50 protein-coding genes (1 of these 50 cut by a window edge) are annotated in these 57259 nt (G+C 72.7%); 24 read left to right on the forward strand and 26 right to left on the reverse strand.

Annotation, left to right across the window (positions count from 1 at the left end; all coding sequences use genetic code 11):
• Positions 1-252: 252 nt before the first annotated feature.
• On the forward strand, positions 253-1518 hold the full coding sequence (locus ABEB07_RS12635; RefSeq protein ID WP_345668420.1) for an NAD(P)-binding domain-containing protein: 1266 nt from the start codon (positions 253-255) through the stop codon (positions 1516-1518).
• Positions 1519-1721: 203 nt separating this feature from the next.
• Here ABEB07_RS12635 and ABEB07_RS12640 read toward each other — a convergent pair whose 3' ends face one another.
• The 5 genes from ABEB07_RS12640 to mmsA form a co-directional block, all read right to left on the reverse strand.
• On the reverse strand, positions 1722-2291 hold the full coding sequence (locus tag ABEB07_RS12640) for a chaplin family protein (RefSeq protein ID WP_345668421.1): 570 nt from the start codon (positions 2289-2291) through the stop codon (positions 1722-1724).
• 104 nt (positions 2292-2395) lie between these two features.
• Positions 2396-3259, reverse strand: coding sequence for an ABC transporter permease (locus ABEB07_RS12645; protein ID WP_164582040.1), 864 nt, complete (start codon positions 3257-3259; stop codon positions 2396-2398).
• Complete coding sequence (locus tag ABEB07_RS12650) at positions 3256-5895, reverse strand: CocE/NonD family hydrolase (RefSeq protein ID WP_345668422.1); 2640 nt, start codon at positions 5893-5895, stop codon at positions 3256-3258. The genes ABEB07_RS12645 and ABEB07_RS12650 overlap by 4 nt, the downstream gene beginning before the upstream one ends.
• Before the next feature lie 208 nt (positions 5896-6103).
• A complete protein-coding gene (locus tag ABEB07_RS12655) occupies positions 6104-7522 on the reverse strand; it encodes an APC family permease (protein ID WP_345668423.1) in 1419 nt (472 codons plus the stop codon).
• Positions 7523-8020: 498 nt separating this feature from the next.
• Complete coding sequence (mmsA, locus tag ABEB07_RS12660; RefSeq protein WP_345668424.1) at positions 8021-9523, reverse strand: CoA-acylating methylmalonate-semialdehyde dehydrogenase; 1503 nt, start codon at positions 9521-9523, stop codon at positions 8021-8023.
• A 673-nt stretch (positions 9524-10196) separates the two neighbouring features.
• Here mmsA and ABEB07_RS12670 point away from each other — a divergent pair.
• The 3 genes from ABEB07_RS12670 to ABEB07_RS12680 all read left to right on the forward strand — a co-directional run bounded on the left by ABEB07_RS12670 (position 10197) and on the right by ABEB07_RS12680 (position 13333).
• Positions 10197-10400, forward strand: a complete 204-nt coding sequence (locus ABEB07_RS12670; protein WP_176149021.1) for a helix-turn-helix transcriptional regulator — start codon at positions 10197-10199, stop codon at positions 10398-10400.
• Between the two features lie 306 nt (positions 10401-10706).
• Complete coding sequence (locus ABEB07_RS12675) at positions 10707-10946, forward strand: heavy-metal-associated domain-containing protein (protein ID WP_345668425.1); 240 nt, start codon at positions 10707-10709, stop codon at positions 10944-10946.
• A 122-nt stretch (positions 10947-11068) separates the two neighbouring features.
• Positions 11069-13333 (forward strand): heavy metal translocating P-type ATPase, encoded by a 2265-nt coding sequence (locus ABEB07_RS12680; protein ID WP_345668426.1) that lies wholly within the window; start codon positions 11069-11071, stop codon positions 13331-13333.
• 807 nt (positions 13334-14140) lie between these two features.
• Here the strand turns inward: ABEB07_RS12680 and ABEB07_RS12685 are convergent.
• The 6 genes from ABEB07_RS12685 to ABEB07_RS12710 form a co-directional block, all read right to left on the reverse strand.
• Entirely contained in the window at positions 14141-15430 is a 1290-nt protein-coding gene (locus ABEB07_RS12685) for a citrate synthase (protein ID WP_164584025.1), read from the reverse strand.
• A gap of 266 nt (positions 15431-15696) precedes the next feature.
• Positions 15697-17949 (reverse strand): SF1B family DNA helicase RecD2, encoded by a 2253-nt coding sequence (gene recD2 / locus ABEB07_RS12690; RefSeq protein WP_345668427.1) that lies wholly within the window; start codon positions 17947-17949, stop codon positions 15697-15699.
• Positions 17950-18064: 115 nt separating this feature from the next.
• Entirely contained in the window at positions 18065-18700 is a 636-nt protein-coding gene (locus ABEB07_RS12695; RefSeq protein ID WP_345668428.1) for a hypothetical protein, read from the reverse strand.
• Positions 18697-19221, reverse strand: coding sequence for an RNA polymerase sigma factor (locus tag ABEB07_RS12700; RefSeq protein WP_345668429.1), 525 nt, complete (start codon positions 19219-19221; stop codon positions 18697-18699). The genes ABEB07_RS12695 and ABEB07_RS12700 overlap by 4 nt, the downstream gene beginning before the upstream one ends.
• Positions 19222-19750: 529 nt before the next feature.
• Complete coding sequence (locus ABEB07_RS12705) at positions 19751-20602, reverse strand: helix-turn-helix domain-containing protein (protein WP_345668430.1); 852 nt, start codon at positions 20600-20602, stop codon at positions 19751-19753.
• A gap of 12 nt (positions 20603-20614) precedes the next feature.
• Positions 20615-21367: a DUF6879 family protein gene (locus ABEB07_RS12710; protein ID WP_345668431.1), complete on the reverse strand. Its 753-nt coding sequence runs from the start codon at positions 21365-21367 to the stop codon at positions 20615-20617.
• A gap of 173 nt (positions 21368-21540) precedes the next feature.
• On the opposite strand from ABEB07_RS12710, the gene ABEB07_RS12715 reads away from it, so the two are divergent.
• Positions 21541-21741: a hypothetical protein gene (locus ABEB07_RS12715; RefSeq protein ID WP_345668432.1), complete on the forward strand. Its 201-nt coding sequence runs from the start codon at positions 21541-21543 to the stop codon at positions 21739-21741.
• Positions 21742-21872: 131 nt separating this feature from the next.
• Here ABEB07_RS12715 and ABEB07_RS12720 read toward each other — a convergent pair whose 3' ends face one another.
• Genes ABEB07_RS12720 through ABEB07_RS12730 form a run of 3 tightly spaced genes read right to left on the reverse strand, consistent with a single transcriptional unit; the run spans position 21873 to position 23489 of the window.
• The gene (locus ABEB07_RS12720) at positions 21873-22430 is read right to left on the reverse strand and encodes an SMI1/KNR4 family protein (protein ID WP_345668433.1); all 558 of its coding nucleotides are present in this window, start codon (positions 22428-22430) and stop codon (positions 21873-21875) included.
• The gene (locus tag ABEB07_RS12725; protein ID WP_345668434.1) at positions 22408-22629 is read right to left on the reverse strand and encodes a DUF397 domain-containing protein; all 222 of its coding nucleotides are present in this window, start codon (positions 22627-22629) and stop codon (positions 22408-22410) included. Before ABEB07_RS12725 ends, ABEB07_RS12720 begins: the two co-directional genes overlap by 23 nt.
• Positions 22630-22637: 8 nt before the next feature.
• On the reverse strand, positions 22638-23489 hold the full coding sequence (locus tag ABEB07_RS12730; protein ID WP_345668435.1) for a helix-turn-helix domain-containing protein: 852 nt from the start codon (positions 23487-23489) through the stop codon (positions 22638-22640).
• A 203-nt stretch (positions 23490-23692) separates the two neighbouring features.
• Between ABEB07_RS12730 and ABEB07_RS12735 the strand changes: the two genes are divergently transcribed.
• From ABEB07_RS12735 to ABEB07_RS12745, 3 genes are all read left to right on the forward strand, one after another.
• Positions 23693-24142 carry an ATP-binding protein gene (locus ABEB07_RS12735; protein WP_345668436.1) on the forward strand — a complete coding sequence of 150 codons (450 nt, stop codon included), beginning with the start codon at positions 23693-23695 and terminating at the stop codon, positions 24140-24142.
• A 79-nt stretch (positions 24143-24221) separates the two neighbouring features.
• Positions 24222-25157, forward strand: coding sequence for an RpnC/YadD family protein (locus tag ABEB07_RS12740; protein WP_345668437.1), 936 nt, complete (start codon positions 24222-24224; stop codon positions 25155-25157).
• A gap of 187 nt (positions 25158-25344) precedes the next feature.
• On the forward strand, positions 25345-25800 hold the full coding sequence (locus ABEB07_RS12745; RefSeq protein WP_345668438.1) for a nuclear transport factor 2 family protein: 456 nt from the start codon (positions 25345-25347) through the stop codon (positions 25798-25800).
• A 40-nt stretch (positions 25801-25840) separates the two neighbouring features.
• Here ABEB07_RS12745 and ABEB07_RS12750 read toward each other — a convergent pair whose 3' ends face one another.
• On the reverse strand, positions 25841-26206 hold the full coding sequence (locus ABEB07_RS12750) for a YybH family protein (protein WP_345668439.1): 366 nt from the start codon (positions 26204-26206) through the stop codon (positions 25841-25843).
• A 98-nt stretch (positions 26207-26304) separates the two neighbouring features.
• Here ABEB07_RS12750 and ABEB07_RS12755 point away from each other — a divergent pair, with 98 nt between their 5' ends.
• The 6 genes from ABEB07_RS12755 to rbsD all read left to right on the forward strand — a co-directional run bounded on the left by ABEB07_RS12755 (position 26305) and on the right by rbsD (position 33312).
• Positions 26305-27225 carry a LysR family transcriptional regulator gene (locus tag ABEB07_RS12755; RefSeq protein ID WP_345668440.1) on the forward strand — a complete coding sequence of 307 codons (921 nt, stop codon included), beginning with the start codon at positions 26305-26307 and terminating at the stop codon, positions 27223-27225.
• A 149-nt stretch (positions 27226-27374) separates the two neighbouring features.
• Entirely contained in the window at positions 27375-28457 is a 1083-nt protein-coding gene (locus ABEB07_RS12760) for a LacI family DNA-binding transcriptional regulator (protein ID WP_345668441.1), read from the forward strand.
• Positions 28454-30019 (forward strand): sugar ABC transporter ATP-binding protein, encoded by a 1566-nt coding sequence (locus tag ABEB07_RS12765; protein WP_345668458.1) that lies wholly within the window; start codon positions 28454-28456, stop codon positions 30017-30019. The genes ABEB07_RS12760 and ABEB07_RS12765 overlap by 4 nt, the downstream gene beginning before the upstream one ends.
• Complete coding sequence (locus ABEB07_RS12770) at positions 30009-31958, forward strand: ABC transporter permease/substrate-binding protein (RefSeq protein WP_176149038.1); 1950 nt, start codon at positions 30009-30011, stop codon at positions 31956-31958. Before ABEB07_RS12765 ends, ABEB07_RS12770 begins: the two co-directional genes overlap by 11 nt.
• 65 nt (positions 31959-32023) lie before the next feature.
• Positions 32024-32926, forward strand: a complete 903-nt coding sequence (gene rbsK, locus ABEB07_RS12775; protein WP_345668442.1) for a ribokinase — start codon at positions 32024-32026, stop codon at positions 32924-32926.
• Positions 32923-33312: a D-ribose pyranase gene (rbsD, locus tag ABEB07_RS12780; protein ID WP_176149040.1), complete on the forward strand. Its 390-nt coding sequence runs from the start codon at positions 32923-32925 to the stop codon at positions 33310-33312. The genes rbsK and rbsD overlap by 4 nt, the downstream gene beginning before the upstream one ends.
• 212 nt (positions 33313-33524) lie before the next feature.
• Here rbsD and ABEB07_RS12785 read toward each other — a convergent pair whose 3' ends face one another.
• The 3 genes from ABEB07_RS12785 to ABEB07_RS12795 form a co-directional block, all read right to left on the reverse strand.
• Positions 33525-34325 carry a sugar phosphate isomerase/epimerase family protein gene (locus ABEB07_RS12785; RefSeq protein WP_345668459.1) on the reverse strand — a complete coding sequence of 267 codons (801 nt, stop codon included), beginning with the start codon at positions 34323-34325 and terminating at the stop codon, positions 33525-33527.
• A 62-nt stretch (positions 34326-34387) separates the two neighbouring features.
• Positions 34388-35539 carry a dihydrodipicolinate synthase family protein gene (locus ABEB07_RS12790; RefSeq protein WP_345668443.1) on the reverse strand — a complete coding sequence of 384 codons (1152 nt, stop codon included), beginning with the start codon at positions 35537-35539 and terminating at the stop codon, positions 34388-34390.
• Positions 35536-36687, reverse strand: coding sequence for a Gfo/Idh/MocA family protein (locus ABEB07_RS12795; RefSeq protein WP_345668444.1), 1152 nt, complete (start codon positions 36685-36687; stop codon positions 35536-35538). The genes ABEB07_RS12790 and ABEB07_RS12795 overlap by 4 nt, the downstream gene beginning before the upstream one ends.
• Positions 36688-36901: 214 nt before the next feature.
• Here ABEB07_RS12795 and ABEB07_RS12800 point away from each other — a divergent pair, with 214 nt between their 5' ends.
• The 8 genes from ABEB07_RS12800 to ABEB07_RS12835 all read left to right on the forward strand — a co-directional run bounded on the left by ABEB07_RS12800 (position 36902) and on the right by ABEB07_RS12835 (position 44410).
• A complete protein-coding gene (locus ABEB07_RS12800) occupies positions 36902-37948 on the forward strand; it encodes a LacI family DNA-binding transcriptional regulator (protein ID WP_345668445.1) in 1047 nt (348 codons plus the stop codon).
• A gap of 179 nt (positions 37949-38127) precedes the next feature.
• Positions 38128-38928, forward strand: a complete 801-nt coding sequence (locus ABEB07_RS12805; RefSeq protein ID WP_176149044.1) for a sugar phosphate isomerase/epimerase family protein — start codon at positions 38128-38130, stop codon at positions 38926-38928.
• 24 nt (positions 38929-38952) lie between these two features.
• Entirely contained in the window at positions 38953-39591 is a 639-nt protein-coding gene (locus ABEB07_RS12810) for a 5-formyltetrahydrofolate cyclo-ligase (RefSeq protein WP_345668446.1), read from the forward strand.
• Positions 39592-39739: 148 nt separating this feature from the next.
• The gene (locus tag ABEB07_RS12815; RefSeq protein WP_345668447.1) at positions 39740-40309 is read left to right on the forward strand and encodes an SAV_915 family protein; all 570 of its coding nucleotides are present in this window, start codon (positions 39740-39742) and stop codon (positions 40307-40309) included.
• On the forward strand, positions 40306-40608 hold the full coding sequence (locus tag ABEB07_RS12820; RefSeq protein ID WP_345668448.1) for a DUF6317 family protein: 303 nt from the start codon (positions 40306-40308) through the stop codon (positions 40606-40608). The genes ABEB07_RS12815 and ABEB07_RS12820 overlap by 4 nt, the downstream gene beginning before the upstream one ends.
• Positions 40608-41897 (forward strand): WXG100 family type VII secretion target, encoded by a 1290-nt coding sequence (locus ABEB07_RS12825; protein ID WP_345668449.1) that lies wholly within the window; start codon positions 40608-40610, stop codon positions 41895-41897. The genes ABEB07_RS12820 and ABEB07_RS12825 overlap by 1 nt, the downstream gene beginning before the upstream one ends.
• Entirely contained in the window at positions 41878-42399 is a 522-nt protein-coding gene (locus ABEB07_RS12830; RefSeq protein ID WP_345668450.1) for a hypothetical protein, read from the forward strand. Before ABEB07_RS12825 ends, ABEB07_RS12830 begins: the two co-directional genes overlap by 20 nt.
• A gap of 130 nt (positions 42400-42529) precedes the next feature.
• On the forward strand, positions 42530-44410 hold the full coding sequence (locus ABEB07_RS12835; RefSeq protein WP_345668451.1) for a glycoside hydrolase family 3 protein: 1881 nt from the start codon (positions 42530-42532) through the stop codon (positions 44408-44410).
• Between the two features lie 59 nt (positions 44411-44469).
• Here ABEB07_RS12835 and ABEB07_RS12840 read toward each other — a convergent pair whose 3' ends face one another.
• From ABEB07_RS12840 to ABEB07_RS12855, 4 genes are all read right to left on the reverse strand, one after another.
• A complete protein-coding gene (locus ABEB07_RS12840) occupies positions 44470-44859 on the reverse strand; it encodes a hypothetical protein (RefSeq protein ID WP_164583943.1) in 390 nt (129 codons plus the stop codon).
• Positions 44860-44947: 88 nt separating this feature from the next.
• Positions 44948-48679, reverse strand: a complete 3732-nt coding sequence (locus ABEB07_RS12845; RefSeq protein WP_345668452.1) for an ABC transporter ATP-binding protein — start codon at positions 48677-48679, stop codon at positions 44948-44950.
• Between the two features lie 139 nt (positions 48680-48818).
• On the reverse strand, positions 48819-49850 hold the full coding sequence (locus tag ABEB07_RS12850) for an esterase-like activity of phytase family protein (RefSeq protein WP_345668453.1): 1032 nt from the start codon (positions 49848-49850) through the stop codon (positions 48819-48821).
• A gap of 53 nt (positions 49851-49903) precedes the next feature.
• Positions 49904-50833 (reverse strand): serine hydrolase, encoded by a 930-nt coding sequence (locus tag ABEB07_RS12855; RefSeq protein WP_176149052.1) that lies wholly within the window; start codon positions 50831-50833, stop codon positions 49904-49906.
• A gap of 129 nt (positions 50834-50962) precedes the next feature.
• Here ABEB07_RS12855 and ABEB07_RS12860 point away from each other — a divergent pair, with 129 nt between their 5' ends.
• The gene (locus ABEB07_RS12860; RefSeq protein ID WP_176149053.1) at positions 50963-51331 is read left to right on the forward strand and encodes a hypothetical protein; all 369 of its coding nucleotides are present in this window, start codon (positions 50963-50965) and stop codon (positions 51329-51331) included.
• 132 nt (positions 51332-51463) lie between these two features.
• Here ABEB07_RS12860 and ABEB07_RS12865 read toward each other — a convergent pair whose 3' ends face one another.
• On the reverse strand, positions 51464-51943 hold the full coding sequence (locus ABEB07_RS12865) for a carboxymuconolactone decarboxylase family protein (RefSeq protein ID WP_176149054.1): 480 nt from the start codon (positions 51941-51943) through the stop codon (positions 51464-51466).
• Between the two features lie 181 nt (positions 51944-52124).
• Here ABEB07_RS12865 and ABEB07_RS12870 point away from each other — a divergent pair, with 181 nt between their 5' ends.
• Positions 52125-53057, forward strand: a complete 933-nt coding sequence (locus ABEB07_RS12870) for an RNA polymerase sigma-70 factor (RefSeq protein ID WP_345668454.1) — start codon at positions 52125-52127, stop codon at positions 53055-53057.
• 84 nt (positions 53058-53141) lie between these two features.
• On the opposite strand, the gene ABEB07_RS12875 is transcribed toward ABEB07_RS12870, so the two are convergent.
• The 3 genes in view from ABEB07_RS12875 to ABEB07_RS12885 are tightly spaced (at most 55 nt apart) and all read right to left on the reverse strand, a layout consistent with a single transcriptional unit that may run on beyond the window.
• A complete protein-coding gene (locus tag ABEB07_RS12875; protein WP_345668455.1) occupies positions 53142-54827 on the reverse strand; it encodes a thiamine pyrophosphate-binding protein in 1686 nt (561 codons plus the stop codon).
• A complete protein-coding gene (gene speB, locus ABEB07_RS12880; RefSeq protein ID WP_164587563.1) occupies positions 54824-55804 on the reverse strand; it encodes an agmatinase in 981 nt (326 codons plus the stop codon). Before speB ends, ABEB07_RS12875 begins: the two co-directional genes overlap by 4 nt.
• A gap of 55 nt (positions 55805-55859) precedes the next feature.
• Positions 55860-57259: the 3' portion of a sodium:solute symporter family protein gene (locus tag ABEB07_RS12885; protein WP_345668456.1), read on the reverse strand. Its footprint extends 91 nt past the window's final position; the window shows 1400 of its 1491 coding nt (coding positions 92-1491); the start codon falls outside the window, past its right edge; its stop codon occupies positions 55860-55862.

Below are 57259 nucleotides of genomic sequence, written 5' to 3' on the forward strand. Positions count from 1 at the left end.
GTCCGCGGCGCCCGCCGCCGCGGCCCCTGCGGCGGCGCCCGCCGGGGAGCCGCCCGCCGGGCCGCCCGTCCCGGTCGCCGGGTCGTCCCCGACGTCCCTGCCCTTCCCCGCCCCGGCGGCCTCCGCGCACTCCGCCGCCTCCGTGATTCCCGCGGATTCCGTGACCGCCATGACCGCCATGACCTCAGTGACCTCAGCGAATTCCGTGACCTCCGTGAATTCCGTGTCCGGCAACGAGAAAGCGAGCAGTCGATGAAGTACGACCTTGTGGTGGTGGGCGCGGGCCCGTACGGCCTCTCGATCGCCTCCCACGCGGCGGCCGCCGGGCTGACCCTGCGGGTGTTCGGCCGGCCCATGGCGTCCTGGCGCGACCACATGCCGCGCGGCATGCTGCTGAAGTCGGAGCCGTGGGCGTCGAACCTGTCCGACCCGGCGGGCCGCTGGCGGCTGGACGCCTACTGCGCCGAGCACGGGATGACGGCCCGGCACGCGGAGCCGATGCCGGTGGAGACGTTCGCGGCGTACGGGCTGTGGTTCGCGCGCAACGCCGTGCCCGCGGTGGACGAGCGCACGGTGGTCCGGGTGTCCTCGGGTCCCGGCGGCTTCACGGTGGTCACCGAGGACGGACAGGCGGTGCAGGCGCGGACGGTGGCGCTGGCGGTCGGCGTGATGCCGTTCGTGGAGGTGCCGCAGGTGCTGGACGGGCTGCGGCCCTCGCTGGTGACGCACAGCAGCGACCACAGCGATCTGACCCGCTTCCGCGGCATGGACGTCACGGTGGTCGGCGGCGGCCAGGCGGCCCTGGAGACCGCGGCGCTGCTCGCCGAGCAGGGCGCGCGCACCCGGGTGCTGGCGAGGGCCGGGCAACTGCGGTGGAACGATCTGCCGCCGGTGCTGGAGCGGCCCTGGTGGCGGTCGGTGCGCTCGCCGCACAGCGGGCTGGGTCCCGGCTGGCGCAACTGGTTCTACTCCGAGCGTCCCAACCTCTACCGGCGGCTGCCGGAGCCGACGCGGGCGCGGATCGCGGCCACCGCGCTGGGTCCGGCCGGCGCCTGGTGGGTGCGGGACCGGGTGGAGCGGGCGGTGGAGCTGCTGCCGGGCCACGAGATCGCCTCGGCCCGGGCGGTGGGCGGCGGTCTGCGGCTGGAGACGATGAGCCTGGACGGCACGCTGCGCACGGTGGAGACCGAGCACGTGATCGCGGCGACCGGGTTCCGCACGAGCCGCGACCGGTTCGGGATGCTCGCCGCCGAGCTGCGCGGGACGCTGGCCGCGCTGCCGGACGGCTCCCCCGAGGTCGGGCACGACTTCGAGTCCTCCCACCCCGGGCTGTTCCTGGCCGGTCTGGTGACCGCCTCGGGCTTCGGCCCGGCGATGCGGTTCGTGCAGGGGGCGACGTTCACGGCGTCGGCGCTGGTGCGCGGGGTGCGGCGCCGGCTGCGGACGGCGCCGATGACCGTGACGGTCCCCGGCCCGGGCGGCAGCCGCACCGCGGTCCCGTCCCCGGTGCGCCACTGAGTGCTCGCCCCTGACGTCCTCGCCGGGTACGTCCCGGTGAGGGCCGGCCGCCCCGGTCCGAGCCGTCTCCCGTACGGCTCGGACCGGGGCGGGGCGGCGCCGAGAGGCGGGCCGGGCCGCCGAAAGCGAGAGGGTCACCCGAGTACGCCTCGCGTACTCGGGTGACCCTCTGTCACCGCTTCACTGCCGGAGGCCGAAGCGTCCTAGCGGTGGCCGGCGGCGCGGCCGCGGCGGTACAGCATCGCGCCGCCCGCGATCAGCGCGACGCTCAGGGCGCCGGCCGCCAGGGTCTCCTTGTCACCGGTCTGGGCCAGCTGCGGCGGCTCGTGCGGCTTGACGACCGGCGGGGTGTACCGGACGGGCGGCGCGGGCTGCGGCGTCTCGGCGCGCGGCGGCGGCGTGGTGGGCGTGGTCTTGGCCGGCGGAGTGGTCTCCGGGCCGTTCTCGCAGGTGTTGCCGAAGGAGCTGTTGAGGGCGGCGACACCGTTGACGGTGTTGCCGCAGACGTTCGCCTCCACCTCGACCGGCGCCTGCACGGTGTTGCCCGACAGCACGCCGGGCGAGTCGCTGCTGGTGCCGTTGGCGGTGGAGTCGGCGAAGGCGGAGGTGCCGGACAGGGACAGAATGCCCGTGGCGGCGGCGGCCGCCGCGAACACTCCCCTGCTCAGGGTCTGTCGCAATGTGGTGTCTTCCTGTGTGAAGTTCGGGGAGAGCCGGCTCCGGAACCGGAAGACCGCGTTCTCGCGGTTCTCGTGGTTCGCGTAGCGCCGCATGCCCTACTGCTTCTTCAACCCGACACCGGGGAATTGGTGGCGCAAGTTCACCCGGATGGCCCGCGTGACCGGCGCGAGGGTGACCGCCGCCCCCTCGACGACCCCTAGGACACCACGTCCTTGCGGGCGAACCCGCGGAACGCCAGGGCGAAGAACACCAGTGCGTAGGTGACAGAGATCGCCGAGCCCTGGATCATCCCGGACCACTGCGGATGCGGCTGCACGGCGTCCGCCCAGGCGAACTGCCAGTGCGCGGGCAGGAAGTGGCGCCAGTGGCCGAGCGCGGTGACGGCGTCCAGCACGTTGCCCACGATGGTCAGGCCGACCGCGCCGCCCACCGCGCCCAGCGGCGCGTCCGTCCGGGTGGACAGCCAGAACGCCAGTGCGGCGGTGACCAGCTGCGACACGAAGAGGTACGCCACGACCACCACCAGCCGCCCGGCGGCGGTGCCCGCGTCGAGCGCGCCGCCGGTGGGGATCCGCAGCGGCCCCCAGCCGTAGGCGGCGGTGCCGACGGCGAGCGCCACCACGGGCAGCAGTACCATCGCGGCCAGGCTCAGCCCGAGCCCGACGGCCAGCTTGGACCACAGCAGCCGGGCCCGGGGCACGGGCGCGGCGAGCAGATAGCGCAGGGAGGACCAGCTCGCCTCGGAGGCGACGGTGTCGCCGCAGAACAGCGCGACCGGGATCACCAGCAGGAAGCCCGCCGACACGAACAGGTTGACCGCGGCGAAGTTGGCGCCGGAGGCGGTGGCCGTGTCCATCAGGGTGACCTGGTCGTTGCGGCCGCCCGGGTCGCCGCCGATGGCGAAGGCGGCGACCAGCACGAAGGGCAGCGCGGCCAGGATGCCGGCCATGATCAGCGTGCGGCGGCGTTTGAGCTGGCGGGCCAGTTCGACGCGCAGCGGCAGGGTGCGTCCCGCGCGGTAGCCGGAGGCGACCTCGACGGGCTCGCTGAGCGTGCTCACGCGGAACCTCCGATCAGGGTGAGGAAGGCGTCCTCCAGGCGGCGGTGCGGGCCGACGGAGGCGACGGGCACGTCGAGCCGTACCAGCTCGGCGACGAGCGTCTGCGGGGCGCCGCCGGGCTCCAGCCGGACCAGCAGGCCGTCGTCGGTGCGGACCGCGGAGGCGACGCCGGGCAGCGCGGCCACCTTCTCCGCCACCGGCTCCGCCACGGGCGTGGCGGTGCCGACCAGCAGGGTGTCCCCGGAGCCGATGATGTCGCGCACCGGGCCGGCCCGCATCAGCCGGCCGCGGTCCATGACGACGAGGTGGGTGCAGGACTGCTCGACCTCGGCCAGCAGGTGGCTGGAGACGATCACGGTGCGTCCGGCGGCGGCGTAGCGGATCATGACCTCGCGCATCTCGCGGATCTGCGGCGGGTCGAGGCCGTTGGTCGGCTCGTCGAGGATGAGCAGGTCGGGCAGGCCGAGCATGGCCTGGGCGATGGCCAGGCGCTGGCGCATGCCCTGGGAGTAGGTGCGCACGGCGCGGGCGAGGGCGTCGCCGAGGCCGGCGATCTCCAGGGCCTCGTCCAGGTGGGCGTCCTCGGGCGGGCGGCCGGTGGCCCGCCAGTACAGCTCCAGGTTCTCCCGGCCGGACAGGTGCGGCAGGAAGCCGGCGCCCTCGACGAAGGCGCCGACCCGGGACAGGACGGGCGCGCCGGGCCGGATCGCGTGGCCGAAGACGCGGATCTCGCCCTCGTCGGGCCGGATCAGGCCCATCAGCATGCGCAGGGTGGTGGTCTTGCCGGCGCCGTTGGGTCCGAGCAGGCCGAGGACCTGGCCCTGTTCGACGCGGAAGGACAGGTCGCGCACGGCATACCTCTCGGTCGACCGGGCGTAGCGCTTGCTGAGGCCGGTGATCTGGAGGGGGACGTCGGCGAGCGCCGGGTCGGGGGCGGGGGCGGCGGTGCGGCGGCGGGCGGTGAGCAGCAGGGCGGCCGCCAGGACGGCGCCGGCGGCCGGCAGCCACCACACCCAGGCGGGCAGCGGGGCGGCGGCGGTGGTCACGCCGGGCGCGGTCGGCACGGCCAGGCCGCCCTTCAGGGCGACGGTGTAGGTCGCGGGGGCGGCCGGGGAGGCGTAGGCGAGGTCGGTGGAGGCGACGACGAGGCGCAGGCGGTGGCCCTTCTGCACCTCGTGGTCGATCGCCGGGAGGGTGAGGGCGACGTCCTTGCCGCCCTTGGCGCCCTCGACGCGCACCGGGTCGACGAGCTGGGCGGGCAGCACCGGCCGCGCCTCGCCGGGTCCGACGTCGTACAGCTTGGCGAAGAGCACCGCGTCGTCGCCGCTGGAGGTGACGTGCACGGTGACGGTCGGCGATCCGGTGACGCGCAGGTCGCCGCGCAGGGGCGCCGAGTCGAACCGGGCGTACTGGCCGGGGAAGTCCAGGGAGACGCCGACGCCGAGCGCCGAGAGCCGGGTGAGCGATCCGGCGGCGGCGCCGAGGCCGGGCAGGGCGGAGACGGCGGGCGGGTTGGCGCCGGCCGGGTTCTCGAAGCGCTGGGGGCGGCCGGTCAGGGCGATGGCGCGCGGGGCGTTCGCGAGGCCGGGGTAGGCGTCGGCGCTCGCGCCGCGCAGCAGGGCGGCGCCGTCGGTGGAGTCGACGCCTCCGGTGCGGGTGACCCGGAAGGCGGGGCCGGTGCTCGCGTCCCGGTCGCCCTTGAGGTACCGGTCGAACCAGGTCCGTACGCGGCCCTGGACCCGGTCGCCCTCCAGGTCGCCGCCGTCGTGGCCGCCGGAGATCCAGTCGACGTCGACGGGGGCGCCGTTGGCCTTGATCGCCTTCTGGGCCCGGTCGGCCTGGCCGAGCGGGAAGAGCGAGTCGCTCTGGCCCTGGACGAGCAGGGTGGGCACCTTGATCCGGTCGGCGACGGCGGACGGGGAGCGGGCCGCCAGGAGCGCGCGGGCCGCGGGGTCGGGGCGGCCGGACTCGGCGACCCGCTGGTACATCCGGCACAGCTCGGGTTCGAAGCGGGCGCAGCCGCCGCCGGAGTTGATGAAGACGCCGGCCCAGAGCTTCTTGAACACGCCGTTCGGGAAGAGGGCGTCGGCGAGGTTCCAGTAGGTGATCGCGGGGGCGATGGCGTCCACCCGCCGGTCGTGTCCGGCGGCGAGCAGGGCGATGGCGCCGCCGTAGGAGGCGCCGGCGACGCCCACGCGCGGGTCGCCCGGCCGGTCCAGCTCGACCTGGGGCTGCCGGGCGAGCCAGTCGATCAGCCGGGAGACGTCGGCGACCTCGCCCTTCGGGTCGTTCAGGCCGATCTTCCCGGTGGACCTGCCGAAGCCGCGCGCCGACCAGGTGAGCACCGCGTAGCCGTCGCGGGCGAGGTCCTCGGCCTGCCGGCGTACGTCGTCCTTGCTGCCGCCGAAGCCGTGTCCGAGCAGGACGGCGGGGTGGCGGCCGGAGCCGGCCGGGGTGAAGTACGAGGTGTCCAGACGCACCCCGGCGGCCGTGCCGATCGCCTGGTCGGCGCGGTGCACGGCGGGCGGGTCGTCGGAGGCGACCGCCGTCCAGGTGCCGGCCCCGGCGAGCACGACGACGGCGGCCCCCGCGGCGAGCCACCGCCGGGGCCGCGTCAGCAGCCTTCGAAGATCCATGCTCCAACGGTACGGGCCACCACCGACAACCGGGGCCGCCGGTGGGCCGACCCCGGCCCCCTCCTGCGGGAGTACGGCCGCCGGACGGCGTACCGCGCCCGTGGTAGCGGCGGCGGGGCCGGGCGGGTACGACGGAGGCCCCCCACGCGGTGTGGGGGGCCTCCGTCGGAGCGGGGCGTGCGCCGGCGGTACGGGGGAGTTCGCCGGGTTACGCCTGCTCGTCCACGGGGATCGACACCAGCCAGCGCGTGTCGCGGCGCGGGCGGAGGTAGAAGGCCCAGTAGAGGGTGGCGACGGCGGTGATGCCGCCGGTCCACAGCAGGTAGCCGACCTCCTGCTGGGTGAGGACGTACACCAGCACCACGATGAGCAGGACCGGCACGGCCGGCCACAGCGGCATGCGCCAGGCGGCGGTGTGCTTGTGGTCGCCGCGGCGGCACAGCAGGGCGGCGACCGCGACCAGGATGTACATGCCGGTGACGGAGACGCCGGTGACGCCGTAGAGGGTGTCCAGGTTGACGAAGCAGAGGGCGGCGCCGGGGACGCCGACCGCGAGGGTGGCCACCCACGGGGAGCCGAAGCGGCCGAGCTTGGAGAAGACGTTGTTGACGGGGGCGGGCCAGGCCTTGTCGCGGGCGGAGGCGAACAGCACGCGGGAGTTCTGGATGACCATGACGATGCCGGCGTTGATGATGGCCAGGGCGACGCAGAGGCTGACGAAGGTGCCGACCGCGGAGTTGGACCAGGCGGTCACCATCGAGCTGAGGTCGCCGCTGGTCAGCTCCTTGAGGTCGGAGGCGCCCATGGTGATGGCGATGACCGGCACGAGGATGATGACCGAGGAGATGCCCAGGGTGGCCAGCACGGTGCGGGCGACGTTGCGACGCGGGTTCTCCAGCTCCTCGGAGAGGTAGACGGCGGTCGAGAAGCCCTGGGTGGCGAAGAGCGCGATGGCGAGCCCGGAGATGACCAGCATGGCGGTGACGGGGTCGGTGTGCCCGGCGGAGTCGGCCACGTGCAGGGAGACCAGGCTGCCGACGCCGCGGTGGCTGTGGGCGAAGCCCAGCATGGCGACGACGCCGGCCGCGATGACCTCCAGGACCAGGAAGATGCCGGTGATCCAGGCGTTGGCGCGCAGGTCCAGCAGACCGGCGAGGGTGGCCAGGAGCATCACTCCGGCGCCGGTCATCGACGGGTCGAGGTGGACGATCGGCGTGAGGTAGTCGGCCGTGCCCATCGCGATCACCGGGGGCACGATCACCACGACCAGCAGCGACAGTACGAAGACCAGCCAGCCCGCGAGCCGCCCGGCCATCGTGGAGACCATGGCGTACTCGCCGCCCGCGCTGGGGATGAGGGTGCCCAGCTCCGAGTAGCAGAACGCCACGGCGATACAGAGCAGGGAGCCGATGGCGAGGGTGAGGGCGGTCGCGGTGCCGAGCGAGCCGAACAGGTCGGGCACGACCACGAAGAGCGTGGAGGCGGGCGTCACGCACGAGAGCGTGAGGAGCGTGCCGCCGACGACCCCGATGGAGCGCTTGAGCTGCCTGGGGCTGTCCGTGGTCCCTGTGGGACTGCCGGTCGCCTCGGCGACGGCGTTCTCGACAGGGCGGAGCGTGTCGGTCATACGGCGGTTCCGTTCGACTCGTGCAAATGGTGATGAGGGCTCGGGAGCGCTATCGCCTCCGGCGGCTTCGCTCGTACGTCTGTCGTCTTCTCGTCCGCTCCCAGCGTCAGCATGGAACCCCGACGAAAACCGTCACGTCAATGGCTGTTCACCTTCGGAATCCGCAGCTGCAACCTTTGCGGTGTGGGCTCGTTTTCGCAGGCACCGAGAGCGAGCCAGGGCATTCATCAAGCCTCGACGAAGTGTGACCTTGGTTTCGAAGGTGAACCGTCGTTCACGCCTCCGCCATCCGTTTCATCCCCTACGCACGGGAATCGCAGGGCGCGGCGTAAAAAAAGTTGCGACCGTCCGGATAGCGGACGATCAGAACGGGGTGCCGCGTCACCCTCGGCTACCGCGGGTAAACCCGCGGCGACCGGCGTGGGCGGGCCGGCCCGGACCCGCACGCGCGCGTGCCCCGCTCCGACGGGCGTCGGGCGGGGCACACGGGGGGCGGGGTCAGTGGTTGCGGGGGAAGCCCAGGTCGACGCCGGCGGGGGCCTCGGAGGGGTCGGGCCAGCGGGTGGTGACGACCTTGCCGCGGGTGTAGAAGTGCGTGCCGTCGTTGCCGTAGATGTGGTGGTCGCCGAAGAGCGAGTCCTTCCAGCCGCCGAAGGAGTGGTAGCCCACCGGCACCGGGATCGGCACGTTCACGCCGACCATGCCGGCCTCCACCTCCAGCTGGAAGCGGCGGGCCGCGCCGCCGTCACGGGTGAAGACCGCGGTGCCGTTGCCGAACGGCGAGGCGTTGATGAGCGCCACGCCCTCCTCATAGGTGTCCGCGCGCAGCACGCACAGCACCGGGCCGAAGATCTCGTCCTGGTACGCCTTCGCGGTGGTCGGCACCCGGTCCAGCAGGGACAGGCCGATCCAGTGGCCGTCCTCGTAGCCCTCCACGCTGTAGCCGGTGCCGTCCAGGACGACCTCGCAGCCCTCCTCGGCGGCGCCCTTGACGTAGGAGGCGACCTTGTCGCGGTGGGCGGCGGTGATCAGCGGGCCCATCTCGGAGGCCGGGTCGTCGCCGGGGCCGATCTTGATCTTCTCGGCGCGCTCGCGGATCTTGTCGACCAGCTCGTCGGCGATCGCGCCGACCGCGACGACGGCCGAGATGGCCATGCAGCGCTCGCCCGCCGAGCCGTACGCCGCCGAGACCGCCGCGTCGGCCGCCGCGTCCAGGTCGGCGTCCGGGAGCACCAGCATGTGGTTCTTGGCGCCGCCCAGCGCCTGCACGCGCTTGCCGTTGGCGGCGGCGGTGGTGTGGATGTGGCGGGCGATCGGGGTGGAGCCGACGAAGGAGACCGCCTTGACGTCGGGGTGCTCCAGGAGGCGGTCGACGGCCGTCCTGTCGCCGTGCAGGACGTTGAAGACGCCGTCGGGCAGACCGGCCTCGGACAGCAGCTCGGCGATCCGCATCGACGCCGAGGGGTCCTTCTCGCTCGGCTTGAGCACGAAGGTGTTGCCGCAGGCGATGGCGAGCGGGAACATCCACATCGGGACCATCGCGGGGAAGTTGAACGGCGTGATGCCGGCCACCACGCCCAGCGGCTGGCGGATCGAGGCCACGTCCACCCGCGTCGCCACCTGGGTGGACAGCTCGCCCTTGAGCTGCACGGTGATGCCGCAGGCCAGGTCGACGATCTCCAGGCCGCGCGCGACCTCGCCGAGTGCGTCGGAGTGCACCTTGCCGTGCTCGGCGGTGATCAGCGCGGCGATCTCGTCGCGGTGGGCGTCCAGCAGCGCGCGGAACCGGAACAGGATCGAGGTGCGCTGGGCCAGCGAGGACTGACCCCAGGTGGCGTAGGCGTCCTGGGCGGCGGCCACCGCCGCGTCCACCTCGTCGACCGAGGCGAAGGCCACCTTGGTGGTGACCGCGCCGGTCGCCGGGTCCGTCACCGGCCCGTACGTGCCCGAGGCGCCTTCGACGGTCTTCCCGCCGATCCAGTGGTTGACGATCTTCGTCATGCCCGGTAACTCCTTCAACAGATGGCGGCGACGGGTCGAGGCGTGCCGTTCGTGCGGCTCACGTGTCCGGACCGCGTGCCTGCCGGACCGCGGACCCGGTCACCTATCCATCCCACCAGGACCCCGTCGCGAACGCGCCCGACACTGTGTCTGCGGTTTCGGCGTCCTTGTAGACACATGAGGGAGTCTCCGCCGGGCGGGGGAAACGCGGGTGCGGGACCTCCGGCGCGGGGCCGTAGCGGGCGGGGAGTCGGCGCTCGCACTTCGCTCCTGCCAGGGCGAAGCGGTCTCCCGCGCCGGAGGCGATCGGTGGCCGGGCGGCGCCGAGCGCCTGGGTGCGTCGGTTCAACGTGCGCTCACCGCCCGGGGTTTGGAACTCCGCGTGCTCCGTGCGTCATGTACCTGCACCGTACAACCGCCCGCTCGCCGACCGCGTGCTCCACTCGCCGATGCGGGCGGCGAACGTATGTGTGACTCCCCCGGTTCTAGTGCGGACACGGCGGCCTGTCAATGAATTGTCCGGACATTCGGACGAGCGAGGCGTCAGGGACACCGTTACGCAACTCTCCTGTCACAGATGTCCCGGTTGTGCGGCCCGCGCGTCACACCCGCGCGACGGACCATGCCACCCCCCGGGCCGGTTCGTTCGCCGGTCACTGGGAGGTACACGTACATGACCGACCGAAAGCTCTGGTCGTACCAGGAGATCGCGGCGCACATCCGGGTGCGGACGGACACCGTGCGGTCCTACCGCAAACACGGACTGCTGCCGCCGCCGGACCACGTGGAGGGCGGCCGCCCCTACTGGTACGCCGACACCGTCCGCGCCTGGGTCGCCGCCCGGCCCGGCAACAACCGCGGACGCGGACGCGGATGAGCCCACCACGGACCGCCCGCCGCCCGCCGCCCGCCGCTCACCCGCGCCGAGCGGCCCCGGCCGGCCTTCGCACTCCTGCGCGACACCGGCATGCCGGGCCGGATCGGCGCGGCGGGCGGCGCGCCCCGTGCGACGCTGCTCGCGCGGGCCCGCACGGCGCCCCCGCCGCGGCCCCGGTCGCATACCCGCCCCGCCCCACACCCTTCACGTCACCTCTTTGTGTCATACCCCCTAGGGGTATAATCTGGTCTTAGTGAGCCCCCCTTGGGCCACGTCGACCCCACACGTCACGACGAGGAGAGCGCCATGACCGCCCAGACCGAGACCCCGGACACCGTCACCGCCGTCTACCAGGTGAGCGGGATGAGCTGCGGACACTGCGAGAGCTCCGTCTCCGCCGAGATCTCCGAGCTGCCCGGCGTCAGCGCGGTGAAGGCCGTGGCCTCCACCGGCGAGGTCACCGTCGTCTCCGCCGCCCCGCTCGACGACGAGGCGGTGCGCGCGGCCGTGGACGAGGCGGGCTTCGAGCTCGTCGGCCGCGCCTGAGCCGCAGCGCGCACCGCGCGTCCCGCGCGGCGCCCCGACCAAGAGGTACCTCTCGACACCGGGCCGTATCGACCAGCTGATACTGGCTCCGTACGGCCCGGTCCGTCATCAGGAGTACGGACATGACCAGTACCACCACCAGCACGGCGACGCCCCCGGCCACGGAGGCGTCCGAGGTCGAACTGCTCATCGGCGGCATGACCTGCGCCTCGTGCGCCGCCCGCGTGGAGAAGAAGCTCAACCGGCTGGACGGCGTCACCGCCACGGTGAACTTCGCCACCGAGAAGGCCAGGGTCGCCTACCCACCGGGCGTACAGGTCGCCGACCTGATCGCCACCGTGGTGAAGACCGGCTACACCGCCGAGGAACCGCCCCCGCCCGACCCCGGGCCCGCCGGCGCCGCGCCGAGCGGGGCCGAGCCCGGCGCGGACCCCGAACTCGCCGCCCTGCGCCAGCGCCTGATCGTCTCCGCGGCCCTGGCCGTCCCGGTCGTCCTGCTGTCCATGGTCCCGGCCCTCCAGTTCGACAACTGGCAGTGGCTCGCGCTGACGCTGGCCGCGCCGGTCGTCGTCTGGGGCGCGCTGCCCTTCCACCGGGCCGCCCTCACGGGCGCCCGGCACGGCGCGGCCACCATGGACACCCTCGTCTCGGTCGGCACCCTGGCGGCCTTCGGCTGGTCGCTGTGGGCGCTGTTCCTGGGCGACGCGGGCATGCCCGGCATGCGCGACGAGTTCCGCCTGACCGTCTCCCGGATGGACGCCGCCTCCACCCTCTACCTGGAGGTCGCCTCCGGCGTGGTGGCCTTCATCCTGCTGGGCCGCTATCTGGAGGCCCGCTCCAAGCGGCGCGCGGGCGCCGCGCTGCGGGCGCTGCTGGAGCTGGGCGCCAAGGACGTGGCCGTGCTCCGCGACGGGCGCGAGATACGCGTCCCGGTGTCCGCGCTCGCGGTCGGCGACCGGTTCGTGGTGCGGCCCGGCGAGAAGGTCGCCACCGACGGCACGGTGGTCGAGGGCGCCTCGGCGGTCGACGCCTCGATGCTGACCGGCGAGTCCGTGCCGGTGGACGTGAGCGTGGGCGACGCGGTCACCGGCGCCACCGTCAACGCGGGCGGCCGGCTGGTCGTCGAGGCCACCCGGATCGGCGCCGACACCCAGCTCGCCAGGATGGCGAAGCTGGTGGAGGACGCGCAGAACGGCAAGGCCCAGGTGCAGCGCCTCGCCGACCGGATCTCGGCCGTCTTCGTGCCCGTGGTCCTGGTGATCGCGCTCGGCACCCTGCTGACCTGGCTGCTGGTCACCGGCGACGTCACCGCCGCGTTCACCGCCGCCGTGGCGGTGCTGATCATCGCCTGCCCGTGCGCGCTGGGCCTGGCCACGCCGACCGCGCTGATGGTCGGCACCGGCCGGGGCGCGCAGCTCGGCATCCTCATCAAGGGCCCCGAGGTCCTGGAGTCCACCCGCCGCGTCGACACGGTCGTCCTGGACAAGACCGGCACCGTCACCACCGGCCGGATGACCCTCCAGGAGGTGTACGCGGCCGAGGGCGTCGACGAGAAGGAGCTGCTGCGGCTCGCGGGCGCCCTGGAGCACGCCTCCGAGCACCCCGTCGCGCGGGCGATCGCGGCCGGCGCCGAGGACCGGGTCGGCCCGCTGCCGGCGGTCGAGCACTTCGAGAACGTCCCCGGACGGGGCGTACGCGGGCGCGTGGCGGGCCGTGAGGTCGTCGCCGGGCGGTTGTTCGAGGAGGTGCCCGCGGACGTCGCCCGGGCCCGCCAGGAGGCCGAGGCGGCCGGCCGTACGGCCGTCGTGGTCGGCTGGGACGGCGCGGCGCGGGGGGTCGTCGCGGTGGCGGACGCGGTCAAGGAGACCAGCGCCGACGCCGTACGGCAGCTGCGGGCGCTGGGGCTGCGGCCGGTGCTGCTGACCGGTGACAACCGGGCGGTCGCCGAGTCGGTGGCGCGCGCGGTCGGGATCGACGCGGCCGACGTGATCGCCGAGGTGCTGCCGCAGGACAAGGTGGCGGCCGTGGAGCGGCTGCGCGCCGAGGGCCGGACGGTCGCCATGGTGGGCGACGGGGTCAACGACGCCGCCGCGCTCGCCACCGCCGACCTGGGACTGGCGATGGGCACGGGCACGGACGCCGCGATCGAGGCCGGCGACCTGACCCTGGTGCGCGGGGACCTGCGGGTGGCGGCCGACGCCATCCGGCTGTCGCGGCGGACGCTCGGCACGATCAAGGGCAACCTGGTGTGGGCCTTCGGCTACAACGTGGCCGCGCTGCCGCTGGCCGCCGCCGGACTGCTCAACCCGATGATCGCGGGGGCGGCGATGGCGTTCTCCTCGGTGTTCGTGGTGAGCAACAGCCTGCGGCTGCGCACGTTCCGCTGACCGAAGGGGGCCGTGACCGTGGCCACGGTCACCGCCACAGTCACGGTCACCGCCACGGTCACGGCCCCGAAACGGAAGTAAGAGTCCCTCTAGAGACATGAGCGAGCCTCACATAAGCTCTTCACAAGGCTCGCGCATCATCCTTACGCTTGGGTCTCGATCGCCATAACCGGTCTCTTGCGCATCTAAAGGGACATAGGCAAGAGACACAGATCACAGTGATGTGAACGTAACCATCGAAGGGGTTCGAAGGTCTAAGTTTGGCGATGTCAGGAAGCGTCTTGGGGGGCGCGGACTGACGTCTGAGGATGTCTTGGGGGACTTCCTCAGATGGGGGTACCCCCAGCTCGAACGATGGTGAGAGCTTGGGGGAGCGTCGCCGGGACGCGTACACCGGGAAGCTTTGAGCGGCCCTCCCGGAAGTGCGCTGTCCCGGCAGATCGCACAGCAGTAGGCAGGACAGGAGTACGACGGGTTCCGCCCGTCGCGCTCACAGCGGTTCAGGCGCTGGTTCTCACAGACGCCCGGCCGGATCCCGTGGGGGGAATCCGCACCGGGACATGGGAAGGCGCCCTGGCCGTCGGCCCGTGGGGGGACCGGCGCACCGGGGCGCCTTCCGCTTGTCCGACGCCCGCCCCCGCTCTGACGCCGTACCGCCGTCCCGTCAGTCCCGTTCGTCCCGTCCTCTCCCCTGCCCTCGCGTGCGGCAGCACAGAGCCCCGTACCCGCCGTGAGGCGGACACGGGGCCCGGGGAAGCCGTCGCGGCCACGGGGCCGACGACCTTCAGCGCGGCGGGACCGCGCCGGTCAGCGCTCCTCGACCGGGACGAAGTCGCGCTCGACCACGCCGGTGTAGATCTGGCGCGGGCGGCCGATGCGGGAGCCCGGCTCCTTGATCATCTCGTGCCACTGGGCGATCCAGCCCGGCAGCCGGCCGAGGGCGAACAGGACCGTGAACATCTCGGTCGGGAAGCCCATGGCCCGGTAGATCAGACCGGTGTAGAAGTCGACGTTCGGGTAGAGCTTGCGCTCGACGAAGTAGTCGTCGGAGAGCGCGTGCTCCTCCAGCTTCAGGGCGATGTCGAGGAGCTCGTCGTCCTTGCCCAGCGCGGAGAGCACGTCGTGCGCGGCGGCCTTGATGATCTTGGCGCGCGGGTCGAAGTTCTTGTAGACCCGGTGGCCGAAGCCCATCAGGCGGACGCCGTCCTCCTTGTTCTTCACCTTGCGGATGAAGGTGTCGACGTCGTTGCCCGAGTCGCGGATGCCTTCCAGCATCTCCAGCACCGACTGGTTGGCGCCGCCGTGCAGCGGGCCCCACAGGGCGTTGATGCCGGCCGAGATCGACGCGAACATGTTGGCCTGGGAGGAGCCCACCAGGCGGACCGTGGAGGTCGAACAGTTCTGCTCGTGGTCCGCGTGCAGGATGAGCAGCTTGTCCAGCGCGGAGACGACGACCGGGTCCAGCTCGAACTCCTGGGCGGGGACCGAGAAGGTCATGCGCAGGAAGTTCTCGACGTAGCTCAGGTCGTTGCGCGGGTAGACGAACGGGTGACCGATCGACTTCTTGTACGCGTACGCCGCGATCGTCGGGAGCTTGGCGAGCAGGCGGATGGTGGAGAGGTTGCGCTGCTTCTCGTCGAACGGGTTGTGGCTGTCCTGGTAGAAGGTGGACAGCGCCGAGACGACCGAGGACAGCATCGCCATCGGGTGGGCGTCGCGCGGGAAGCCCTTGTAGAAGTTCTTGACGTCCTCGTGCAGCAGGGTGTGCTGCGTGATCTCGTTCTTGAACGTGGTCAGCTCGTCGACGGTCGGCAGCTCACCGTTGATCAGCAGGTAGGCCACCTCCAGGAAGGTGGAGCGCTCGGCCAGCTGCTCGATGGGGTAGCCGCGGTAACGGAGGATGCCCTCCTCGCCGTCGAGGTAGGTGACGGCGGATTTATAGGCGGCGGTGTTGCCGTAGCCGCTGTCCAGGGTCACCAGACCGGTCTGGGCGCGCAGCTTCCCGATGTCGAAGCCCTTGTCGCCGACGGTGCTGTCGATCACCGGGTAGGTGTACTCGCTGCCGTCGTACCGCAGTACTACAGAGTTGTCGCTCACGTCTTCCCTCACCGACGTAGTGCCTCATCTTCGAGGTGCCCTGACTGTTCTCTACCATCCCCCATTTGGCTCAGGAGAGTGCACTCGGGGTCGACCATTGGGCCTATTGGCGGCACTCAGTGCCGCCAACCTGCTCATCCTGCCCCCTTCGCCCGGTCACCGGAAGTGCTCTGTGACCTTTGCGACTCGTTTGATCGATCATTTCTGGCGACGGCGGCCGGGGCGACGGAAGGACGTCGCCCTTACGGGTGGTTCGTCCCGTTTCCTCAGGCGCCCGTGAGCCGGTGGTCCAGCCCGGTGCAGCGGCGGCCCGCCGACACCGTGCGCACCGCCTGGCCGATCGCCTTGCGCGAACCGACGAGCACGACCAGCTTCTTGGCCCGGGTCACCGCCGTGTACAGCAGGTTGCGCTGGAGCATCATCCAGGCGCCGGTGGTGACCGGGATCACCACGGCGGGATATTCACTGCCCTGGGAGCGGTGAATGGTGACCGCGTAGGCGTGCGCCAGCTCGTCCAGCTCGTCGAAGTCGTACGGCACCTCCTCGTCCTCGTCGGTCAGCACCGTCAGCCGCTGCTCGACCGGATCGAGGGAGGTGACGACGCCGACCGTGCCGTTGAAGACGCCGTTCTCGCCCTTCTCGTAGTTGTTGCGGATCTGGGTGACCTTGTCGCCGACCCGGAAAACACGCCCGCCGAACCGCTTCTCGGGCAGGTCGGGGCGGCCGGGCGTGACGGCCTGCTGGAGCAGTCCGTTCAGCGTGCCCGCGCCGGCCGGGCCGCGGTGCATGGGCGCGAGGACCTGCACGTCACGGCGCGGATCGAGGCCGAAGCGGGCCGGGATGCGGCGCGCCGCCACGTCCACGGTGAGCCGGCCGGCCTCCTCGGTGTCGTCCTCCACGAAGAGGAAGAAGTCCTTCATGCCGTCGGTCAGCGGGTGCTGCCCGGAGTTGATGCGGTGCGCGTTGGTCACCACGCCCGACTGCTGGGCCTGGCGGAAGACCCGGGTGAGGCGGACGGCCGGGATCGGGCTGCCGTCGGTCAGGAGGTCGCGCAGCACCTCGCCGGCGCCGACGCTGGGCAACTGGTCCACGTCGCCGACGAAGAGCAGGTGCGCGCCGGGCGGCACCGCCTTGACCAGCTTGTTGGCGAGCAGCAGGTCCAGCATGGACGCCTCGTCCACGACCACGAGGTCGGCGTCGAGCGGGCGGTCCCGGTCGTAGGCCGCGTCGTCGCCGGGCTTCAGCTCCAGCAGGCGGTGGACGGTGGACGCCTCGGCGCCGGTCAGCTCGGCCAGCCGCTTGGCCGCGCGTCCGGTGGGCGCGGCCAGCACCACCTTCGCCCTGCGGGCGCGGGCCAGCTCCACCACGGAGCGGACCGTGAAGGACTTGCCGCAGCCGGGACCGCCGGTCAGCACGGCCACCTTCTCGGTCAGCGCGAGCTTGACGGCCGCCTCCTGCTCGGGGGCGAGGTCGGTGCCGGTACGGCCCTTGAGCCAGCCGAGCGCCTTGTCCCAGGCCACGTCGCGGAACGCCGGCATCCGGTCCTCGCCGGTGCGCAGCAGGCGCAACAGCTGGGCGGAGAGGGAGAGTTCGGCGCGGTGGAAGGGGACGAGGTAGATCGCGGTGACGGGGAAGCCGCCCTCCGGGCCGGGGATCCGCTCCCGTACGACGCCGGGGTCCTCGCCCTCCTCCGGCTCGGCCGCCAGCTCGGCGAGGCACTCGATGACGAGGCCGGTGTCGACCTGGAGGAGCTTGACGGCGTCCGCGATCAGGCGTTCCTCGGGGAGGTAGCAGTTGCCTTGGTCGGCGGACTGCGACAGGGCGTACTGGAGGCCGGCCTTGACCCGCTCCGGGCTGTCGTGCGGGATGCCGACGGACTGGGCGATCTTGTCGGCGGTGAGGAAGCCGATGCCCCAGACGTCGGCGGCCAGGCGGTAGGGCTGGTTCTTCACCACGGAGATGGAGGCGTCGCCGTACTTCTTGTAGATGCGCACGGCGATGGAGGTGGACACCTCGACGGTCTGGAGGAAGAGCATCACCTCCTTGATCGCCTTCTGCTCCTCCCACGCCTCGGCGATCTTCTTCGTCCGCTTCGGCCCGAGCCCCGGCACCTCGATGAGCCGCTTGATCTCCTCCTCGATGATCCGGAGGGTGTCGGTGCCGAAGTGCTGGGTGATGCGGTCGGCGAAGACGGGGCCGATGCCCTTCACCAGCCCCGAGCCGAGGTAGCGCCGGATGCCCTGGACGGTGGCGGGCAGCACGGTGGTGTAGTTCTCGACGTGGAACTGCTTGCCGTACTGCGGGTGGGAGCCCCAACGGCCCTCCATCCGCAGCGACTCCCCCACCTGCGCGCCGAGCAGCGCGCCGACGACGGTCAGCAGATCGCCGGCGCCTCGGCCGGTGTCGACGCGGGCGACGGTGTAGCCGTTCTCCTCGTTGGCGTACGTGATCCGTTCGAGCACGCCTTCGAGCACGGCGAGCCGCCGTTCGCCGGGGTCCGCGGGGGGCTGGTTGGGCATGGTGCGACGGTACCGGGGAGGTCCGACAGCGGGCACTTCCCCCAGGGGCGCCCACAGGGGCGCCCACAGGCCGGCGTCCGGAACGGCCGTTGGTGGCGGGTGGTGACAGGGCCCGCTACCGGCCGGCGGGGACGCACTCGGGCAACGTGCCGACCAGCCTGATGGCCAGCAGGCCCGGTGCGCCGCCGTCCGTCTCCGCGATGAACAGCAGGTGGTCTCCGGTCCGGATGGCGCCGGGCTTGATGTCGCGGACGCCGTCGCCGTGGTAACCGGACGGGGGCGCCACCTCCGTGAGGCTGCCGCGCGGGCGGCCGGAGGAACCGGTGGTGTGGCAGGAGGCCGAGGGCACCAGCACCTTCGCGGGGATGCCGGCCTTGTCCAGCGCGGCCTGGAGCCCGGGAACGCCCTTCGCGTCGAACAACTGCACGGAGACCAGGCCGCCGGGCTTGGACCGGACGGCGTAGTCGGCGTTGACGATGTCCAGGCTCATGCCCGGGGTGCTCCGGGCGGCCGGGCCGGTGCTCGCGGTACGGGGCGCCGGGGCGGCCTGCCGCGTGCCATGCGAGCCGGATCCCAGTGGAAGCGCGACGGCCACGGCCGCCGCCGCGGCGATGCCCACGGTGAGGGCCGTCCGGCGGCGCGGCGCGCGGAGCCGGAGCACGGCCCGGTGACCGGCGGGGGCGGACAGGGTGGACGCGTGGGAGGCCAGCTCGTCGGCGAGCTGCTCCTTGAAGTGCGCGGGCGTGTTCACTGGGCGGCCTCCAGAAGGGCGGGGCGGGTGGCGTCGAGGGCTTGACCGGCACTGCGCAGGGCCTTGCGGGCGCGGTGCAGCCGTACCCGGGCGGTGGCCGAGCTGATGCCCAGCGCCTGCGCCGCCTCGCGGGCCGTGAGCCCGTCCAGGGCGACCAGGTCGAGGACCGCCCGCAGCGGTTCGGAGAGCGCGGCGTGGGCGGCGGCGAGTCCTCGGGCGGCGCGGTCGGCGTCGATCCGTCTCTCGATGGCGCTGACGTCCTCCTCGTCCAGCAGCCGCCGTCCGCTGATCCTGGCCATCAGGTGCCGTTCGCGGACGGTGCCGCGGAAGTGGGTGTGGATGACGTTGCGGGATATGCCGTAGAGCCAGGCGAGGGGTGCGCCGCGCCGGGCGTCGTACGTGTGGGCGCCCTCCAGGGCGGCCACGAAGATGTCCGCCGTCAGATCGGCGGCCAGATGCGCGCTGTCGACGCGCCGGGTGACGAACCCGAGCACGGTGTCGAAGTGCTGCTCGTAGAACACGGCGAACCCCGCAGGGTCTCGCGTGGGTGGTGCTGTCGGACGCTCCGTCGGCACGGACGGCTCCTCGGGGACGAGTCGAAGGGGTGCTGCGTGACACCCGTTCTAGTCCGCGGCACGCGAGAGCGTTACATCCGCCGGTCGGCCGGTCGGCCGATGCCGGGCCGCAGGCAGGGCAGACAGCTTCGAACCCTCTCTCCTCGCCTACGTCCTGGCCGTCCTCGGCTGCCCTCACTACGAGGTGGCGCTTCCGATCGTCGAGCGGTTCCTCCGCCACCCCCACGCCGAGGTCTGTCGGGAGGCCTCGGAGGCGGTGACGGAACTGCACTGTCGCCGAGAGCCGGCCCAGGACGAGACGGCGTAGTCCCTGCGGCTCAGCGGATCGGTCGTCAAGGCAACGGCGTGGGACAGCCAGGGCCGCGGGACACCGGTCTCCGTGCGTACACTCCCTGCCTCCACCCGGGACAGCGGCACAGCAGTGCGGGGCACACCTGAGGGTGCGCCCCCCTCGCTTGCGTGAGACCTTGCCGCGTCAGCGCGGGTTCAGTGCACGGCGGGCCACGCTGATGACGCTGTGGGCGTCGGCCCCGTACACCGCCGACTCGCGGATGGTGCGCCAGACCTTCGTGTAAAGCGCGATGTTGTCGGCATCGTCCAACCACAGCTCGGCGTGCCAGTCCTCGGCGACCACCAAGCGGTCGTCAAGGAGCCAGAAGCCGTTGGCGGGCACGATCTTGACCGACGCGGTGAACGGGACGATCCCCAGTTCGACCGTGTCCATACCGATCACGCCGGTGAGCCGGTCGAGCTGGACGGCGAGCACCGAGGGCGGGCAGATCAGCGACCGCAGCGCGGCCTCCCACATCAGGACGTGCAGCTTGCGGCCGGACCGGTACAGCCACTCCTGCCGCCGCACCCGAGCGCGCACGGCGTCCTCGACGTCGCCGGCGCCGCCCAGCAACTCCGAGTACCGGTGGATCACGTGGCGCGCGTAGTCGGGCGTCTGCAACAGTCCGGCGATCACCGACTCTTCCCAGACCCATATGTCCGAGGTGCGGTCGATCTCCGCGCTCAGCCCCTCCTGCATCGGCTTGAAGCCGTTCGCCAGCGCCCTGCGCCATGACCTGATGTGGGACTCGAATCCCGCCAGCCGGGCGGCCAGCTCGGCGTACACACCAGGCTGCTCGGTCATATCGGCCCACGCCCTCAGGTCCTCCGGGGTGGCCGTCTGCCGGCCGTTCTCCAGCTTGCTGACCTTGGATTGCGGCCAGCCGAGCCGCTGCGCGAGCTGCTGACCGGTGAGCCGGCCACCGGGGCAGGTGAACCGGAGTTCGCGAAGCCGCGCCCCCAGGGCCGCCCGCGCCTGCTGATAGTCGGTGCTCACCGGTCGCGCGCGCTATTCGGTCGGGGCCGCTCGCGCGGCGAACTCGTCGCGCGGAACGGCGTGGTGCATGGCCGCGTCGCGCACGGCGCAGTACCGCACGACCTCGGCCGGTTCGGTGATCAGCTCGACGTTCAGGAGGTTGTCCTCCTCATCGAAGTGCAACAGCGCGATCAACCGCGAGTCGAAGATCCAGAAGTCCTCGGCGGGCAGAGCCGCCCGCTCGGCGTCCTGGCGCCACAGGTACCGGATGTCCTCGCCCACGGCCGCGTTGTGCCGGGCGTAGTCGAGCAGGAACAGTTGCTCGGTGGTGGGCGGGTTGTCGGCGACGCGGACCCGGCCGACCGTCTTGCCCGCGTTCGTCTGGGCCTTGATGGTGATGAACCAGGGCTCGTCGGGGTCGCACGGCGAGGAGCCGGTGGCCAGGAAGGCCTGGAAGTCGGGGTCCTGCCGGTCCGACGCGTAGCCGCGCCGGGTCTCCAGCCGCCAAGCGGTGTGCTCGAAGGTCTCGAAGAGACGCCGGAAGGTGGCCCGGTCGACAAGTTCCGGCACCCGCTCCATTCCCTTCGGCCCCCAGTTCACGAGCAGTTCGCGGGGCACGGCCACCGCCGCATCGTCCGGTCCGAAGTGCTGGAGCTGCGCGAGGTCTTCGGGGTCGGTGACGGGCGTTCCCTGAACGATGATCTCGCCGGTGCCCTCATCCGTGTGCAGAGCGGGGCAGCCGTCGACCTTGCTGTCGGTGCCGGTGAAGCGGAGCTGACGAGCCATGGACGTTCTCCCTCCAGGGGGTGCTGATCCGATCAGCATGGCCGGGGCTCCGTCCCGGCTCTACAAGGTGAGGCCGCGTCCAGGAGAAAACACCGGCAATCTGCATGGCGCGCCGAGCAACTTCGGGAAAACAGCGTATCGGGCGTTGCCCGGCCGTCTCTAGCGTCCCGTTCATGCCTGTGAAGAAACCGGACGTGGACCCGTACGCGGCAGTGGAGGACTTGAGAGCGGCCCTGACCAAGGCCGGAATCGTCCTCCCCTCTCTGCGCGTTGACCTGGCCTCCCCTGCGTTGCGGCTCATCGAGCTGGGGCGCGTGCGCGCCGACGTGGCCGCCCGTCTGACCCAAGCCCTTCAGCCAGGAGGCCGTGAGTGACGACGGAGGAGGAGCGGCCGGAGGGCTCGTTGGTCATCGACACCCAGCGCGACAAGCTCAGACGACGGTGGCCGATCGGAACCGTGATCGGAGCAGGGTGGTGTGCCCGGACGCAGGTGCCGAGGGGCCTGTCACCACACGCCCAGCGTCTCGCAGCCGCGGGCGAACCACTGGGCGAACGAGACGGGCTCGCGTCCCAGGCGCATCGGGAGGATCAGGTCGCAGGTGGCGCGGGCGTCGAACCACATCTCGCCCCGGTGCGGTCCGGTGAGGACCAGCAGGGTGGCGAAGCCGCAGCCTTTCCCCTGGATGTGCACGGCGCCGGCGGTCTTGCGGTCCTGCAACACCCCGCACTCGTCGTCCCACCGCTGCCAGGCCGTCCCGTAGGCGTCCTCGTCCGCGAAGTCCTCGCGCTGCGGCTCGCGCGCGTCCAGGCGGTCCTCGTCGTCGCGGTAGGAGTCGGGGTGCGGGAAGTCGGTGCCGAGCAGGGCGAGGTCGGTGCGGGAGTCTCCCTCCCAGCCCCAGCCCGCGGCGCCCCGGCGGAGCCGGTTCACCCGGCCCTCGCCGTTGCGCCGCAGCAGATACTCCCGGTACTCCCCGGGGAACACGACCCCCAACTCCCGCTCGGCGTCACGGACCTCCGCGTCGGACAGCGGAGACCTCAGCTCAGGTCTCCAGGGCAGAGGCACCGGTGAGGTGACCCGGCGCGGCTTTCAGGGCGCCGACGAAGGCGGTGAAGGCGGGGACGGGGAAGGTGAGGGTGGCTCGGGCGGGGGTCTTGGAGTCGCGGACGGTGGCGTGGGTGGTGGAGGTGGCGATCTCCACGCAGGAGTCACCGTCGCCGGGCCCGGAGTAGGACGACTTCCGCCAGTTGTCGGGGGTGTCCATAGAGTGCCTCACAGCTCTTTCGCCAACCTGTGGATGAAGTCACGCGACCGAACGGGGTCGAGTGACACGGCCTCTACCTTATGAAAGAGCGTTCGAAAAGCGGCGAGTTGGGCCTCGGAGTCGATGAACGCCGCACCGTGCGGACCGTCGCGTACCACCGTGTCCAGCTTCGGCAGGGCACCTCCCACGTATGTCATGGCGCTCGCGGCGCCCGCGAACCCTTCGAGCTCGAAGGGAATGACGCGCACGGTGATGTGTTCCGCCTCGGACACCTCCACGATGCGTACCAGCTGCGCCCGTACAGTGGTCCGGTCGCTCACCATGATGCGCAGCGCCGCCTCGTGGACTACAGCCTCGTAGGGCGTGGGTGCGGGGCCTTCGAGAAGCACCTTCCGCCGCATACGGTGCTGGACACGCAGGTTTAGTTCTTCTGACGGCAACTCTGGGACGCGGTAGGCGTAGACGGCACGAGCGTAGTCCTCCGTCTGCAACGGGCCGGGGATGAACAGGAACTGCGCCTCCCTCAGGAACGTGGCGTGATGCTCCAGCTCCGCGAGGTCGAGGAACGGTGTGGGCAGTTGGCCCCGGTATTCCTCCCACCACCCCCGCGTGCGGTCCGTCGCCATGGCGACCAAGGCGTCGATCAGCGCCTCGTCCGCGCAGGAGTAGTTCACGGCGAGGCGGCGCAGCCGTTTCTCGCTGAGGCCCGCGATGCCTGCCTCGATCTGGCTGATGACCGGACCGCTGACTCCGAGCTGGGCCGCCGCCTCCTTGGCGGAGAGGCCCGCCGCGTCGCGGAGCCTGCGCAGTTCGACGGCCAGCCGCAGCTGGCGTGCTGTCGGCTCGCTCCTCAGCGCCATCGGCCGTTCCTCCCAAGTCAGTTCTCAGCGTTACCCGTTCGGGCGTCACAGTACGCGAACGGCTTGCGCGGCATAAACAGTTAGCCCTACCGTCGGTGACGTAACGCACACCCAGCGGAAGCGCACCGTACCGTCACGCCCTGGCGGCCGCGGCACTGCCACCGCGAGCGAAAACACCACTCGTCGAACGGAGTTGATGCCGCATGCCCGAAACCGATCCCGCCACCTGGGAGTACTCCCTCCACATCCCCAACGACCCCCGCGCCGTCACCGTCACCCGCCGCACCCTGCGGCTGATCCTCACCCTGCACGGACTGATCGGACTCGTGGACACCGCCGAACTCCTCGCCACCGAGCTGATCTCCAACGCCGTACGCCACACCAAGGGCCCTGCGGCCCTCCGCGTCCGGCTCTCCGCCGGCGTGCTGCGGATCGGGGCGTGGGACGCCGACCCCGCGCCCCCGGAGCCACCCCCCACCCTCGAAGACCTGGCCGAACAGGAGGACGGACGCGGACTCCTCCTGGTCAAGGCCTGCGCTGACCTGTGGGGCTGGCAGCCCCTCTCCCGCGACGGCGACCGCGGCAAGGTCGTCTGGTGCGAACTCGCGGCCGTCGGCAGTCAACTCGCTGCGTCCACCTCTGCCCTCAGCTGAACGTTTATTCGCCCATCGAATGGGTGAACGTGCGCGATCTACCCGCCAAATGGCCCCTTGATCATCCTAAGTTGCGCTCATGGTCACATCAGCCCATGAGGGGATGCATCGCATCTTCCAGGAGCGGCCCGAAATCCTGAATCCGGTGTTCGGGGTACTGGGTGTCTCCCTGCCGAAGAAGGCGACCGTGGACGCGGTCGCCACCGACGTGACGGAAGCCCGGCCGCTGGAGCGCCGGGTGGACACCGTCCTGCGCGTCGGCCCGTCCGACGGTGAGGACTTCCTGCTCGCCATCGAGTCACAATCGAAGAAGGACCCGAACAAGCAGTCGAGTTGGGCCTACTACGTCGCCTACCTCCAGGCGAAGTACAACCTGCCGGTTCTGCTCCTCGTCGTCTGCCAGGACCAGAGCACGGCCAAGTGGGCCGCCGGTCCCTTCGACTGCGGTACCCGGGGCTGGACGGCTCAGCGAACATTTCCGCTGGTCGCGGGGCCGCACAATCTGCCGGTCATCACGGATGGCCGTACCACGGCGAAGAACCTCGCTCTGGCGGTCCTCTCCGCCATGGCACACGCCCGCAGCAAGGACATCGACGCCATACTGGAAGCGATCGACCGCGCTCTCCAGGAACTCACGGGTACAGACCCCGAAACCGCCGGCTACTTCTACGAATGCCTCGAAGTCAACCTGGGTGACACCCCAGCCGGAAAGAAATGGAAAGAGATCATGTCTTTCGTCACCTACTTCCCCGGTCGTGGAACCGTCCGCGAGACGGCATACCTGGAGGGCAAGGCAGAGGGCAAGGTAGAAGGCAGAGCCGAAGGTAAGGCAGAAGGCGAAGCCAAGGGCATTCTGTTCGTGCTGGAGGTGCGGGGTGTCCCCGTGTCCGACAGCGTTCGCGAGCGCATCGCCACCTGCACCGAACTCGCCCTCCTCGACGTCTGGCTGGAGCGTTCCAGGACCGTCACCCGGGCGGAAGACCTCTTCGCCGAGGACGGCGGCGGGAACGCCTGATCAGCCGCTGCACTCCGTGTGGTCGACGTTCCGCCTCCGCCCCCCGCTGCGAAATGGTCAGCGGGGGGCGGGGCTGACTCGGGCGTGCCGTTACCCGGGAGGTAATGGCACCGCCCGGCCGGCCCTGGCCACAATGCCGATCACACCGCGTCGGTCGGACGCGGACACCGGATCGGAGTGATGTGCCATGCCCGCAGCGACACCCTTGACCACTCGTGCCGTCGTGGACGAGCTGTTGCGGCGGATCGGTCAGGGCGAGGCCGCGCGCATCGCCGAGATGTACGCCGAGCGGGGCGACTGGAAGCTGGACTGGCCGGAGGCCGAGCACGGGCGGGCCGCCACTCCGTGGATCCGGCACCGTTCCACCCGCGCCGACGTCGCGGCCCACTTCCGTGAGCTGGCCGAGCACCATGTGCCCGGCCAGGCCGCGACCGAGATCGAGCGGGTGCTCGTCGACGGCCGTGACGCGGTCGTGCTCGGGGAGATCCGTCAGACCGCCCGTTCCACCGGGCGCGCCTACCGGGCGCGGTTCGCCCTGCACCTCACCGTCGAGGACGGTCTGATCACCCGGCACCACGTCTACGAGGACAGCCTCGCCGTGGCCCAGGCGTTCGAGGTGAACGGGACGGGGGAGCCTCGCTGAGGCATCCGTGAAGTGCAGGTCCTCCGCGCGGACTGCGGGGTCAGCGGGTGGGCGGGGCGAACTCGGGCTGGTCGAGGACGCGCAGCCAGCTTCCGTCGGGCTGGCGCCTGACGACCTGGGCCCGCGCGCCGGACCCGTCCTTCGGCGGAGTGGCGGTGAGCGCGATGTCGCCGCTGATCAGCGTCGGCAGCGGCTGTTCCGGCGCGAAGCGGGGACCGCCGCTCAGCACCTTCTCCCAGAGCGCCCGGATCGCCTCCCGCCCCACCGTCGTCTCGCCGGGCGGGTAGGCCAGCACGGCGTCCTCCTCGTAGAGCGCGGCGACCCCGGCCGCGTCACCGGCGTTGGACCGCTCGACGAACAACCGGGTGATGTCCTCGGGCCGCATGGCCTTCTCGTGCTCCGGCACGGGTTCCTCCTGACGTCGGGTACTGGCCCTTCCCAGCCTGGGTACCGGCTTCGCAGAAGTCCAACAGATGGATCTTCTCGGAAGTAGAATTCGTACTCATGGAGCTGAGGCAGCTGGAGTACTTCGTCGCGGTCGCCGAGGAGCGGAGCTTCACCCGGGCCGCCGAGCGGGTGCACATCAGCCAGTCCGGCGTCAGCGCCCAGATCCGCCAGCTCGAACGGGAACTCGGCGCCGAGCTGTTCGACCGGTCGGCACGCACCGTCACCCTCACCGTCGCGGGAAAGGCCGCCCTCGAACACGCCCGCGCCACCCTCGCCGCCGCCGGGACGGTCGGCCGGGCGGTGGACGACGTGACCCACCTGGTCCGGGGGCGGCTCACCGTCGGGATGGTCGTCGGCTGCACCCTCACCCCGCTGTTCGACGCCCTCGCCGCCTTCCACGCGGCGCATCCCGGCGTGGAGATCACGCTGCTGGAGGACCGCTCCGACCGGCTCGGCGAAGGGGTGCGCTCCGGGTCCGTCGATCTGGCGCTCATCGGGGCCGCGAACGCCGCGCCCGACGGGCTGGACGCGCTCACCGTCATCAGCGAACGGCTCGTCGCGGCGGTCCCGGCCGGGCACCCCCTCGCGGCACGGCGGCGGGTCGCCCTGCGCGACCTGATCGATCACCCCCTCGTGTGCATGCCGCCCGGCACCGGGCTGCGCGCGGTGTTCGACCAGGCCTGCGCCGCACAGGGCCTGCGCCCCGCGATCGCCCTCCAGGCCAGCGCCGCGGACGCCCTCGCCGGCCTCGCCGCCCGCGGGCTCGGCGTCGCCGTCCTCAGCGCGTCGATGGCCGACGGCTACCGCGACCGGCTCACCGCCCGCGTCATCGGCGACGTCACCGCGCCGGCGCTGCTCGCCCTGGTCTGGCGGAGCGTGCCCAACCCCGCGGTGCGGGAGCTGCTCACGCACTGCCGACGAGCGTTCACCGGAGGCGAGGCCGGGGGCGAGGCCGGGGGCGGGGCCGGGCGGCCGTAGCGCCCGACGCTCATCGCCCCCGCCCGGTCGGCGGATGTCATCCAGCCACGGTCACGATTAGGTTTCAGCCACCCCCACCCCCTTGCCCCGATCTCGTGTAATCGATTCCAATCCTCCGTGTAATCGATTCCACGAGGAGGTGGAACGCGATGGCGAGCATCAAGGACGTCGCCGCTGAGGCGGGGGTGTCGGTCGCCACGGTTTCGCGGGTGCTGAACGACCATCCGTCGGTCAGCAGCGACGCCCGTACGCGCGTCCTGCGCGCCGTCGCGGCGCTCGGCTACCGCCCGAACGCCGTCGCCCGGTCGCTGCGCACCGACCAGACCCGCACACTCGGGCTGGTCATCAGCGACGTGCTCAACCCGTACTTCACCGAGCTGGCCCGCTCCGTCGAGGAAGAGGCCCGCGCGCTCGGCTACAGCGTGATCATCGGCAACGCCGACGAGCGGCCCGACCTCCAGGACCACCACGTACGGACCCTGCTGGACCGCCGGATCGACGGACTGCTGGTCTCCCCCACCGACGGCGGCTCCCCGCTGATGCTGGACGCCGCGCGGGCGGGGACGCCGATGGTGTTCGTGGACCGGTGGATCCCCGGCGTCGAGGTGCCCGTCGTACGCGCCGACGGGCAGAGCGCCGTACGCGATCTCGTCGCGCACCTGTACGGGCTCGGGCTCCGGCGGCTCGCCATCATCGCGGGCCCCGCGGCCACCACCACCGGCAGCGAGCGGGTGCGGGCCTTCCGCACGGCGCTCGCCGAGTACGGGCTGTCCCTGCCCGACGCCTACACCGGGCAGGGCGACTTCCAGGCCGAGAGCGGCCGCCGGGTCACCGAGGGCTTCCTCGACCTGCCCGAACCGCCCGAGGTCGTCTTCGCCGCCGACAACCTGATGGCGCTCGGCGCGCTCGACGCGATCCGCGCCCGAGGGCTGCGGGTGCCGGACGACATCGCGCTGGCCGCGTTCGACGACATCCCGTGGTTCGTGCACACCGATCCGCCGATCACCGCCGTCGCGCAGCCCACCGGCGAGCTGGGCCGGGCCGCCGTACGAGCCCTGGTGGACCGGATCGAGGGACGGCCCCCGCAGTCCGTCACCCTGCCCGCCCGGCTCGTCGTCCGCCGCTCGTGCGGCGAGAGCCCCACGGCCACGACGCCGACGACCACCACGCCGACGACTACGACGGCGGCCGCAACGACCGCAAGCACCGCTACGAACAGGAGCATGCCGTGAGCAACCCGGACGAGTTGCTGCGCATCGAAGGGATCCGGAAGACCTTCCCGGGCGTGGTCGCGCTGGACGGCGTCGACTTCGACCTGCGCCGCGGCGAGGTGCACGTGCTGCTCGGCGAGAACGGCGCGGGCAAGAGCACCCTGATCAAGATGCTGTCCGGCGCCTACACCCCCGACGCCGGCCGCATCCTCGCGGGCGGTCAGGAGGTCCGTATCCACGGTGCGCAGGACGCCGAGCGCCTCGGGATCGCCACCATCTACCAGGAGTTCAACCTCGTACCGGATCTGACGGTCGCCGAGAACATCTTCCTGGGGCGTCAGCCGCGCCGATTCGGCATGATCGACCGCAAGCGCATGGAGGCGGACGCCGCCGCGCTGCTGGAGCGGGTCGGCGTCCCCGTCTCGCCGCGTGCGCTGGTGCGCGAACTCGGCATCGCCCGGCTCCAGATGGTCGAGATCGCCAAGGCGCTCAGCCTGGACGCCCGCGTCCTGATCATGGACGAGCCGACCGCCGTGCTCACCTCCGAGGAGGTGGAGAAGCTGTTCGCGATCGTGCGCGCGCTGCGCGCCGACGGCGTCGGCATCGTCTTCATCACCCACCACCTGGAGGAGATCGCCGCCCTGGGCGACCGGGTCACGGTCATCCGGGACGGGCGCAGCGTGGGCCAGGTGCCCGCCGACACGCCCGAGGACGAGCTCGTCCGGCTGATGGTGGGGCGCTCCATCGAGCAGCAGTACCCGCGCGAGCGGCCCGAGCAGGGCGAGGCGCTGCTCACCGTCGACGGGCTCACCCGCGACGGCGTCTTCCACGACGTCGGTTTCCAGGTGCACGCCGGCGAGGTCGTCGGCATCGCCGGGCTGGTCGGGGCGGGCCGCACGGAGGTCGTGCGGGCCGTGTTCGGCGCGGACCCGTACGACCGGGGGTCGGTGAAGGTCGCGGGCCGGGAGCTCAAGCGGCACGACGTGAACGCGGCGATGGCCGCCGGGATCGGGCTGGTGCCCGAGGACCGCAAGGGGCAGGGCCTGGTCCTGGACGCCTCCGTGGCGGAGAACCTCGGCCTGGTCACCCTGCGCGCGGCCACCCGCGGCGGACTCGTCGACCTCAAGGGCCAGCACACCGCGGCCGAGCGGATCGCCGGGCAGCTGGGCGTGCGGATGGCGGGGCTCGGCCAGCACGTGCGCACCCTGTCCGGCGGCAACCAGCAGAAGGTCGTCATCGGCAAGTGGCTGCTGGCGAACACCAAGGTCCTCATCCTCGACGAGCCGACCCGCGGCATCGACGTCGGCGCCAAGGTCGAGATCTACCAGCTGATCAACGAACTCACCGCCGCCGGCGCCGCCGTCCTGATGATCTCCAGCGATCTGCCCGAGGTGCTCGGCATGAGCGACCGGGTCCTGGTGATGGCGCAGGGCCGGATCGCCGGTGAACTGCCGGCCGACCAGGCCACCCAGGACGCCGTGATGGCACTCGCCGTCAGCGCCCCCTCCCACGACACCGCCCACGACACCGCCCACGAAGCGACCCCCGACACGACCGAAGAGGAGGCCCCCCGTGGCCACTGACACGCTCAAGAGCAAGGCGGGAGCGGGCAGCGCCTCCGGTCTGCGCCGCCTGCTCCTCGACAACGGCGCGCTCACCGCGCTGATCGTCCTGGTCATCGCCCTGTCGGCGCTGTCCGGCGACTTCCTGACGACGGACAACCTGCTGAACATCGGCGTGCAGGCGGCCGTGACCGCCATCCTCGCCTTCGGCGTCACCTTCGTCATCGTCTCGGCGGGCATCGACCTGTCGGTGGGCTCGGTGGCCGCGCTGTCGGCGACCGTGCTCGCCTGGAGCGCCACCTCGCACGGCGTGCCGGTGGTCCTCGCGGTGCTGCTCGCGGTCGCGACCGGCATCGCGGCGGGCCTGGTCAACGGCTTCCTGATCTCCTACGGCAAGCTGCCGCCGTTCATCGCGACGCTGGCCATGCTGTCGGTGGGCCGCGGTCTGTCCCTGGTCATCTCCCAGGGCTCCCCGATCGCCCTGCCCGACTCGGTCTCGCACCTGGGCGACACGCTCGGCGGCTGGCTGCCGGTGCCCGTGCTGGTCATGGTCGTCATGGGGCTGATCACCGCGCTGATCCTGGGCCGTACCTACATCGGCCGCTCCATGTACGCGATCGGCGGCAACGAGGAGGCGGCCCGCCTCTCCGGTCTGCGGGTCAAGCGGCAGAAGCTCGCCATCTACGCCCTGTCCGGGCTGTTCGCCGCCGCCGCGGGCATCGTGCTCGCGGCCCGGCTGTCCTCCGCGCAGCCGCAGGCCGCCAACGGCTACGAGCTGGACGCCATCGCGGCCGTCGTCATCGGCGGCGCCTCCCTGGCGGGCGGCACCGGCAAGGCGTCGGGCACGCTGATCGGCGCGCTGATCCTCGCCGTGCTGCGCAACGGCCTCAACCTGCTCTCGGTGTCCGCGTTCTGGCAGCAGGTCGTCATCGGCGTCGTCATCGCGCTGGCGGTGCTGCTGGACACCGTGCGCCGCAAGGCCGGCGCCACCCCGCAGGCCGCGGGCACCGGCAGCGGCGGCGGCAAGGGCAAGCAGGCGGCGACGTACGGTCTGGCGGCCGTGGTCACCGTCGCCCTGGTGGCCGCGACCTCCCTGCTGCACACCGGTTCCGCCTCCACCAGCCCGAAGATGGGCCTGTCCCTGTCCACGCTGAACAACCCGTTCTTCGTGCAGATCCGCTCGGGCGCCGAGGCCGAGGCGAAGAAGCTCGGCATCGACCTGACCGTCACCGACGCCCAGAACGACGCCTCGCAGCAGGCCAACCAGCTGCAGAACTTCACCAGCTCCAGCCTCGGCGCGATCATCGTGAACCCGGTGGACTCGGACGCGGCGAGCAACTCCGTGAAGGCCGCCGACAAGGCCGACATCCCGGTCATCGCGGTGGACCGCGGCGTCAACGACGCGAAGACGGACGCGCTGGTCGCCTCCGACAACGTGGCCGGCGGCGAGCTGGCCGCCAAGACCGTCGCCGAGAAGCTGGGCGGTCACGGCAAGATCGTGATCCTCCAGGGCCAGGCGGGCACCTCCGCCGCCCGGGAGCGCGCCGCCGGCTTCGCCAAGGGTCTCAAGGCGTACCCGGGCATCCAGGTGGTGGCCCAGCAGCCGGCCGACTTCGACCGCACCAAGGGTCTCGACGTGATGTCGAACCTGCTCCAGGCGCACCCGGACGTGCAGGGCGTGATCGCCGCCAACGACGAGATGGCGCTCGGCGCGGTCAAGGCGCTCGGCTCCAAGGCCGGCAAGTCCGTCCAGGTCGTCGGCTTCGACGGCACCCCGGACGGCCTGACCGCCGTCGAGAAGGGCACGCTGTACGCGTCCGTGGCGCAGCAGCCCAGCCAGCTCGGCCGGATCGCCGTGGACAACGCGCTGAAGGCGACCCAGGGCAAGAAGGTCGAGTCGACCGTCAAGGTGCCGGTCAAGGTGGTAACGAAGGAGAACGTGGCCGGGTTCAAGGGCTGACCGGACCGCGTTCGGGTGAGCCGGCCGGCACACGTTCCACGTTCCGGGTGAGGAGACACTGCGCAATGTACGACTACGACCTGCTGGTCGTCGGATCGGCCAACGCCGACCTGGTGATCGGCGTCCAGCGGCGGCCCGCGGCCGGGGAGACGGTGCTCGGCTCCGACCTGGCCACCCACCCCGGCGGCAAGGGCGCCAACCAGGCGGTGGCCGCCGCCCGGCTCGGGGCCCGTACGGCCCTGCTGGCCCGGGTCGGCGACGACGCGCACGGCCGGCTGCTGCTGGAGGCGCAGCGGGCGGCCGGGGTGGACCCGGCGGGTGTGCTGGTCGGCGGCGCGCCGACCGGCGTCGCCCTGATCACGGTGGACCCCTCCGGGGACAACTCCATCGTGGTCTCGCCGGGCGCCAACGGCCGGCTCACCCCCGAGGACGCCCGCGCGGCGGCCGGGCTGATCGGGTCAGCGCGGGTGGTCTCCGCGCAGCTGGAGGTCCCGTTGGAGACGGTCGTGGAGGCGGTGCGCCACCTGGCGGAGGGCAGCCGGTTCGTGCTGAACCCGTCGCCGCCGCGCGAACTGCCCCAAGAGCTGCTGGCGGCGTGCGATCCGCTGATCGTCAACGAGCACGAGGCGAAGGTGATCCTCGGCGGGGACGAGGCCGGCGACGACCCGGAGGACTGGGCGCGGGCGCTGCTGGCGCGCGGGCCGCGCTCGGTGGTCGTCACCCTGGGCGCCGAGGGCGCGCTGGTCGCCTCCGCCGACGGCGCCGTGCGGGTGCCGTCGGTGAAGGTGGACGCCGTGGACACCACCGGCGCGGGCGACGCGTTCACCGCGGCGCTGGCCTGGCGGCTCGGCGCGGGCGCGTCCCTCGCCGAGGCGGCGGCCTACGCGGCCCGGGTCGGCGCGGTGGCCGTGACACGGCGGGGCGCGCAGGAGTCGTACCCGACGGCGGACGAGGTCGAGGCGGTATGAAGAAGGCGGGCATCCTGAACCGGCAGCTGTCCGGCGCGCTGGCCGAGCTGGGCCACACCGACCAGGTGCTGGTGTGCGACGCGGGCATGCCGATACCGGACGGGCCGCGCGTGGTGGACCTGGCGTTCCGCGCCGGGGTGCCGTCCTTCGCCGAGGTGCTGGACGGGCTGCTGGCCGAGCTGGTGGTGGAGGGCGCGACGGCGGCGGACGAGGTGCGCGGGGCCAACCCGGCGGCGGCCGCGCTGCTGTCCGGCCACTTCGACGGGCTGGCGTACGTACCGCACGAGCGGCTCAAGGAGCTGTCGGCGGGGGCGCGGCTGGTGGTACGGACCGGGGAGGCGCGGCCGTACGCGAACGTGCTGCTGCGGTGCGGGGTGTTCTTCTAGCGGGCGCGGGGGGATCCGGGGGCGCGCGTTCCCGGACAGCTTCGAGGGGGCCCGGTCGACGACCCGGCCCCCTCGGCTCTTCCCCTCCTGCACCGGAACCCCCCGGAATCCCCCCCGGGTCCCCCCACAGGGGTTCCGATGCCAGGTAGGACCCGCGCAGTGCGGTGAGGGTTGTACGGTGCGGTGAAGTTTTTTCCGGTGGGCGCGGCAGGTCACCGGACGACGTGTTCCACGAACCGCCGCGCCGTCTCCGCCAGTACCTCCCGCCCGTCCCGCGCCCACAACTCGTCGTTGAACAGCTCCACTTCGATGGGCCCGGTGTAGCCGGCGGCCGCCGCGTACCCGGCCCACTCGCGCAGGTCGATCGCGCCGTCGCCGAGCTGGCCGCGGCCGTTGAGGACGCCCGCCGGGAGCGGGGTGGTCCAGTCGGCGAGCTGGAAGGCGTGGAGGCGGCCGGCCGCGCCCGCGCGGGCGATCTGTTCGGGGGCCCGGTCGTCCCACCACAGGTGGTACGTGTCCACGGTCACCCCGACCTGGTGGGCGGGGAAGCGTTCGGCGAGGTCGAGGGCCTGGGCGAGGGTGGAGACCACGCAGCGGTCGGCGGCGAACATGGGGTGCAGGGGTTCGACGGCCAGCTTCACGCCGTACTGCCCGGCGTACGGGGCGAGTTCGGCGAGGGCGTCCGCGACGCGTTCGCGGGCGCCGTGCAGGTCCTTGTCGCCGGGCGGCAGGCCGCCGCAGACCAGGACCAGGGTGTCGGTGCCGAGCGCGGCGGCCTCCTCGACGGCCCGGCGGTTGTCGGCCAGCGCCGCCGCCCGCTCCTCGAGGCCGGTCGCGGTGAGGAAGCCGCCCCGGCACAGGCTGGTGACGGTCAAACCCGCGTCCCGTACGAGCCGGGCGGCGGCCTCGACGCCGTACGTCTGGACCGGCTCGCGCCACAGGCCGACGTGGGCGATGCCCAACTCGACGCATACCTTGGCCAGTTCGGGCAGGGAGAGCTGTTTGACCGTCATCTGGTTGACGGAGAGGCGGGCCAGCTCGGGGACGGGCAGGGGACGGGGCGGATGCGGGTCGGTCACGGGGTCACTCCGTACAGGGACAGCAGGGTGCGCATGCGTTCCTCGGCGAGCTTGGGGTCGGGGAACAGGCCGAGGGTGTCGGCGAGTTCGTAGGCGCGGGCCAGGTGCGGCAGGGAACGGGCGGACTGGAGGCCGCCGACCATCGTGAAGTGGCTCTGGTGGCCGGCGAGCCAGGCCAGGAACACCACGCCCGTCTTGTAGAAGCGGGTGGGGGCCTGGAAGAGGTGGCGGGCGAGCGGGACGGTGGGGTCGAGCAGGGCGCGGAAACCGGACGTGTCCCCGGTGTCCAGGGCGCACACCGCCTCGGCGGCCAGCGGGCCCAGCGGGTCGAAGACGCCGAGCAGCGCGTGGCTGAAGCCGTGCTCGTCGCCCGCGATCAGCTCGGGGTAGTGGAAGTCGTCGCCGGTGTAGCAGCGGACGCCCTGGGGGAGCCTGCGGCGCAGTTCCACCTCGCGGCGGGCGTCCAGGAGGGAGATCTTGACGCCTTCGACCTTGCCGGGGTGGGCGGCGATGACGTCGAGGAAGGTGTCGGTGGCGGCGTCCAGGTCGGACGAGCCCCAGTAGCCCTCCAGCGCCGGATCGAACATCGGGCCGAGCCAGTGCAGGATCACCGGTTCGGCGGCCTGGCGGAGCAGATGGCCGTAGACGTCGAGGTAGTCCTCGGGGCCGCGTGCGCCGGCGGCGAGGGACCGGGACGCCATGAGGATCACCTGGGCGCCCGCCTCCTCGACGACGGCGAGCTGCTCCTCGTACGCGCCCCGGACGTCGGCGAGCGAGCCGCCGGCGAGCTGGTCGGTGCCGGCGCCGCAGGCGATGCGGCCGCCCACCGCCCTCGCCTCCGCCGCCGACCGGCGGATCAGTTCGGCCGCGCCCGTCCAGTCCAGGCCCATGCCGCGCTGCGCGGTGTCCATCGCCTCCGCGACGCCGAGGCCGTGCGACCACAGGTGGCGGCGGAAGGCGAGGGTGGCGTCCCAGTCGACGGCGGCGGGCGCGCCGGGCGCGGTGTCCGCGAACGGGTCGGCGACGACGTGCGCCGCCGAGAAGACCGTACGGGAGGCGAGGGGGCCGCCGGGAGCGGCGGTGAAGGGGGCGGTGCGCGGCTCGTAGGTCCGCAGGCCGCCGCTCGCGTCGGGCAGGCGGAGGGTCACAGCCGGATCTCCGGGACCTCGATACGGCGGCCCTCGGCCGCGGACCGCAGGCCGAGTTCGGCGAGCTGGACGCCGCGGGCGCCGGCCAGCAGGTCCCAGCGGTAGGGGGCGTCGGCGTACACGTGCCGGAGGAACAGCTCCCACTGCGCCTTGAAGCCGTTGTCGAACTCGGTGTTGTCGGGCACCCGCTGCCACTGCCCGCGGAAGTCCCCGGCAGCCGGGACGTCCGGGTCCCACACCGGCTTGGGGGTGGCGGAGCGGTGCTGGACGCGGCACTCGCGCAGGCCGGCGACGGCGGAGCCCTCGGTGCCGTCCACCTGGAACTCGACCAGTTCGTCGCGGTGGACGCGGACCGCCCAGGAGGAGTTGATCTGGGCGATCGCGCCGCCTTCCAGTTCGAAGAGGCCGTAGGCGGCGTCGTCGGCGGTGGCGTCGTAGGGCTTGCCGTCCTCGTCCCAGCGCCGCGGGACATGGGTGGCGGTCAGGGCCTGGACGGAGGTGACGCGGCCGAACAGCTCGTGCAGGACGTACTCCCAGTGCGGGAACATGTCCACGACGATGCCGCCGCCGTCCTCGGCGCGGTAGTTCCAGCTCGGGCGCTGGGCCCGCTGCCAGTCGCCCTCGAAGACCCAGTAGCCGAACTCGCCGCGCACGGACAGGATCCGGCCGAAGAAGCCGCCGTCGATCAGCCGCTTCAGCTTCAGCAGGCCCGGCAGGAAGATCTTGTCCTGGACGACGCCGTGCCGGACGCCCTTGTCCTGGGCGAGGCGGGCGAGTTCGAGGGCGCCGGCCAGGCCGGTGGCGGTGGGCTTCTCGGTGTAGACGTGCTTGCCGGCGGCGACGGCCTTGCGGATCGCCTCCTCGCGGGCGGCGGTGACCTGCGCGTCGAAGTAGACGTCCACGTCCGGGTCGGCGAGGACGGCGTCGAGGTCGGTGGTCCAGTGCTCCAGGCCGTGCCGGTCGGCGAGCGCCTTGAGGGCGTGCTCGCGGCGGCCGACGAGGACCGGTTCGGGCCACAGCACGGCGCCGTCGCCGAGGTCGAGTCCGCCCTGCTCGCGCAGGGCGAGGATCGAGCGGACCAGGTGCTGGCGGTAGCCCATGCGTCCGGTGACGCCGTTCATGGCGATGCGCACCGTCTTGCGTGTCACGTCGGTCCTTCCGTTGCGGGTCGATACGTCGTAGCAAGCGCTTTCTATCCGAGGAGAAAGTAGCGCCGGGCGGCCGGCCGGGGCAACAGGGCGGAGGGACCGGGTTGTTCGAGGGGGCGAACAAAGGTGCTCGCGGGGCCGTAAGGTCTGCACGACACGCACGACGAGACGCATCACCAGATATGTGCGGGACGCGCGACCGGAGGACGACGAGATGACGGTGACCCTGGCGGACGTGGCGGCCCGCGCGCAGGTCTCGCCCGCGACGGTGTCGCGCGTGCTGAACGGCAACTATCCGGTGGCCGCCGCCACCCGGGAGCGCGTCCTGAAGGCGGTCGACGAACTGGACTACGTCCTCAACGGCCCCGCCAGCTCCCTCGCCGCCGCCACCTCCGACCTGGTCGGCATCCTCGTCAACGACATCGCCGACCCGTTCTTCGGGATCATGGCGAGCGCGATCCAGTCGGAGATCGGCGGCCCCGGTGGCCGGGCGGGCGGCGAACGGCTGGCGGTGGTGTGCAACACCGGCGGCTCACCGGAGCGCGAGCTGACGTATCTGACGCTGCTGCAACGGCAGCGGGCGGCGGCCGTGGTGCTGACCGGCGGTGCGGTGGAGGCGGAGCCGCACGCGTCGGCGGTGGTGGCGAAGCTGCGCAAGCTGACGGAGGCCGGGACCCGGGTGGTGCTGTGCGGGCGGCCGCCGGCGCCGGACACCGGATCGGTCGCGCTCGCCTTCGACAACCGCGGCGGCGCGCGTCGGCTCACCGAACACCTGATCGGCCTGGGCCACCGGCGGCTCGGCTACATCGCGGGACCCGAGGAGCGGACGACCACCCGGCACCGCCTGGAGGGGCACCGCGAGGCGCTGACGGCGGCCGGCCTCCCGCGGGACCCGCGCCGGACGGTGCACGGGCGCTACGACCGCACCTCCGGCTACGAGGCCACGCTGGAGCTGCTGCGCCGCGACGCGGACCTCACGGCGGTGGTCGCCGCGAACGACTCGGTGGCGCTGGGCGCGTGCGCGGCGCTGCGCGAGTCGGGACTGCGGATACCCGAGGACGTGTCGGTGGCCGGCTTCGACGACCTGCCCTTCAGCGTCGACGCGGTGCCGTCGCTGACGACGGTACGGCTGCCGCTGGCGGAGGCGGGGGCACGGGCGGGACGCATCGCGATGGGCCGCGAGGAGCAGCCGCCGGGCGGGATCGCTACGGTGCGGGGGGAGCTGATGGTGCGGGGGTCCTCCGGGGTGCCGCGGGGGTAGGCGGGCGGGCGGTTGCGGGGGTGGTCTGGCGGCCGGGGCGGGGATGACCTGACGGCCGGGGCGGGGGTGGTCGGCAGCCAGGACGGGGAACGGGCTGGCAGGCGGGGCGGGGACGGTCTGGCAGGCGGGGCGGTGGGGGCCGGTGGTTTCGCGTGGCCGGCGCGGGTACACCTGTGGCCATGAAACTGGCGTTCTCCACCCTCGGTGTTCCCGGTCTGGCCATCCCGGACGTGCTCGCTCTCGCCGTAGCGAACGGTTACCACGGCGTCGAACTGCGCGCCCACCACGAGGAGCCGGTGCACCCGGGGCTCGATCCCGCGCGCCGGGCCGAGGTGGCGGCGGAGTTCAAGGCGGCGGACGTCGAGATCGTGGGCCTCGCGGGATACGTACGGGTCGCCGCGCCCGGCGACGACGCGCCGGTACTGGCCGAACTGCGGGCCCTGCTGGAGCTGGCCCGCGACCTGGGCGCCCCCTTCGTCCGGGTCTTCCCGGGCGGCGACGCCGGCCTGCCGCGCGAGGAGGGCGACGCCATCGCCGCCCGGCGCCTGGGCCTCGCCGCCGAGGACGCGGCGGCCCTCGGCGTGCGCATCCTGCTGGAGACCCACGACTCGCATCCCACCGGCGCGGACGCCATCCGCGTCCTCGGCCCGGTCGGCCACCGCAACGTGGGCGCGCTGTGGGACGTGATGCACCCCTGGCTGGCCGGCGAACAGCCCTCGGACACCTACGCGGCGCTCGCCCCGCACCTCGGATACGTGCAGGTCAAGGACATCGCCTCCGCCGACGACCGCACCCCGGTCGCGCTCGGTGCGGGCGTCCTGCCGCTGGCCGAGTGCGTCGAGGTGCTCTCCCGCCACGGCTGGGACGGCTGGCTGTGCTGGGAGTACGAGAAGCGCTGGCACGAAGCGGCGGCCCCCCTCCCGGACCTCCTCACCCCGGCCCGCGACCACATCACCCGCCTGCTGACCGAGTCGGCGTAGCGGCGCGGCGTACGATGCCCTGGCATGCCGCTCCGGAGCCGCATCCCCCACTTCAAGGGTGCCGAAGAGGCCGCGGCCCGGTTGGCGGGGCTCCCTGCCTGGCAGCGCGCGAGCGTCGTCAAAGCCGTGCCCGACAAAGCCCAGTTCCCGGTTCGCGCAAGGGCCCTGGAAGAAGGCAAGACCGTCTACATGGCGGTCCCCAAACTGGCCGCCCGCAAGCCCTTCTACCTGCTCGACCCCGCCGCGCTCACCGTCCCGCCCGCCGAGCCCGCGGCCAGCCGCACCGCCGCCGCGATCGCCCCCGCCGTCGAGGTCGACGCCCTGCGCCCCCTGGACCTGATCATCCTCGGCAGCGTCGCCGTCAACCGTGACGGCGCCCGCATCGGCAAAGGGGCCGGTTACTCCGACATCGAGTTCGCCCTCCTCACCGAGGCCGGCCTGGTGACACCTGAGACCGTGGTCGTGACCACGGTCCACGCGCTCCAGGTGACCGACACCCCGATCCCCACCACCGCGCACGATGTCGGCGTCGACTTGATCGTGACACCGGAGGAGACCATCGTCTGCCCCGCCCCCCACCGGCCCACCGGCGTCCACTGGCCCGACCTCACCGCGGAGAAGATCGCCGCGATCCCGGCACTGGCGGCCCGGCACGTCGCCTGACGGTCGTAACGAAGCCTGCGCGTTCCCGGCTCGGTCATCACCCGGTCAACGGGGAGCCAGGGGCAGGGCAAATGGGCGTATGGGTTGCGCATGCAACCGGTCGTCCACTCCGACATAGGCGGATTTGCGTCCCCGCGCGCTCACTAGCGTGACGCGCGTACGGTCGGTCGTGGTCCGGGAGGGGATGTCGGTGGAGGTGCCCATACGGTCGCGCCTGCTCGACTACATCGAGTACGGCGAGGCGGAAGGCGCCCACAGTCCGCCGGCCGGAGCGCCGGAGCGCACACCCGGGACTCGTCGTTCGGCCCTGCTGGACTACACGGTCGCCACGCCGACCGTCCCGGGGCCGGCTGCCGGCCGGAGTGCCGCCGCCGGGCGCGGCGTTCCGCCGTATCACGCGCCGGTCTTCGTTCCCGCGCACCCGCGGTACGTCGACGCCGCCGATGCCACGGGCCGGACCGTCCGTGTCCCGCTCATCGCCTACGAACTGTTCGCGCATCCGGCGGGCGGCGCCATGGCGTTCGCCTTCAGCACGCTCGGCGCGCTGGTGGCCGCGCTCGGCGAGGCGCAGCCGTGGATCGCGGCCTCCCTCGGGCCGCTGGCCGAGGGGCTGCGCGAGCACGGTGCCACCGTGCTGCTCGACCCGCGGGTCGCTCCCGGACAGGAGAACTGGCAGCCGGCCGACCTGGCCTCCTATGCGCGAAGGACGCGCCCGTGACCGTCGACTTCAAAGCGGTGCTGAGCGACCTCACCGCGATGTCCAAGACCTTCCACGACCAGGCCCGGCACTACCGGGAACTGCGCCCGGACGTCGCCCCGCCCGTCGCCGACGGCGGCGACGCCGGGCTGGACCACGCCGTCAAGGAGGTCGCCGAGCTGGTCGTCGCGCTGCACCTCGGCCTCGCCGACCGGCTGGACGACCACGGCGACCTCGTCGCGAAGTCCCGTGACTCCTTCCGGCGGCACGACGTCGACGTGCACGGGCTGTTCGAGGACCTGATGGCGGGTGAGGGCTGATGGGCGAGAGCTGGGTCGGCGGCGACATCGGCGGGCTGCGCACGATGGCCGAGACGTACAAGAACGCCAAGGAGAAGCTGGACGGGGTCGTCCGCCCGCTCAGCCGCAGCGTCGACGCGCTGGTGGACGACGCGACCTGGAAGGGCGAGGCGGCCGAGGCGTTCCGGGGCGCGTGGAGCGAGGACGCGCTGACCGCCGGGGCCTTCGCCGAACTCGTCCATCGGGCGGGCGGCATTCTCGGCACGCTCGTCGACGCGCTCTCCGCCTTTGAGAGCGCCTTGCAGAACGCCGAGCACACCGCCGCCCGCAAGGGCGTGGCCATGGGGGACAAGGGTGTGCCGCTGCAACTGCTCACGGCTAACCCGCCCGGGCCGGACGAGCGGAAGACGATCGCGGCGATGACCGAGTACACGAAGGTCCGCGCCGGGATCCTGCACACCGCCCAGCACGCGCGCCTCGTCGCGGCGGACGACCTGCGCGGGCTGTACGCGCAGGTCACCGCGCCCGTGTCCACCGGCGACAAGGTCACCGTCGCCGACTACCTGCGCGGCCTGTACGCCTACGACGCCGAGGACGCCCGGGCCGACGGCGCGAAGGCGCGCACCGGACTGGACGACGCGAAGGCCGACGAGCGCGCCGCGAAGAAGGAACTGCGCGCGGAACGCCGGGCGTACCAGAAGGCGGGGCGGGCGCTGCCCAAGGATCTGCCCGCCAAGGGCGACTACGCCGACGCGGTCGCCAGGGTGCGCTCCCTGGAGGAGGACATCGCCCGCGCCGACCACGGCAGCACCAGGCTGCCCTACGACCGGCAGCTCAACGTCAAACTCGCCGACGCCGCGCAGGCGCTGCGCGCGGGCGAGAGCCTGGACAAGCTCCCGGACTTCCTCAAGGAGATCCCCGTCCTCGACGTCGCGGCGGCCGGTGTCTGCGGCCTGCTGGAAGCGTCGGACGACCACGACAAGGGCTGGTCCTGGCAGCACTCCGTCGCCGTGGACGGCGGCGCCAACCTCGGGGGGCTCGCCGCGGGTACGGCCATCACCGCGGGCCTGGTCGCGGCGGCGCCGTTCGACGTCCCCGCGCTGGTGGTGGCCGGCGTCGGCGGAGCGGTCGTCGTCGGGGCGACCGGGGTCATCGACCACGCCCTGCATGAGCACTGGAGCGAGGACATCCACGACCACGGTGTGGTCGGAGGCGTGCTCCACGGCACCGGTAACGTCCTGTCGGAGACCAAGGACGACGGGAAACGGCTGGCGAAGGACGTGTGGCACGGTGTCAAGAGCATCTTCTGAGGTTCCCGCCGCAGGAGCGCCGGCCTCGGTCCCCTCGCTCCCCGGTCTCGGCACCACCTGGTATCTGCGCGGGCCGCGCTACTGGCTGCGGCGGGGCGCGGGAGCCCTCGCCTGGCTCGTGGTGATGGGGTTCGTCTGTTACGTCGGACTCGGGCTGTACGGCAGCTTCCGGGGGGCGCTGCCCGGCCCGGTGCGGGTCGGGTGGGACTGGGTGCAGGGGATCCTGGCGTGCGCGGGCGCGGTGTGGGGGTGGGTCGTGCAGCGGCGGGGGCATCGGCGGGGCATGGCTGATCCGCCCGTTCCCGCGCGGGCTCGGGCCGGCAAGCGGGATCAGGTCGGGCGGAGTGCGGGGCTCGCCGTCGCGGGGCGGTTCCTCGTGCTGGTGGCGGCGCCCGTGCTGCCGGCGGTGCTGGCGTTCGGCGTGGGGTGGCTCGGCGCCGCCTTCACCGTCCGCGAGTATCCCAGCGAGGTCGGCGCCCGGCGGTGGCTGGCGGGGCGGTAGCCCGTTGCGGCCCCGGGTCGCCCGTGCTGCGCGCTCCCTTGACTGGCAGAAACTTCCCGGATATCAGTGGCTCCTCGGAAGTTTCCTTCAGCGATGACACTCCAGCGGATCGCCTCCGGAAGGAGCGCACGTGCACGACGCCAGCACGGGAAGCAGCGCAAGACCGGGAAACACCGCACCATCACAAGGCACCGGGGGCGCCGCGCGTCCTTCCCGGCGCCGCGTCCTCGCCGCCACCGCCGGGCTCACCGCCGCCCTGGCCGTACCGGGCGCCGGCACCGCGCACGCGGCCGCCGGCCGCCACGACGACCGGCGGCTGCGCTCGCTGATCTCGGGGATGACCCTGGAGGAGAAGGTCGGCCAGCTCTTCGTGATGCGGGTCTACGGCCACTCCGCCACCGCCCCGGACCAGGCCGACATCGACGCCAACCTCGGTGAGATCGGCGTGCGCACCGCCGCCGAGCTGGTCGCGAAGTACCGCGTCGGCGGCATCATCTACTTCACCTGGGCCCACAACACCCGCGACCCGCGGCAGATCGCCGACCTGTCCAACGGCATCCAGCGCGCCTCCCTGGCCCAGCCCCGCGGGCTGCCCGTGCTCGTCGCCACCGACCAGGAGCACGGCATCGTCTGCCGGATCGGCGCGCCCGCCACCCTCTTCCCCGGCGCCATGGCGGTCGGCGCCTCCGGCTCCGTCTCCGACGCCCGCACCCTCGGCCGGATCTCCGGCGCCGAGCTGCGCGCGATGGGCGTCAACCAGGACTACTCCCCCGACGCCGACGTGAACGTCAACCCGGCCAACCCGGTCATCGGCGTACGGTCCTTCGGCGCCGACCCGGACGCGGTGGCGCGCCTGGTGGCGGCGGAGGTGCGCGGCTACCAGGGCTCCCGGGTGGCGGCCACCGCCAAGCACTTCCCCGGGCACGGCGACACCGCCGTCGACAGCCACTACGGCTTCCCGGTGATCACCCACAGCCGCGAGCTGTGGGAGAAGCTGGACGCCGTGCCGTTCCGGGCCGCGATCCGCGCGGGCATCGACTCGATCATGACCGCCCACATCCAGTTCCCGGCGCTGGACGACTCCGGCGACCCCGCCACCCTCTCCCACCCCATCGTGACCGGCATCCTGCGCGGCGAGCTGGGCTACGACGGCGTGGTGATCACGGACTCGCTCGGCATGGAGGGCGTGCGCACCAAGTACGGCGACGACAGGGTGCCCGTGCTCGCGCTGAAGGCGGGCGTGGACCAGCTGCTCAACCCGCCCTCCCTGGACGTGGCGTGGAACGCGGTCCTCAAGGCCGTGTGCGAGGGCGAGCTCACCGAGGCGCGACTCGACGAATCGATCCTGCGCATCCTGCGGCTGAAGGCGCGGCTGGGTCTGTTCGACGGGCCCTACGCCACCGCGGCCGGCGTCGCCCGCACGGTCGGCACCCCCGCGCACCTGGCCGCGGCCGACCGCGTCGCCGAGCGGACCACCACCCTGCTGGTCAACGAGAACCGCCTGCTGCCGCTGTCCCGCCGCAGCCACCGCAGGCTCCTCGTGGTCGGCGCCGATCCCGCCTCGCCCTCGGGCACCACCGGGCCGCCCACCGGCGTGCTCGCCGCCGCCCTCACCGCGCTCGGCTTCACCGCGACCGCGCTGTCCACCGGCACCGCGCCGTCCGCGGCGAGCGTCGAGCGGGCCGTCGCGGCGGCGGCGGACGCGGACGCGGTGGTCGTCGCGACGTACAACGTCACGGCGGGCAGCGCGCAGCAGACCCTGGTGGAGCGGCTGACGGCGACGGGCCGGCCGGTGGTCGCGGTCGCCGTCCGCAACCCCTACGACGTCGCCCAGCTCCCCGGCGTGCCCGCCGTCCTGGCCGCCTACTCGTGGACCGACGTGGAGGTCCGCGCCGCCGCCCGGGTGATCGCCGGACGCGTCGGGCCGCGCGGGAAGCTGCCGGTGCCGGTGCCCCGCGCCGACGACCCGGCCACGCCCCTCTACCCCGTCGGCTACGGCCTCACCTACTAGACCGGCCCACCCCGCCGGACACGGCCTCACCCACTGAACCGGCTCACCGGTTCACCGGTTCAGCACAGGATCCAGCCGCTGGTCACCGCCACCGCGCCGACCGAGCCGCCGACGCGGACGCAGCGGTGGCCGGCGTGCACGGTGACCGGTCCGGCGTGCTGGGAGAAGCGGCCCTTGTCGGTGACCGGCCGGTTGCCGCGCGCCTGCACGGTCACCGACATCACCTGCCTGCCCCCGGCCCGCCGGGGCGTGGTGAGCGCGCACACATAGCCGCCCGACCGGTAGACGTGCACGGAACCGGTCGCGAAGGACAGCTTCTTGACCTCGCGGCCGGAGCAGGTGGAGGCCGCCGCCTGGGCGGTGCCGGGCAGGGCCAGCGCCATCAGCCCGGCGCCGGTCAGCACGGCCACGCCGAGCGCCAGCCGCCGGCGGATCGCACCACTGTCCACGGTCAACCCTCCCCTGAAACGTTTTTCCGTACGGGCGTACGGACGCAGGACGCGCGCCCCATGGTTGCGCCGGAGCCGCCGAAACGGTTCAGCGGCTCGCGCCGACGGGTTCCTCCGGCTCGGCCGCGCCGACGAAGGTCCGCCACAGCCCGGCGTACCGGCCGTCGCGGGCCAGCAGCTCGTCGTGCGTGCCGTCCTCGACGACCCGGCCGCGGTCCATGACCACCACCCGGTCGGCGCGGGCGGCCGTCGTCAGCCGGTGGGCCACCACCAGCGTCGTACGCCGGCCGGCGAGCCGGTCGGTGGCCTGGTTGACCTGCGCCTCGGTGGCCAGGTCGAGCGCGGCCGTCGCCTCGTCCAGCAGCAGCACGTCCGGATCGACCAGCTCGGCGCGGGCCAGCGCGATCAGCTGACGCTGGCCGGCCGACAGGTTGCGGCCGCGCTCGGCGACCTCGTGCAGATAGCCGCCCTCCAGCGTCGCGATCATCTCGTGCGCGCCCACCGCCCGCGCCGCCGCCTCCACCTCGGCGTCGGTGGCCTCGGGGCGGCCGTAGGCGATGGCGTCGCGGACGGTCCCCGGGAAGAGGTACGCCTCCTGCGGCACGACGCCCAGCCGGCGCCGGTACGCGGTGAGGTCCAGCGCCCTGATGTCGGCGCCGTCCACGGTCACCCGGCCGCCGGTCGGGTCGTAGAACCGGGCCACCAGCTTGACCAGCGTCGACTTGCCCGCGCCGGTCTCGCCGACGAAGGCGACCGTCTGCCCGGCGGGCACCCGCAGGTCGATCCCGGTCAGCGCCTCCTCCTCGTCGCCGTAGGCGAAGCGCACGTCCTCGAACGCGATCTCGCCGCGCAGCGCGGTGACCTCGCGGGGCTCGGCGGGCGGCCGGGTGGAGGCCGGCTCCTGGAGCAGTTCCCGGATGCGGCCCAGGGACACGGTGGCCTGCTGGTAGCCGTCGAAGACCTGGGAGAGCTGCTGGACGGGGGCGAAGAACAGGTCGATGTAGAGCAGGTACGCCACCAGGGCGCCCGTCGTCAGCGTCGCCGCCTCCACCCGGCCCGCGCCCGCGATCAGCACGGACGCCGCCGCCACCGAGGACAGGAACTGCACGAACGGGAAGTACACCGAGATCAGCAGCTGACCCCGGATGCGGGCCCGGCGGTAGCCGTCGCTGCGCTCGGCGAACCGGCGCCCGCCGTCGTGCTCGCGCCGGAACGCCTGCACGATCCGCAGTCCGGCCACCGACTCCTGGAGGTCGGCGTTGACCGCGGAGACCCGCTCGCGCGCCAGCCGGTACGCCTTGACGCTGGCCCGGCGGAAGAAGAACGTGGCGACGACCAGCGGCGGCAGCGTCGCGAAGACCACCAGAGCGAGCCGTACGTCGATCACCAGCAGGGCGACCATGATGCCGAAGAAGGTGACCACGGAGACGAACGCGGTGACCAGCCCGGTCTGGAGGAACGTCGACAGCGCGTCCACGTCGGTCGTCATCCGCGTCATGATGCGGCCGGTCAGCTCGCGCTCGTAGTAGTCGAGGCCGAGCCGCTGGAGCTGGGCGAAGATCTTCAGCCGCAGCGCGTACAGCACCCGCTCGCCGGTGCGGCCGGTCATCCGGGTCTCGCCGGTCTGCGCGGCCCACTGCACGAGGACGGCGAGCAGGCCGAGCAGCGCCGCCGCCCAGACCGCGCCGAGCGCCATCCTGCTGACGCCGCGGTCGATGCCGTGCCGGATCAGCACCGGCAGCAGCAGTCCCATGCCCGCGTCCACGGCGACCAGGGCGAGGCTGGCCAGCAGCGGCAGGCCGAACCCGTGCAGCAGCCTGCGCAGGCCGTAGGACTCCTCGGACCGCACCGCCCGGTCCTCGTCCACGTCCGGGGTGTCGCCGGCCGGCGGCAGCGCCGCCACCTGGGCCAGCAGCTCGGGGGTGGCGGGCATCCCGGCCAGCGCCGTGTCCCGGGGCTCGCGCTCGCCCGCCCACAGCGTGGGCGTGATCCCGCGCTCGGCGTCGAACTCGGCGTCCAGCTCGTCGAGCACCGAGGTGTCCTCGCGGGGCGCGGTGGGCCGGGCGTGCCCCGGGGAGACGCCGCCCAGCTCGTCCGGGTCGGTGAGCAGCCTGCGGTACAGGGCGCAGCGCTCCTGGAGCTCCTCGTGGGTGCCGACGTCGGCGAGCCGGCCGCCGTCGAGCACGGCGATGCGGTCGGCGAGGCCGAGGGTGGAGCGCCGGTGGGCGATGAGCAGGGTGGTACGGCCCCGCATCACCTGCTTGAGGGCCTCGTGGATCTCGTGCTCGACGCGGGCGTCCACGGCGGAGGTGGCGTCGTCCAGGACCAGCAGGCGCGGGTCGGTGAGGATCGCGCGGGCGAGCGCGACGCGCTGGCGCTGGCCGCCGGACAGGGTCAGGCCCTGCTCGCCGACGGTGGTGTCGTAGCCCTCGGGCAGCTCGCTGATGAAACGGTCCGCCTGGGCGGCGCGGGCGGCCGCCTCGATCTCCTCCTGGCCGGCGTCGGGGCGGCCGTAGGCGATGTTGGCGCGGACGGTGTCGGAGAAGAGGAAGGAGTCCTCGGGGACGAGGCCGATCGCGGCCCGCAGCGAGTCCAGGGTCAGTTCGCGCACGTCGTGCCCGCCGACGAGGACGGCGCCGTGGTCGGCGTCGTAGAAGCGCGGCAGGAGCAGGGAGAGCGTGGACTTGCCGGAGCCGGAGGCGCCGACGACGGCCAGGGTCTCGCCGGAGCGGATCGTGAAGCTGAGCCCCTTCAGGACGGGGCGCTCGGGGTCGTAGCCGAAGGAGACGTCGTCGAACTCGACGGTGGCCGGGGCGTCGGCGGGCAGTTCCGCCGTGCCCTCGGTCAGGGTGGGCTCGGTGTCGATCAGCTCCAGGACGCGTTCGGTGCTCGCGCGGGCCTGCTGGCCGACGGTGAGGACCATGGCGAGCATGCGGACCGGGCCGACCAGCTGGGCGAGGTAGGTGGAGAAGGCGACGAACGTGCCGAGCGTGATGTGGCCCTCGACCGCCAGCCAGCCGCCCAGCGCCAGCATGGCGACCTGGCCGAGGGCGGGCACGGCCTGGAGCGCGGGGGTGAACCGGGCGTTCAGCCGGATGGTGCGCAGCCGTCCGGCGAACAGCCGCCGGCCCACCGCGCGCAGCTTCGCCGTCTCCTGGTCCTCCTGGCCGAAGCCCTTGACCACGCGGACGCCGCTGACCGCGCCGTCCACCACGCCGGCGACCGCCGCGGCCTGCGCCTGGGCGTACCAGGTGGCGGGGTGCAGCTTGGTGCGACTGCGCCGGGCGATCCAGCCGAGGGCGGGGGCGACGGCGAGGGCGACCAGGGTGAGCGGCCACGACAGCCAGGCCATGATCGCCAGGGAGATCACGAAGAGCAGGACGTTGCCGATGGTCATCGGCAGCATGAAGAGCAGGCCCTGGATCAGCTGGAGGTCGCTGGTGGCCCGGCCGATCACCTGTCCGGTGGACAGCTCGTCCTGGCGGCGGCCGTCGAGCCGGGTGATCGTCCCGTACATCTCCGTGCGCAGGTCGTGCTGGACGTCGAGGGCGAGGCGGCCGCCGTAGTAGCGGCGGACCAGGGTCGCGGCGTAGACGAGGAGGGCGGCGACGACGAGGGCGGCCGCCCAGGGGGTCATCGTGCGGGTGTGGTCGCCGATGACGTCGTCGATGATCACCTTGGTGATCAGCGGGACGACGGCCATGACGGCCATGCCGGCGAGGGAGGCGGTGAGGGCGAGGACGACGTCCTTGGGGTGGCGCCAGGCGTACGCGGCGAGTCTGTGGGCCCAACCTCGTCGTCGCCCTGGCTGCGCTGCCACGTCGGTGTCCTCCTGATGGTCCGATCTTCCAGGAGGCACCAACGCGGGACGGGGCGGATTTCATCCCGCTGTAACAAAAGCGGGGGGATTGCTCTCGGGTGCGGGTGGGTGCGGGCCGGGCGCGCGGTTCCCCGCGCTCCTAGAGGCCCGTGCGGACCCGGAGGTAGTAGAAGCGGGTGGTCTGGGCCGGGTTCTCGTTGTCGTCGCTCACCAGGAGGACGCGGAGGGCGCCCCGGGTGTCGCGGCCGGTGATCGTCATGCCCTCGATGTTGTCGAGGAGGGGGTTGGGCTGGGGCTGCTTGGCGGTGGCGCCGAGGGACGGGCAGGCGGCGAGGTCGGTGAGCAGCGTCTTCCTGATCAGGCGGACGCCGGACTGCCCGGTCAGGTGTTCGACCTTGCCGGTGTCGGTGGCCTGGCGCGGGTCGGCCAGGTAGAGACGGACGGTGTTGCCGACGCCGGAGGTGAAGCCGCGTTCCAGGACGAGCAGACGGCCGTCCGGGGTGGCCTGCACCTCGGGGACGCCCAGGCCGTCGTCCGCCCGGTACGCGTACTGGGCGGCGAGCCGGAAGGGGCCGTCGCCGGTGCGCTGCCAGGTCTGGAAGCGGACGATGCCCGCGCTGTCCCCGGCGAGCGCGTACTCCATGGACGCGAGCAGGGTGCGCCCGCCGGGCAGCAGCGTCAGGCCCTCGAAGGTCTGGTTGGCGGTGGCCCGGCCGGCCGGGGCGACCCGCAGCGCGGACGGCACCGCAAGCCGTTCCAGGACGCGGCCGTCGCGGGAGTAGCGGCGGACGGACGGCTCGGTCTCGGAGGTGACCAGCCGGGTGCCGTCGAAGTCGACGGCCAGCCCCTCGGAGTCGAGCGCGCCGCCGTTCTCGTCGGCCAGCGGCGTCACCCCGGTCGGGCGCAGCGTGCGGCGGTCCAGGGTGAACAGCGAGGAGCGGTCCGAGAGCGCCGCGAGGTCGCCGTGCCGGTCGGCCGCGAGCGCGGAGAGATTGCCGACGTAGGCCCCCTGGTACGTCGTCTTGTCCAGCGCGTCGGAGAAGCGGTCGAGGGAGACGGCGGACGAACAGGCGTGGTCCTGGCGGGTGGCGGCGGCGGCCGGCCCGGCGGTCAGGCAGGTGGCCGCCGCCAGGCCGGCGGTGACGGTCGCGAGTACGGTTCTCAGGCGCATGACCGTCACCGTAGGGCTCCCGCGTGTCCGGCGGGAGACCGCCTCGTGAAGCGTCAGCCGCTCGGCGGCACCGGAACCAGCGCCTCCTGCGGCGGCACCTTCATGACGCGGCGCGCGGTGCGCGGGCCGGTCGTCGGGGCGAGGTCCTTGTGGATGGCCCGCGCGATGGTCTCGATGGTGGTGACGCCGTAGTCCATCGTGCCGTTGTCCTGCGTGAGGACCGTCATCGTGTAGTCGTGGCCGCCGCCGTTGAAGGTGCCGACGCTGTGCACGCGCCAGCCGTGGGTGGAGCGCTGGAGCCAGCCGTTCTTCACGTGCACGGCGACGGCGGTCGGCGCGCCCGCCGGGGTGCCCCAGCGCTGGGCGGCGACGACCTGGCCCATCAGCTTGAGGATGTAGGCGCGGGAGTTGTCGCTCAGGACGTTGTTCTTCGCCGTGACGAGGCCGAGCAGCTTCTGCTCGTCGCGCACGGTGATCTGGGTCAGGCCCCAGTAGCCGTCCGCGCCCGGCTTGGTCTGGGTCATGCCGGCCGCGGCGAGGAAGCCCTTGACCTTCGTCACGCCCAGCTGCTTCCACAGGCTGGTGGTCGCGTCGTTGTCCGACTGGGTGATCATCAGCTTGGCGAGGCTCGCCTCGCGGTCGGTGAGGGAGCGGTTCGTCTTCTTGGCGTCCCACAGCAGGGTGGCCAGGACGGTCGCCTTGACCACGCTGGCGGAGTCGTAGGCGGACGACTCGCGCAGCGTGCAGGTGGTGCCGGTGGTGCGGTCGCGCAGGCCGACGGCGATGGTGCCCTTGCGGCCGGACACCGCCGCGGTGATGTCCTTCTGGAGCTTGGCGGCCAGTCCGGTCGTGAGGGACGTGCAGCTGACCGCCGGCGCGGCGGCCGCGGCGGGTGCGGCGAGGGCGACGCAGGAAGCGAGCAGCCCGGCGCCCGCGCCTGCCGCCGCGAGCGCCCTGGAGCGTCGGGATATCCAGTGAGTCATGCTCAGTTGACGCACACCTGTACGGAAAAGGTTGCACGAGGGAGTGAATCGATGACGGCCCGTCACCTGCTCCCGTGCCGGGGCGCCGCCACAGGTGGATCGGCCCGCCGCGGTGGGCAGGCATCGCTCATGCCCGAACCCGCGTTCCACGACCACGTCCTGACCGGCCGGCTCCTCGCGGCCCTGTGGACGGTACGTCTCCTCGGCGGCGGGGGCGGAACCCCGCCCGACGGCGAGGAGTTCCTGGCGAAGAAGGTGCCCGCCCATCTGGTGAGCGGCGGACTGCGCTCACTCACGGACCACCTCATGGCGGCCAGGGGCCGGGGCGACGGCCGCTGGGAGGCCGCGGTCGAGGTGTACCGCGAGATAGCGGACCTGCTCCCGAAGAAGCTGTGGAACGACACCATGTCCCCCGGCGAGCAGAAGGCGTTCGCCGGCGGCTACACCGAGCAGCGCGCCGCCCACGCCGAGAAGTACGGGAAGCTCCTGGAGAGGTGACGGGCGGCGGCGCGCCGTGCCCGAGGACGTCCGGAACGCGCCCAGCCGCCTCCGCCACCCGCCACCCGGCTCCTACCGCCCGTCTCCTGCCGCCCGCCTCCCGCCTCCCGGCTCCCGGCTTCCGGCTTCCGGTCAGCTCGACGCGGCGGCGAACATGCCGGGCTCGTACGCGCCCCCCGGGGTGTGCACGATCACGCCCATCCGGGTGGCCGCGTTGATCAGGGAGACCAGGCAGACCAGCGCGCCGACCTGGTCGTCGTCGTAGTGCTCGCGCACCGCGGCCCAGGTCTCGTCGGACACCCCGTGGTCGCCGAGCCGGGTGCCCTCCTCGGCGAGCGCCAGCGCGGCCCGCTCGGCCTCGGTGAACACCGTGCTGTGCCGCCAGGCGGCGACCAGGTGGAGCCGGAGCGCGCTCTCCCCGGCGGCCGCGGCCTCCTTGGTGTGGACGTCGACGCAGAAGCCGCAGCCGTTGATCTGGGCGACCCTCAGCTCCAGCAGCTCCCGCAGGGCCTTGGGCAGCGTCGACCCCTCCAGGGCCAACGAGGTGGTGTAGAACCGCTTGGCGACCTTCGCGGCGGTCGGGCTGTCGAACAGGTTGAAACGGGGTTCCATGACGTCGTCCTCACTCGTGGTGTCGTGTGCTGCCGCACGGGACGGACACAAGATGCCGACGGCCCGGCCGATGTGACGGCGCGGCGATGTGGCGTACGTCACCGGCCGCGGGCGTCACGGAGCCGTGCGGGCCGGCGTCTGGTGTGCGGCGCAGTCGTCAGCGAGCGGACAGGAGCCGGCCATGAACGACCGAACTACGGGCGACCGGACGGGGGAACCCTCCGGGCCGGTCGCTCCCGACGCCCGGCTGGACGGCGTCACCCGGGCGTTCGTCGCCCACCGCAACCTGCTGTTCACCGTCGCCTACGAGATGCTCGGCTCCGCCGCCGACGCCGAGGACGTCCTCCAGGAGACCTGGCTGCGCTGGGTGGGCGTCGACCCCGGCACCGTGCGGGATCAGCGGGCGTACCTGGTCCGGATCGCCACCCGGCAGGCGCTGAGCCATCTGCGCGCGCTCGGCCGGCGCAAGGAGTCCTACGTCGGCCCCTGGCTGCCCGAGCCGCTGCTCACCTCGCCCGACGTGGCCGAGGACGTCGAGCTGGCCGACAGCGTCTCGATGGCGATGCTGCTGGTCCTGGAGACGCTCGCCCCGACCGAGCGGGCGGTGTTCGTGCTGCGCGAGGTGTTCGACCTCGGGTACGACGAGATCGCCGAGGCCGTCGGCAGGAGCCGGGACGCGGTCCGCCAGATCGCCCACCGGGCACGGGCCCACGTCGCCGCGCGCCGGCCGCGCGGGGTCGCGTCCGCCGCCGAGGCCCGCCGCACCGTCGAGGCGTTCCGGCAGGCGGTCGAGACGGGCGACCTGGGACGCCTGCTCGACGTCCTCGCGCCGGACGTCGTGCTGCTCACCGACGGCGGCGGAGTCGTGCGCGCCGCGCTGACGCCCGTCGTGGGGGCCGACCGGGTGGCCGAGGTGCTGGGCCGGATCGGGGCCGCGCTGTCCCTGCGGCCGGCGCAGGTCAACGGCGACCCGGCGCTGATCGTCCGGCTGGACGGCGAGATCGACACCGTCCTGGCGCTGCGGGTCGACGACGGCCTCGTCACCGGGCTCTACGCCGTGCGGAACCCGGAGAAGCTGTCGTATCTGGACCGGGAGACCACCTTGCGCCGCTGAGCCCTCGGGTTCCTCCGCTCCCCGAGGCCAGAGCGTCGGGCAGGGCGGCGGGCGCGGAGTCGGGCACCGCGTCCGCCGCCCCCCTCAGTCCAGGTGCGTGGGCGCGAACATCCGCAGGACCGCCGGGAGGACGACCACCGAGGGGCCGGGCTCGGACAGGGCCTTGGCCAGGTCCGCCTCCAGGGCTTCGGGCGTCGTCCGCACGCCCGGGACGCCGAAGGACTCGGCGAGGGCGACGTAGTCGGGGCGGGTCAGTTCGGTGGCCGTGGGCTCGCCGAAGGCGTCGGTCATGTACTCGCGCAGGATGCCGTAGCCGCCGTCGTCGACGATCAGCCAGGTGACGTCCAGGCCGTACTGGCGGGCGGTGGCCAGTTCGGCGATGGAGTACAGGGCGCCGCCGTCGCCGGAGACGGCCAGCACCGGGCGGGTCGGGTCGGCCGCCGCCGCTCCGAGCGCCGCCGGGAAGCCGTAGCCGAGGCCGCCGGCGCCCTGCGCGGAGTGCATGGTGTTGGCGCCCCGGGGATCGAAGGCCGACCAGGCCCAGTAGGCGAGGATCGTCATGTCCCAGAAGGACGGCGACCCGGCGGGCAGGGCGCGGCGCACGGACGCCAGCACGTCCTGTTCCAGGGTGAGTTCCTGGGCGGCGATCCGCTCGCCCACCTGGTCGAGCACCTCCCGCACGCGGCGCGGCGCGTCCTCGTCGGTGCGCTCGTCCACGGTCTCCAGCAGCGCCTGGAGGGCGAGGCGGGCGTCGGCGTGGATGCCGAGGGCCGGGTGGTTGGACTCCAGTTTGCCGAGGTCGGCCTCGATCTGGACGACCCGGCCGCGCGGCTTGAACGTGTGGTAGTTCGAGGACAGTTCGCCGAGGCCCGAGCCGACGACCAGCAGGACGTCGGCGTCCTCCAGGAAGTCGGTGGTGTGCCGGTCCTCCAGCCACGACTGGAGCGAGAGCGGGTGGGTCCAGGGGAAGGCGCCCTTGCCGCCGAAGGTCGTCACCACCGGCGCCCGGAGGCGTTCGGCCAGGGCGCGCAGCTTCCCGGAGGCGTCCGAGCGGACCACTCCGCCGCCCGCGATGATCGCCGGACGCTCGGCCCGGGACAGCAGGCCGGCGGCGACGGCGGTGAGTTCGGGGCGCGGCGGCAGCTCCTCCGGGGTGGCGTCCAGGGCGGTCACGACGGGCAGGTGCGTTGCGGCCAGCAGGACGTCCTGCGGGATCTCCACCCAGACGGGGCCGTGCGGGACGGTGAGCGCCGACTTCCAGGCCGCCGCGATCGCGGACGGGATCTGGGACTGGGCGCGCACCGGATGGACGGACCTGACCACGCCGCGGAAGGAGGCGGCCTGGTCGGGCAGTTCGTGCAGATAGCCGTGCCGGCCGCCACCGAGTCCGGCGGTCGGGATCTGGCTGCTGATCGCGAGGACGGGCGCGGAGGCCGCCGCCGCCTCCTGGAGCGCGGCGAGCGAGGTGAGGGCGCCGGGTCCGGTGGACAGCAGCAGGGGCGCGGCCTCGCCGGTGATCCGGCCGTAGGCGTCGGCGGCGAAGCCCGCGTTGTTCTCGATCCGCAGGCCGACGTAGGCGAGGTCGGAGCGGCGCAGGGCGTCGAACATGCCGAGGGCGTGCTGGCCGGGCAGGCCGAAGACGGTGGTGGCGCCGAGCCCGGCCAGGGTCTCCACGACCAGGTCTCCGCCGTTGCGGCCGGGGGGAGGGCTGAGTGCGGCCTCCGTCTGCGCGGGCGTGGGGCGGAGCACCAGGTCGTGGTCGTGGGTCACTTCGCTTCGGTGTCCTTCCGGGCCGCGGCGATCTGGCGGCTCATGAGGGTGGTCAGTTCGTAGGCGGTGTGGGAGGCGGCCACCGAGGTGATCTCGGCGTGGTCGTAGGCCGGGGCGACCTCGACGACGTCGGCCGAGACCAGGTTGCAGGAGGCCAGGCCGCGCAGGATCTCCAGGAGTTCGCGGGAGGTCATGCCGCCGGCCTCGGGCGTGCCGGTGCCGGGGGCGTGGGCGGGGTCGAGGCAGTCGATGTCGATGGAGATGTACAGCGGCCGGTCGCCGATGCGCTGGCGCAGCTGGTCGGCGACCTCGTCGGCGCCGCGGCGGTAGACGTCGGCGGAGGTGACGATGCCGAAGCCCATCTTCTCGTCGTCGGTGAGGTCCTGCTTGCCGTAGAGGGGGCCGCGGGTGCCGACGTGGGAGAGGGCGGAGGTGTCGAGGATGCCCTCCTCGACGGCCCGGCGGAAGGGGGTGCCGTGGGTGTACTCGGCGCCGAAGTAGGTGTCCCAGGTGTCGAGGTGGGCGTCGAAGTGGAGCAGGGCGACGGGGCCGTGCTTCTTGGCGACCGAGCGCAGCAGGGGCAGCGCGATGGTGTGGTCGCCGCCGAGGGTCATCAGGCGGGCGCCGGTGCCGAGGAGGTCGTCGGCAGCGGCCTCGACGGTCTCCACGGCCTCGTTGATGTTGAACGGGTTGACCGCGATGTCGCCGCCGTCGGCGACCTGGGCGAGGGCGAACGGGGAGGCGTCCTGCGCGGGGTTGTAGGGGCGCAGCAGCCGGGACGCCTCGCGGATGGCGTTGCCGCCGAAGCGGGCGCCGGGCCGGTAGGAGACGCCGGAGTCGAACGGGACGCCCACGACGGCGACGTCGGCGGTGCCGACCTCGTCGAGGCGGGGCAGCCGCGCGAAGGTCGCGGGGCCGGCGTAGCGCGGGATGCGGGAGGAGTCGACGGGGCCGCGGGGCGTCTCGTTGCCGCTCATGTGAAATGCCTTCTTTCCTGCGCTTCGTCGCGCATGTACTGCTTTCCGGTCGACTCTACTGGTGCGCCGGGACGGGTTCTGAGGCGAGTTCTGGACTGCCTCCGGCGAGGCGTTCACGCCAGGCGGCGAGGACCGCCTCGTCGGTGGGCCGGGTGGCCAGGGAGACGGCGAGGTAGGCGGCCAGGGAGGCCAGCAGGCCGTAGTAGACGGGCTCGTTGGCCAGGATGCCGTAGCCCGCCATGAGGCCGATGACGGCGAGGCCGCCGACGATCACGGCGGCCAGCGCGCCCTGTGCGGTGCCGCGCTTCCACAGCAGGCCGCCGAGGATCGGCACGAGCAGTCCGCCGACGAGGAGGTTGTAGGCGACGGTGAGCGCCTCGACCACGTCGTTCAGCGCGATCGCGATGCCGATCACGACGAGGCCCATGACGAGGATGAACAGGCGGTTGTCCCGCACCTCGTCCCGTACCTCGCCCGTCTCGCCCGCCCCGTCGCGCGGCTCGCCGCCGGGGCGGACGGCGCCGCGCAGCCGGGACCAGATGTCGTGGTTGGCGACGGTGGCGCAGGCGATCAGCGCGCCGGAGGAGGTGGACATCACGGCGGCCAGGGCGGCGGCGAGGACCAGGCCGCGCACGCCGATGGGCAGTTCGTCCTTGACGATGGTGGCGAAGGCGTCGTCGGCGCTGGTCAGGTTGGGGTAGAGGACCTTGGCGGCGGTGCCGATGACGGCGCCGGCGAGGGCGTAGACCAGGCAGTAGGTGCCGGCGACGGTGCCGCCGGCCCGGGCGACCCTGTCGCTGCGGGCGGTGAACACGCGCTGCCAGATGTCCTGGCCGATGAGCATGCCGAAGGTGTAGATGAGGACGTAGGTGAAGATCGTCTCGCCGCCGATGCCGAGCGGGTCGAAGTAGGAGGTGGGCAGCTTCGCCTTCATGCCGCTGAAGCCGCCCGCCTTGACGACGGCGATGGGCAGCAGCAGGAGCAGGACGCCGATCGTCTTGACCACGAACTGCACCATGTCGGTCAGCGTGATGGACCACATGCCGCCGAGGGTGGAGTACGCGACGACGATCGCGCCGCCGAGGACGATCGCGACGGTGCGGTTCAGGTCGAACAGGACGTCGAAGATCGTGGCGTAGGCGATGGTGGAGGTGACGGCGAGCATCAGGGTGTACGCCCACATGACGACGCCGGAGATGACGCCGGCCCTGCCGCCGTAGCGCAGGTCGAGCATCTCGGAGACGGTGTAGACCTTCAGCCGGGCGATGCGGGCGGAGAAGAAGACGGACAGGGCGAGCAGGCCGAGGCCGATGGTGAAGACCATCCAGGCGCCGGAGAGCCCGTACTGGTAGCCGAGGCCGACGCCGCCGATGGTGGACGCGCCGCCGAGGACGATGGCCGCCATGGTGCCGGAGTACATCGCGGGGCCCAGGCGGCGGCCGGCCACCAGGAACT

It is taken from the genome of Streptomyces similanensis (genome assembly GCF_039543625.1).
Taxonomy (GTDB): Bacteria; Actinomycetota; Actinomycetes; order Streptomycetales; family Streptomycetaceae; genus Streptomyces; species Streptomyces similanensis.

Bases quoted from the DNA above. Each gene is read 5' to 3' on its own strand.
- ABEB07_RS12760 (WP_345668441.1), top strand. From the start codon at position 27,375: ATGGCGAGCATCAAGGACGTCGCCGCTGAGGCGGGGGTGTCGGTCGCC.
- recD2 (WP_345668427.1), bottom strand. From the start codon at position 17,949: ATGCCCAACCAGCCCCCCGCGGACCCCGGCGAACGGCGGCTCGCCGTG.
- ABEB07_RS12800 (WP_345668445.1), top strand. From the start codon at position 36,902: ATGACGGTGACCCTGGCGGACGTGGCGGCCCGCGCGCAGGTCTCGCCC.
- ABEB07_RS12740 (WP_345668437.1), top strand. From the start codon at position 24,222: ATGGTCACATCAGCCCATGAGGGGATGCATCGCATCTTCCAGGAGCGG.
- ABEB07_RS12745 (WP_345668438.1), top strand. From the start codon at position 25,345: ATGCCCGCAGCGACACCCTTGACCACTCGTGCCGTCGTGGACGAGCTG.
- rbsK (WP_345668442.1), top strand. From the start codon at position 32,024: ATGTACGACTACGACCTGCTGGTCGTCGGATCGGCCAACGCCGACCTG.
- mmsA (WP_345668424.1), bottom strand. From the start codon at position 9,523: ATGACGAAGATCGTCAACCACTGGATCGGCGGGAAGACCGTCGAAGGC.
- ABEB07_RS12655 (WP_345668423.1), bottom strand. From the start codon at position 7,522: ATGACCGACACGCTCCGCCCTGTCGAGAACGCCGTCGCCGAGGCGACC.
- ABEB07_RS12810 (WP_345668446.1), top strand. From the start codon at position 38,953: ATGCCGCTCCGGAGCCGCATCCCCCACTTCAAGGGTGCCGAAGAGGCC.
- ABEB07_RS12735 (WP_345668436.1), top strand. From the start codon at position 23,693: ATGCCCGAAACCGATCCCGCCACCTGGGAGTACTCCCTCCACATCCCC.
- ABEB07_RS12855 (WP_176149052.1), bottom strand. From the start codon at position 50,833: ATGACTCACTGGATATCCCGACGCTCCAGGGCGCTCGCGGCGGCAGGC.
- ABEB07_RS12860 (WP_176149053.1), top strand. From the start codon at position 50,963: ATGCCCGAACCCGCGTTCCACGACCACGTCCTGACCGGCCGGCTCCTC.
- ABEB07_RS12755 (WP_345668440.1), top strand. From the start codon at position 26,305: ATGGAGCTGAGGCAGCTGGAGTACTTCGTCGCGGTCGCCGAGGAGCGG.
- ABEB07_RS12715 (WP_345668432.1), top strand. From the start codon at position 21,541: ATGCCTGTGAAGAAACCGGACGTGGACCCGTACGCGGCAGTGGAGGAC.
- ABEB07_RS12850 (WP_345668453.1), bottom strand. From the start codon at position 49,850: ATGCGCCTGAGAACCGTACTCGCGACCGTCACCGCCGGCCTGGCGGCG.
- ABEB07_RS12865 (WP_176149054.1), bottom strand. From the start codon at position 51,943: ATGGAACCCCGTTTCAACCTGTTCGACAGCCCGACCGCCGCGAAGGTC.
- ABEB07_RS12785 (WP_345668459.1), bottom strand. From the start codon at position 34,325: ATGACGGTCAAACAGCTCTCCCTGCCCGAACTGGCCAAGGTATGCGTC.
- rbsD (WP_176149040.1), top strand. From the start codon at position 32,923: ATGAAGAAGGCGGGCATCCTGAACCGGCAGCTGTCCGGCGCGCTGGCC.
- ABEB07_RS12675 (WP_345668425.1), top strand. From the start codon at position 10,707: ATGACCGCCCAGACCGAGACCCCGGACACCGTCACCGCCGTCTACCAG.
- ABEB07_RS12725 (WP_345668434.1), bottom strand. From the start codon at position 22,629: ATGGACACCCCCGACAACTGGCGGAAGTCGTCCTACTCCGGGCCCGGC.
- ABEB07_RS12635 (WP_345668420.1), top strand. From the start codon at position 253: ATGAAGTACGACCTTGTGGTGGTGGGCGCGGGCCCGTACGGCCTCTCG.
- ABEB07_RS12680 (WP_345668426.1), top strand. From the start codon at position 11,069: ATGACCAGTACCACCACCAGCACGGCGACGCCCCCGGCCACGGAGGCG.
- speB (WP_164587563.1), bottom strand. From the start codon at position 55,804: ATGAGCGGCAACGAGACGCCCCGCGGCCCCGTCGACTCCTCCCGCATC.
- ABEB07_RS12710 (WP_345668431.1), bottom strand. From the start codon at position 21,367: ATGGCTCGTCAGCTCCGCTTCACCGGCACCGACAGCAAGGTCGACGGC.
- ABEB07_RS12825 (WP_345668449.1), top strand. From the start codon at position 40,608: ATGGGCGAGAGCTGGGTCGGCGGCGACATCGGCGGGCTGCGCACGATG.
- ABEB07_RS12670 (WP_176149021.1), top strand. From the start codon at position 10,197: ATGACCGACCGAAAGCTCTGGTCGTACCAGGAGATCGCGGCGCACATC.
- ABEB07_RS12730 (WP_345668435.1), bottom strand. From the start codon at position 23,489: ATGGCGCTGAGGAGCGAGCCGACAGCACGCCAGCTGCGGCTGGCCGTC.
- ABEB07_RS12805 (WP_176149044.1), top strand. From the start codon at position 38,128: ATGAAACTGGCGTTCTCCACCCTCGGTGTTCCCGGTCTGGCCATCCCG.
- ABEB07_RS12640 (WP_345668421.1), bottom strand. From the start codon at position 2,291: ATGCGGCGCTACGCGAACCACGAGAACCGCGAGAACGCGGTCTTCCGG.
- ABEB07_RS12650 (WP_345668422.1), bottom strand. From the start codon at position 5,895: ATGGATCTTCGAAGGCTGCTGACGCGGCCCCGGCGGTGGCTCGCCGCG.
- ABEB07_RS12870 (WP_345668454.1), top strand. From the start codon at position 52,125: ATGAACGACCGAACTACGGGCGACCGGACGGGGGAACCCTCCGGGCCG.